54 protein-coding genes (1 of these 54 only partly in view) are annotated in these 52754 nt (G+C 40.9%); 18 read left to right on the plus strand and 36 right to left on the minus strand.

Annotation, left to right across the window (positions count from 1 at the left end; genetic code table 11):
* The 20 genes from AC0IWZ_RS23250 to AC0IWZ_RS23345 form a co-directional block, all read right to left on the minus strand.
* A protein-coding gene (locus AC0IWZ_RS23250) for a strawberry notch C-terminal domain-containing protein (RefSeq protein ID WP_471680541.1) crosses the window boundary here: on the minus strand, nucleotides 1–1130 show its beginning. 5158 nt of this gene lie to the left of the window's left edge; the window shows 1130 of its 6288 coding nt (coding positions 1–1130); its start codon is at nucleotides 1128–1130; its stop codon lies off the left edge, out of view.
* Nucleotides 1131–1196: 66 nt separating this feature from the next.
* A complete protein-coding gene (locus tag AC0IWZ_RS23255; protein ID WP_471679232.1) occupies nucleotides 1197–2474 on the minus strand; it encodes a hypothetical protein in 1278 nt (425 codons plus the stop codon).
* A 227-nt stretch (nucleotides 2475–2701) separates the two neighbouring features.
* Nucleotides 2702–3790 (minus strand): replication initiation protein, encoded by a 1089-nt coding sequence (locus AC0IWZ_RS23260; RefSeq protein ID WP_471679233.1) that lies wholly within the window; start codon nucleotides 3788–3790, stop codon nucleotides 2702–2704.
* A gap of 2159 nt (nucleotides 3791–5949) precedes the next feature.
* Nucleotides 5950–6417: a single-stranded DNA-binding protein gene (locus tag AC0IWZ_RS23265; RefSeq protein ID WP_471679234.1), complete on the minus strand. Its 468-nt coding sequence runs from the start codon at nucleotides 6415–6417 to the stop codon at nucleotides 5950–5952.
* Between the two features lie 85 nt (nucleotides 6418–6502).
* On the minus strand, nucleotides 6503–7006 hold the full coding sequence (locus AC0IWZ_RS23270; RefSeq protein WP_471679235.1) for a single-stranded DNA-binding protein: 504 nt from the start codon (nucleotides 7004–7006) through the stop codon (nucleotides 6503–6505).
* Between the two features lie 13 nt (nucleotides 7007–7019).
* Nucleotides 7020–7589 (minus strand): transglycosylase SLT domain-containing protein, encoded by a 570-nt coding sequence (locus tag AC0IWZ_RS23275; protein ID WP_471680542.1) that lies wholly within the window; start codon nucleotides 7587–7589, stop codon nucleotides 7020–7022.
* A complete protein-coding gene (locus AC0IWZ_RS23280; RefSeq protein ID WP_471679237.1) occupies nucleotides 7586–8194 on the minus strand; it encodes a hypothetical protein in 609 nt (202 codons plus the stop codon). Before AC0IWZ_RS23280 ends, AC0IWZ_RS23275 begins: the two co-directional genes overlap by 4 nt.
* Before the next feature lie 95 nt (nucleotides 8195–8289).
* Entirely contained in the window at nucleotides 8290–8718 is a 429-nt protein-coding gene (locus AC0IWZ_RS23285; protein WP_471680543.1) for an H-NS family histone-like protein, read from the minus strand.
* Between the two features lie 95 nt (nucleotides 8719–8813).
* Entirely contained in the window at nucleotides 8814–11525 is a 2712-nt protein-coding gene (locus AC0IWZ_RS23290; RefSeq protein ID WP_471679239.1) for a TraM recognition domain-containing protein, read from the minus strand.
* A 17-nt stretch (nucleotides 11526–11542) separates the two neighbouring features.
* On the minus strand, nucleotides 11543–14626 hold the full coding sequence (locus tag AC0IWZ_RS23295) for a type IV secretion protein DotO (protein WP_471679240.1): 3084 nt from the start codon (nucleotides 14624–14626) through the stop codon (nucleotides 11543–11545).
* Nucleotide 14627: 1 nt separating this feature from the next.
* Nucleotides 14628–14810, minus strand: a complete 183-nt coding sequence (locus AC0IWZ_RS23300; RefSeq protein ID WP_471679241.1) for a hypothetical protein — start codon at nucleotides 14808–14810, stop codon at nucleotides 14628–14630.
* Nucleotides 14810–15997 (minus strand): hypothetical protein, encoded by a 1188-nt coding sequence (locus tag AC0IWZ_RS23305; protein ID WP_471679242.1) that lies wholly within the window; start codon nucleotides 15995–15997, stop codon nucleotides 14810–14812. The genes AC0IWZ_RS23300 and AC0IWZ_RS23305 overlap by 1 nt, the downstream gene beginning before the upstream one ends.
* Nucleotides 15994–16719, minus strand: coding sequence for an HNH endonuclease (locus tag AC0IWZ_RS23310; RefSeq protein ID WP_471679243.1), 726 nt, complete (start codon nucleotides 16717–16719; stop codon nucleotides 15994–15996). The genes AC0IWZ_RS23305 and AC0IWZ_RS23310 overlap by 4 nt, the downstream gene beginning before the upstream one ends.
* A gap of 45 nt (nucleotides 16720–16764) precedes the next feature.
* Nucleotides 16765–17139, minus strand: coding sequence for a hypothetical protein (locus AC0IWZ_RS23315; protein ID WP_471679244.1), 375 nt, complete (start codon nucleotides 17137–17139; stop codon nucleotides 16765–16767).
* Nucleotides 17140–17152: 13 nt separating this feature from the next.
* Nucleotides 17153–17728, minus strand: coding sequence for a type IV secretion protein DotIE (locus tag AC0IWZ_RS23320; protein ID WP_471679245.1), 576 nt, complete (start codon nucleotides 17726–17728; stop codon nucleotides 17153–17155).
* Nucleotides 17729–17787: 59 nt separating this feature from the next.
* Nucleotides 17788–18348 (minus strand): hypothetical protein, encoded by a 561-nt coding sequence (locus AC0IWZ_RS23325; protein ID WP_471679246.1) that lies wholly within the window; start codon nucleotides 18346–18348, stop codon nucleotides 17788–17790.
* A 14-nt stretch (nucleotides 18349–18362) separates the two neighbouring features.
* Nucleotides 18363–19766, minus strand: coding sequence for a DotG/IcmE/VirB10 family type IV secretion system protein (locus tag AC0IWZ_RS23330; RefSeq protein ID WP_471679247.1), 1404 nt, complete (start codon nucleotides 19764–19766; stop codon nucleotides 18363–18365).
* Between the two features lie 10 nt (nucleotides 19767–19776).
* The gene (locus AC0IWZ_RS23335) at nucleotides 19777–20805 is read right to left on the minus strand and encodes a DotH/IcmK family type IV secretion protein (protein ID WP_471679248.1); all 1029 of its coding nucleotides are present in this window, start codon (nucleotides 20803–20805) and stop codon (nucleotides 19777–19779) included.
* Between the two features lies 1 nt (nucleotide 20806).
* Nucleotides 20807–21556, minus strand: a complete 750-nt coding sequence (locus tag AC0IWZ_RS23340) for a DotI/IcmL family type IV secretion protein (protein WP_471679249.1) — start codon at nucleotides 21554–21556, stop codon at nucleotides 20807–20809.
* Nucleotides 21557–21857: 301 nt separating this feature from the next.
* Nucleotides 21858–22967 carry a site-specific integrase gene (locus AC0IWZ_RS23345; RefSeq protein ID WP_471679251.1) on the minus strand — a complete coding sequence of 370 codons (1110 nt, stop codon included), beginning with the start codon at nucleotides 22965–22967 and terminating at the stop codon, nucleotides 21858–21860.
* Between the two features lie 644 nt (nucleotides 22968–23611).
* Here AC0IWZ_RS23345 and AC0IWZ_RS23350 point away from each other — a divergent pair.
* Genes AC0IWZ_RS23350 through AC0IWZ_RS23360 form a run of 3 tightly spaced genes read left to right on the plus strand, consistent with a single transcriptional unit; the run spans nucleotide 23612 to nucleotide 26081 of the window.
* Nucleotides 23612–24067 carry a DotD/TraH family lipoprotein gene (locus tag AC0IWZ_RS23350; protein WP_471679252.1) on the plus strand — a complete coding sequence of 152 codons (456 nt, stop codon included), beginning with the start codon at nucleotides 23612–23614 and terminating at the stop codon, nucleotides 24065–24067.
* Nucleotides 24068–24079: 12 nt separating this feature from the next.
* A complete protein-coding gene (locus AC0IWZ_RS23355) occupies nucleotides 24080–24922 on the plus strand; it encodes a type IV secretory system conjugative DNA transfer family protein (protein WP_471679254.1) in 843 nt (280 codons plus the stop codon).
* A 1-nt stretch (nucleotide 24923) separates the two neighbouring features.
* Nucleotides 24924–26081, plus strand: a complete 1158-nt coding sequence (locus tag AC0IWZ_RS23360) for an ATPase, T2SS/T4P/T4SS family (RefSeq protein WP_471679255.1) — start codon at nucleotides 24924–24926, stop codon at nucleotides 26079–26081.
* A gap of 498 nt (nucleotides 26082–26579) precedes the next feature.
* Here AC0IWZ_RS23360 and AC0IWZ_RS23365 read toward each other — a convergent pair whose 3' ends face one another.
* On the minus strand, nucleotides 26580–26813 hold the full coding sequence (locus AC0IWZ_RS23365; RefSeq protein ID WP_471680544.1) for a hypothetical protein: 234 nt from the start codon (nucleotides 26811–26813) through the stop codon (nucleotides 26580–26582).
* A gap of 450 nt (nucleotides 26814–27263) precedes the next feature.
* On the opposite strand from AC0IWZ_RS23365, the gene parM reads away from it, so the two are divergent.
* The 7 genes from parM to AC0IWZ_RS23400 all read left to right on the plus strand — a co-directional run bounded on the left by parM (nucleotide 27264) and on the right by AC0IWZ_RS23400 (nucleotide 33988).
* Complete coding sequence (parM, locus tag AC0IWZ_RS23370) at nucleotides 27264–28283, plus strand: plasmid segregation protein ParM domain-containing protein (protein WP_471679257.1); 1020 nt, start codon at nucleotides 27264–27266, stop codon at nucleotides 28281–28283.
* A 174-nt stretch (nucleotides 28284–28457) separates the two neighbouring features.
* The gene (locus AC0IWZ_RS23375) at nucleotides 28458–29009 is read left to right on the plus strand and encodes a MarR family transcriptional regulator (RefSeq protein ID WP_471679258.1); all 552 of its coding nucleotides are present in this window, start codon (nucleotides 28458–28460) and stop codon (nucleotides 29007–29009) included.
* A gap of 89 nt (nucleotides 29010–29098) precedes the next feature.
* Nucleotides 29099–30355, plus strand: coding sequence for a secretion/conjugation apparatus DotM-related subunit (locus AC0IWZ_RS23380; RefSeq protein ID WP_471679259.1), 1257 nt, complete (start codon nucleotides 29099–29101; stop codon nucleotides 30353–30355).
* Between the two features lie 12 nt (nucleotides 30356–30367).
* On the plus strand, nucleotides 30368–31495 hold the full coding sequence (locus tag AC0IWZ_RS23385) for a DsbA family protein (RefSeq protein ID WP_471679260.1): 1128 nt from the start codon (nucleotides 30368–30370) through the stop codon (nucleotides 31493–31495).
* A gap of 3 nt (nucleotides 31496–31498) precedes the next feature.
* Complete coding sequence (locus tag AC0IWZ_RS23390) at nucleotides 31499–32578, plus strand: hypothetical protein (RefSeq protein WP_471679261.1); 1080 nt, start codon at nucleotides 31499–31501, stop codon at nucleotides 32576–32578.
* 24 nt (nucleotides 32579–32602) lie between these two features.
* Complete coding sequence (locus AC0IWZ_RS23395) at nucleotides 32603–33418, plus strand: hypothetical protein (protein WP_471679262.1); 816 nt, start codon at nucleotides 32603–32605, stop codon at nucleotides 33416–33418.
* A 3-nt stretch (nucleotides 33419–33421) separates the two neighbouring features.
* Nucleotides 33422–33988 carry a hypothetical protein gene (locus AC0IWZ_RS23400; RefSeq protein ID WP_471679263.1) on the plus strand — a complete coding sequence of 189 codons (567 nt, stop codon included), beginning with the start codon at nucleotides 33422–33424 and terminating at the stop codon, nucleotides 33986–33988.
* Between the two features lie 29 nt (nucleotides 33989–34017).
* Here the strand turns inward: AC0IWZ_RS23400 and AC0IWZ_RS23405 are convergent, their stop codons facing one another.
* Complete coding sequence (locus AC0IWZ_RS23405) at nucleotides 34018–34395, minus strand: hypothetical protein (protein ID WP_471679264.1); 378 nt, start codon at nucleotides 34393–34395, stop codon at nucleotides 34018–34020.
* A gap of 21 nt (nucleotides 34396–34416) precedes the next feature.
* Nucleotides 34417–34971, minus strand: coding sequence for a hypothetical protein (locus AC0IWZ_RS23410; protein ID WP_471679265.1), 555 nt, complete (start codon nucleotides 34969–34971; stop codon nucleotides 34417–34419).
* A 129-nt stretch (nucleotides 34972–35100) separates the two neighbouring features.
* Between AC0IWZ_RS23410 and AC0IWZ_RS23415 the strand changes: the two genes are divergently transcribed.
* Complete coding sequence (locus AC0IWZ_RS23415) at nucleotides 35101–37434, plus strand: DotA/TraY family protein (protein ID WP_471679266.1); 2334 nt, start codon at nucleotides 35101–35103, stop codon at nucleotides 37432–37434.
* Nucleotides 37435–37455: 21 nt separating this feature from the next.
* Here AC0IWZ_RS23415 and AC0IWZ_RS23420 read toward each other — a convergent pair whose 3' ends face one another.
* Nucleotides 37456–37881, minus strand: a complete 426-nt coding sequence (locus tag AC0IWZ_RS23420) for a hypothetical protein (protein WP_471679267.1) — start codon at nucleotides 37879–37881, stop codon at nucleotides 37456–37458.
* Between the two features lie 101 nt (nucleotides 37882–37982).
* Nucleotides 37983–38615, minus strand: coding sequence for a hypothetical protein (locus AC0IWZ_RS23425; protein WP_471679268.1), 633 nt, complete (start codon nucleotides 38613–38615; stop codon nucleotides 37983–37985).
* 668 nt (nucleotides 38616–39283) lie between these two features.
* On the opposite strand from AC0IWZ_RS23425, the gene AC0IWZ_RS23430 reads away from it, so the two are divergent.
* On the plus strand, nucleotides 39284–40468 hold the full coding sequence (locus tag AC0IWZ_RS23430) for a hypothetical protein (RefSeq protein WP_471679269.1): 1185 nt from the start codon (nucleotides 39284–39286) through the stop codon (nucleotides 40466–40468).
* Nucleotides 40469–40555: 87 nt separating this feature from the next.
* Here AC0IWZ_RS23430 and AC0IWZ_RS23435 read toward each other — a convergent pair whose 3' ends face one another.
* From AC0IWZ_RS23435 to AC0IWZ_RS23445, 3 genes are all read right to left on the minus strand, one after another.
* Complete coding sequence (locus AC0IWZ_RS23435; protein ID WP_471679270.1) at nucleotides 40556–41680, minus strand: tyrosine-type recombinase/integrase; 1125 nt, start codon at nucleotides 41678–41680, stop codon at nucleotides 40556–40558.
* Between the two features lie 155 nt (nucleotides 41681–41835).
* Entirely contained in the window at nucleotides 41836–42423 is a 588-nt protein-coding gene (locus tag AC0IWZ_RS23440; protein ID WP_471679271.1) for a hypothetical protein, read from the minus strand.
* 151 nt (nucleotides 42424–42574) lie between these two features.
* Nucleotides 42575–42985 carry an H-NS family histone-like protein gene (locus AC0IWZ_RS23445; RefSeq protein ID WP_471679272.1) on the minus strand — a complete coding sequence of 137 codons (411 nt, stop codon included), beginning with the start codon at nucleotides 42983–42985 and terminating at the stop codon, nucleotides 42575–42577.
* Between the two features lie 217 nt (nucleotides 42986–43202).
* Here AC0IWZ_RS23445 and hha point away from each other — a divergent pair, with 217 nt between their 5' ends.
* The gene (hha, locus tag AC0IWZ_RS23450; protein WP_471679273.1) at nucleotides 43203–43406 is read left to right on the plus strand and encodes a hemolysin expression modulator Hha; all 204 of its coding nucleotides are present in this window, start codon (nucleotides 43203–43205) and stop codon (nucleotides 43404–43406) included.
* Nucleotides 43407–43598: 192 nt separating this feature from the next.
* On the opposite strand, the gene AC0IWZ_RS23455 is transcribed toward hha, so the two are convergent.
* The 8 genes from AC0IWZ_RS23455 to AC0IWZ_RS23490 form a co-directional block, all read right to left on the minus strand.
* Entirely contained in the window at nucleotides 43599–43871 is a 273-nt protein-coding gene (locus tag AC0IWZ_RS23455) for a helix-turn-helix domain-containing protein (RefSeq protein ID WP_471679274.1), read from the minus strand.
* 304 nt (nucleotides 43872–44175) lie between these two features.
* Nucleotides 44176–44418 (minus strand): hypothetical protein, encoded by a 243-nt coding sequence (locus AC0IWZ_RS23460; protein ID WP_471679275.1) that lies wholly within the window; start codon nucleotides 44416–44418, stop codon nucleotides 44176–44178.
* The gene (locus AC0IWZ_RS23465; RefSeq protein WP_471679276.1) at nucleotides 44415–45128 is read right to left on the minus strand and encodes a DUF2786 domain-containing protein; all 714 of its coding nucleotides are present in this window, start codon (nucleotides 45126–45128) and stop codon (nucleotides 44415–44417) included. Before AC0IWZ_RS23465 ends, AC0IWZ_RS23460 begins: the two co-directional genes overlap by 4 nt.
* Before the next feature lie 736 nt (nucleotides 45129–45864).
* Entirely contained in the window at nucleotides 45865–46056 is a 192-nt protein-coding gene (locus AC0IWZ_RS23470; RefSeq protein WP_471679277.1) for a hypothetical protein, read from the minus strand.
* A gap of 168 nt (nucleotides 46057–46224) precedes the next feature.
* A complete protein-coding gene (locus tag AC0IWZ_RS23475; protein WP_471679278.1) occupies nucleotides 46225–46521 on the minus strand; it encodes a hypothetical protein in 297 nt (98 codons plus the stop codon).
* Nucleotides 46522–46528: 7 nt separating this feature from the next.
* Nucleotides 46529–46804 (minus strand): hypothetical protein, encoded by a 276-nt coding sequence (locus tag AC0IWZ_RS23480; protein WP_471679279.1) that lies wholly within the window; start codon nucleotides 46802–46804, stop codon nucleotides 46529–46531.
* 875 nt (nucleotides 46805–47679) lie between these two features.
* Nucleotides 47680–47868, minus strand: a complete 189-nt coding sequence (locus AC0IWZ_RS23485) for a hypothetical protein (protein ID WP_471679280.1) — start codon at nucleotides 47866–47868, stop codon at nucleotides 47680–47682.
* Nucleotides 47869–48010: 142 nt separating this feature from the next.
* Nucleotides 48011–48259, minus strand: a complete 249-nt coding sequence (locus AC0IWZ_RS23490) for a hypothetical protein (protein ID WP_471679281.1) — start codon at nucleotides 48257–48259, stop codon at nucleotides 48011–48013.
* A 494-nt stretch (nucleotides 48260–48753) separates the two neighbouring features.
* On the opposite strand from AC0IWZ_RS23490, the gene AC0IWZ_RS23495 reads away from it, so the two are divergent.
* From AC0IWZ_RS23495 to AC0IWZ_RS23515, 5 genes are all read left to right on the plus strand, one after another.
* Nucleotides 48754–49647 (plus strand): DUF6364 family protein, encoded by an 894-nt coding sequence (locus tag AC0IWZ_RS23495; protein WP_471679282.1) that lies wholly within the window; start codon nucleotides 48754–48756, stop codon nucleotides 49645–49647.
* Between the two features lie 69 nt (nucleotides 49648–49716).
* Complete coding sequence (locus AC0IWZ_RS23500; RefSeq protein ID WP_471679283.1) at nucleotides 49717–50289, plus strand: hypothetical protein; 573 nt, start codon at nucleotides 49717–49719, stop codon at nucleotides 50287–50289.
* Between the two features lie 62 nt (nucleotides 50290–50351).
* Nucleotides 50352–50789: a hypothetical protein gene (locus tag AC0IWZ_RS23505; protein ID WP_471679284.1), complete on the plus strand. Its 438-nt coding sequence runs from the start codon at nucleotides 50352–50354 to the stop codon at nucleotides 50787–50789.
* 301 nt (nucleotides 50790–51090) lie between these two features.
* Nucleotides 51091–51909 carry a hypothetical protein gene (locus AC0IWZ_RS23510; protein WP_471679285.1) on the plus strand — a complete coding sequence of 273 codons (819 nt, stop codon included), beginning with the start codon at nucleotides 51091–51093 and terminating at the stop codon, nucleotides 51907–51909.
* Between the two features lie 20 nt (nucleotides 51910–51929).
* Nucleotides 51930–52715: a hypothetical protein gene (locus tag AC0IWZ_RS23515; RefSeq protein WP_471679286.1), complete on the plus strand. Its 786-nt coding sequence runs from the start codon at nucleotides 51930–51932 to the stop codon at nucleotides 52713–52715.
* Nucleotides 52716–52754: the final 39 nt, after the last annotated feature.

The following is a 52754-nucleotide window of genomic DNA, read 5'->3' on the forward strand; positions in this document are numbered from 1 at the left end:
AGAACGGGTATGCGGTCAATTTCTATATCTTTTAAAGGACAACGCTCAAGTTTTAACGCCGAAGCGATTTCAGAAGGTTTTAACTGCTGGCTCTCAGTATTTAAAACAAATATGCCCGATTCAAATCGCGGCTGGTTTTTTAATTGCCTAAAACCGATTTCTTTAATACCGGAAAGACAATCATTTTTTTGGATGTAATCGTCATTATCGATGAGCATCAGACGATCCTTTCCATCTGAAAACTTTTGTTCACCCAAATAAATGCCAAGTGAATCCAGATTAACCCATTTAACAACTTTCACCGGTTCAACCGGTTTCTGTTCGATAACAACATTCTGGATACAAGCCTGGGCAATGATTGCGGCGTGTTCTGACATAGCCGATGTATGGCCAAACTCATCCGCAACATCGTTAAAAAGCTCATGCAATCGGTTAAGTTTTTTTTCATTCTCAAGCTTGAATAAATTAACAGCAGTTGAGAAATCATGACCTTCAACTTCAACTAATTGATTTATCTGAGCATAGACGACCTTAGCTTCAACTACTGGACTCATACGGGAATATAAGGTTGTGTAGTTTGCAAAGTTACGACGCCAGCCTTCATGAATTGCCTTATCAACTACCAACATGGCCGTATGAAAAGCATTATCCGTATAATCCCGAAAGTAGTGTGCGGTTGCAGCTTCTTGCAATATCAGGTCATCACTCTCTGCGTCCTTAGAATACTTTTCAATGTAAACAATGTTATCTACATTGAGTACAACGTAACGCATATCACTTTTGGGATTCACTAAAACAAGTGCGCCCTGGTCCTGTAAAAATTGGCCGGTTAAATTGGCACGAGAATTTTCATTCCCAGCAAGTAATTCCATGTCCCGGACAAGTGACATAGGTAATGGTTTATTACAACGCAAAAATGTCCCGCCGAGCACACCATCTACCGGCGTGAATTCAGGATCAATAGCACTGACAGCATGAATGAGCTGTATCCAAACTGGCCTGAATGAGTAGTAGTAGTAGTAGTAATCGCTTGCCAGAACAATAGGTTGGCTTATTAAACCTTCAAAATCCACCGCATGTGAACGGTCAATAACCTTCATAACTTCTTTGCTGATGGTTTCATCTTTCATATGGTAATTACCTAAAAAAAGAGAGGGATTCCCCTCTCTTAATAATCATCGAGTGTTGTAAGTTGTTTAGATGGCCATCGGCGCTGGAGAGGAAAGTTCATCTGAATGGTTATTTTTAGACTCAGGATCTGTCGGTAACACAAGTTCTACAGGTTCAGGTTTAGCCAGAACTGCAACACTCAAATCATTAAGTGGAACCTGGACAGGATATGTTTCTTTTGGTGATGCATAAACCGCATACGGTGTCCCGTCTGGGTGACGCTGGATACCCACGACAGTCGGCGTATAACCATTTTTAACGGAAACATGCTTACCATCCTGCTCGCCACCACCAGGTAGGTCATAGCCCTGCAACTGGTAGCGACGTTTAACAAATTTATCATTCAGATAGGTTTTACGGCTGTCTGATCCGAACTCAATTTTTTGAGCTGGTAGCACCTGGATAACCAACTGCCCCGCTTTCGCTCCATAAAAAATGTTGGCATTACGCGCTTGAGAGCTGGCATCATTGAACACAGGAGGGTTTTCATCCCCCTCCAGCCCCGCGACAAGCGCACGGATCACATCAGCCTGCTGATCAACATAGCCACCGGCTGCCCCAACGACATTACCCGACATAATGGCCGTCATCGTGCTTTTACCATCCAGCTTTACGGCCACATCTTTATTACTGCCCAAGTTTTGATCGTAAACACTTTTGGTGCCAGTAGCCGGGTACAGACGAGCAGTGCCATAAATCTGGCCATTGTATTCAATACGCACAATGGCGAATGGATCACGACCGCGATTTTTATCATCAGTAATTTCAACGGCTTCGGTAAGAAAATTACGAATATTTGAGCCATCTACAACTTTCGCATCATCGATGAGTTCAACAAATGCCTGAGCGCTTTTCTGATTTTCACCCGCTTCACGTAAACGGATGTGACCCATACCAGAAATGATTTCTGCGTCAGATGAAGTTGAGATAGTCTGCGGCCAGTGCGCTCTGTACTCAGAGATGCCCCCTGCGTCACTGATGAGCATGGCATCATCTAAAGCAAGTAGAGTGATACCTGCTTTGCTTTTAGCTGCCAGGGTATCACGGGTATTTTCACCAGAAACATACATAGAACGAATTCTGTCAGGATCTTGTTTCGGACGCTCTTTGATACGTTCATCAATAGTGGTGAGACGAACACGAATCTGCTGTTCTGGATTATCAAAGTTATGGCCAACTGCGTAATGAGCACCATTATCAGGCAAATCATAATGCGTGACATTCAAAAACAGACGTACTGGTTTTACTGATTTTGGCCTTTCGTAATTAGATTTTTGTTTTAGCGCATCAGGATCGAATGACATATTTAAACCCTCAAGATTAATTAACTATTTGACTATATCAAGAGGTGAACAATCATCAAGATTGAATAAATAACCGCTAAAAAACCGTTAAATACAATGTCATTCTTTATCGAATTAAATTAATAACTTAGCGACATACAGACATGTCAAAAATGTATATCTCAGCTACATTTTTGACATGCAAAAAAGCGGCTAAAAAGCCGCTAAATTGATTTATTTGATTTGTTTTATGCGTCTGGTTTTTGTTTTTTAGATTTTTTACCAGATTTAAGACTATCAATGATTTGTTGTATTTCATTTGCTTTTGAGGAGGAACCTGAATTTACATAATACCCCTTCAATCGTACAAGGTCTGTTTTAGTCAGTTCTAAAGCAGGATCGTAAGCTTTTAACTCCTCTCTGAAATCAATCAGGATTTTAATGCAACGTTGCCACCATTCAAATTCAAGATTAGAGCCAGCTTTGGCATTTGGGCGTGAGGGTAATCGCTTTCTTACTGGTGCGAACGTAATAGAAGTATTCTGTTCAAGTATCGTAAAAATAAATCCAGTGACTTTTTTCCCCTGTTTAACCGTATCGTATGTCACTGTTAAATCAGTAAAATGAGTAATTTTCTTTATAGCAGGTTCAATAACATCTCTTTTGAGGGTTGAAATCAATTCGTACTTTCCTGTTACCCCAAAACTTTCTTTAAGCTCATCAACACCAATAACAGGAGTTACTATCACGCCAGTTTCTTTACGATATTTTTTTAAATTTCTGAATTGAGATAGATATTGGTACAAACGCATAGAGAATGGAGTATCAAGCTTTGCTAATTCAGCGAAATTGTATTTGGTGAACTTATCAGAAAAGTCATACAGATAAGGAATAAGTTCTGGAGCAAAACGAAGGCTAATGTGTGAAGAATCCTGATCGTCTACAAACTCCGCGTAGGTAAACCAACGTTGTTTAGCCAGTATGCTTCTATTATTTTCATCCACAGTGTAAGTAATGATTGTTCTATCGAACAACCCTTCGGTTATAGAACGAAGTCTTTCCCAGACTGAGTTTGACTTAATACCCCATGCTTCAATGAATTCCAGTGGGGTAATTTTAATCTTTGGAACCATGCCTTTGACAAATTTTACCGGCGTTTCAATCTTGTTCATCGCGAGAAATACGACACGCATTTCATCAACAGACATGCTGTAAGTAGCATTAATAAGTGAATTCGTCTGAACAATGTTCTGAGGCGTCTTGTGCGGTATATCCAGCACAGTATCATCTGGGTAGAGTGTTGTTAATACGGTCAGTGCAGATTCATTATTGTCCATAAAAGCCACCATAGAATTATTATGAAGTGACTATAGCAAGATGCATGAAATTTTCAATTGGATTTATCATGTATTGAGTGAAAAGTGTCACACTGACCGAACCTAAGTGATTTAAATGATTTCAGTGACAACCCTAACTCCCAGATTACGCATAGTTGCTGAGGTATTGTCCATTCGCACTCCCAAAATACGCATAGTTGGAGGAAGCAACGACCACCTTCACTCCCAAAATACGCATAGTTGGAGGATGCAACGGCCACCTTCACTCCCAAAATACGCATAGTTGGAGGAAACAGCGGCCACCTTCACTCCCAAAACACGCATAGTTGGAGGAAACAACGGCCACCTTCACTCCCAAAACACGCATAGTTGGAGGAAACAACGGCCACCTTCACTCCCAAAATACGCATAGTTGGGGTTTTCATTGTTCTTTAAGCCCCTCAATTCACAAATAATTGAATTTTTGCAACGCCCTTCACGGTTCCTTCCCCAACTCCCAAATTACGCATAGTTGTTGAGGCGTCAGCTTAAACGACTCCCAAATTACGCATAATTAGGGCAGCACCGCCCATTCGACTCCCAAAATACGCATAGTTAGTGCGGCACCGCCCATTCGACTCCCAAAATACGCATAGTTAGAGGAGAACTAGAATGTATGGATTCGAAAAAATGATTAGTTAGAGGACTCAGCGCCGTTTCTGACTCCCAAATTACGCATAGTTATTAGGTTAAGCGGCCTTTCTGACTCCCAGATTACGCATAGTTGAGGAATAACCGTTGATGAATGCCCTATCAGGGTGAATTGGGGGCTAGGCCACATATCCACTCCCAAAATACGCATAGTTGAGGAGGATAAACCCATTGCCTACTTCCGAACGGGACAGTTCTAGAAATGATTTATTGAGGTTTTTAAATGTTAAACTAGACGAAAATTAATTTCGTTTTGAATACTTACATTCCGATTTTATCTCAATGCGATCAGGGTTTTGACTCCCAGATTACGCATAGTTGCACTCCCGGATTACGCATAGTTTGGACTCCCAGATTACGCATAGTTGGACTCCCAGAATACGCATAGTTGGACTCCCAGATTTCGCATAGTTGGACTCCCAGATTACGCATAGTTGGACTCCCAGATTACGCATAGTTGGACTCCCAGATTACGCATAGTTGGACTCCCAAATTACGCATAGTTGTTTCGTCCAGGAAAGCTCACCGCTTTGCTTTATTAACAAGTTATCCACAGAACAGTCGTTTCAAAAGTTATCCACTCCCAAATTACGCATAGTTCACTCCCAGAATACGCATAGTTGGACTCCCAAATTACGCATAGTTCACTCCCAGAATACGCATAATTGACTCCCAGAATACGCATAATACAGTTTTTATTGTATTGTTTTAACAGGATAAAATCGCACTGAATATACTTCAGTATTGTTTTTAAGACCTTGAATTTAAAAACCAAGATCTTGAAAAAAAAAGAAAATAAATGCGCTGCCGCACTGCTCCGCAGCTTGTCATTTTTTTTTGTATTTTTTTGATTCTTTCAGATGGATCTGCAAGTGAACAGCCATTTAAACCACCTGAGAGCGATTGTGAGGGTTTTTTCTGGCAAGAATGAGCGAAGGTACTACTTACGATAGCCAAGCGCTTAAAATGCTTCTGAGCGCGTTTTAGGTAATGCATAGATTAAAGGTTATGAGGACAGGATCTAGATTTGGATCGTCTCTGGATCATCTTCTGATCCAGTTAAGATCATGTAGCGAAATGCACATAATTTGTGACACCAAAGTATACCAGGATTTTGTTGATTTATCCAGGCCATGCAGTGACAAAAGAAGGTATCCAGTTCTACGAATTTCTTAGACTGTTCTCATACAAAAAAACAGACACTGCTGATCCAGATCAGACCCTTCATGTAGTGATGCATTCAAAGCAATACCAAAAGTTAAGCACTGATAGAACGCCCCCTACTTTGCAGCACTATAACGACCTCGCTTACGCGGAGTCGCTATAGTGCCACTTTGCATCGGCCTGCGGAGTTGGGATGACAACAGAACGTCATTTCTGATGAACAGAGGTTCTGTTTTATTGGATGATTAGGTGATACTTTTGCTAAAGAAAAATTACGTATGATGCTGATTTATAATATAAGAACTCTAGAATGGCTGGTCATCGTCAAAGTCCATTGGTGGCTCATTATTAGACGGTGCCGGTGAACTCTGCTGTGGTGTAGATGGTGAATTGCCGCCAGCCGGTGCGCCTGCACTTCCTCCCGCTCTTGCGCCTAGCATCTGCATAGTGCCGCCTACATTGACAATAATCTCAGTGGTGTATTTTTCTACGCCAGCCTGGTCAGTCCATTTGCGAGTTTGTAATGCGCCTTCAATATAAACCTGTGAACCTTTACGAAGATATTCACCGGCCACTTCTGCGAGCTTGCCGAACAGCACAACACGGTGCCATTCAGTTTTCTCTTTGGCTTCGCCAGTCTGCTTATCACGCCAGGTATCGGATGTGGCGAGCGTTATATTGGCAACTGCGCCGCCATTTGGCATGTACCGTACTTCTGGATCTTGCCCTAAATTACCAACGAGAATGACTTTGTTTACACCGCGAGAAGACATTGTTATTTCCTTTTGTTAATAAACTGCATAGCACCCAGGAGAGTTGAAATCTTAGGATTAAGTAATAAATGATTTAAAACGACGGTCAGACTGTTTCTGCTACATGTTCCTGACTATAAGGAGGCTCTTGTTGCCCTTCCCTGTTGTTTCCTTCATCGACAGTTTGATTGGCAGCGCTTTGCTGGCCATGCTCGGGCGTGTTTTCTTTAGGTTTCGCAAAACGCAGGATTTGAATGTCAGTGGCATTAATGTCAATGATGGTTTCTCTGACGACATCAACATTTTCATTTCCGTCCTGGCGAACTTCTGTCTTGCGGGTATGTTGGCCAAGAACACCTGACATGGCGATTTGTGCGCCCTTGAGCAAGTGTTTGCAATAGAATTCAAATGAATGATTTCTAGCACTGACATTTACCCAGAACCAGTGTGTATCATCTTTCCACTCACCTGGTTTATCAGGATCAGGAATGCGAGCGTCTACCGCAATGCTGAACGCCAGACCGGTTACATCTCCGGTATCACGATTTTTATTAAGGCGACGATCCTGACCGATAAAACCAATGAGCTGGACATTATTATGTGCAGACATTTATAAATCCTCTTTACTTGTAGGCTATAGAGTAATCACCATTTCTTTCTAGCCATTTCCCCCAGGCGATAGCTAAAGGGATAAGTTTACGTTTATAGATAGTGTTGAACTTCTCTGTTTTACTGTGATAATTAGCGACTCGTGTCCAGTAATCAAAATCGCTATTTTCATTGATTCTTTTTTTAAGCAACCATGCTGCAAGTTCTGCGTTATAACAACCGCGTAATGCTACGTCCCGATAATCTAAATCTAGAACACCATCAAATTTTTTCCCAACCCAGTGAATGGTATTAATTTGAAAGTGTCCCATGTCATAAGAACCATTTGAATTTCTGACCCATTGCCCATTTCTGCCATTTTCCATGCTAGATAATGCAAGTAATATATTGGCAGGAACATTTTGTTTTTTAGCAGCACTGATGACACAGTTTATCGTTGCCGGTCTTTCTGAATACAACTCAGGATTATCAGTTGGTCGTGGTGGCAAAGAAATATTTTGATTTGTACCCACACTGGCTAATGCCACTGATTCATTAATTAAGAAAAGGGATGCAGCAAAACTAAAACAAATTATTGATTTCATATAATCCATTTCCCCTCTAGTAACCATTTCCGAAAAGACCCAGGTACAAAGATATGACCTGTTGCTACCTGCCATGCCCGGTAACTTCGCTTCATTGCATATAAGAAGGCTAAAAGGGATACAGCCAGATTATTGGCAGACAGAAGCAGCGCCCCTCCGGTCGCGAAGATATAACCTGTGTAAATGAACATCGATAATGCCAGAATGAAAAAAAAGCGAGAAACATACACATGCTGTTTTTCACTTTTCGCAATTTGTTCCTGATTACCACTCTCTGCAAGAAAACGTTGAACCTCATTTTTTCTAATATCAATAATTTTCGACTGAATTAGGTCTGGAGGACTGACAATAGAAAACTCGCAGTTATTACAGGAATAAGATGAAACGCTGATTTTTTCGTTTGGGGCGTTATCGAAGTTCATCTCATTTTTGATTTTATTTAACGTGCCTTTATTACATTCAGGACAAATTGGGTTTCGCAAATTAGCCCATAACGACTTAATGATGACATGACCATCTTTAAGTTGATTAAATCCAATTATCCTTGCAGGCATAGATAAAAATAGAAATCGGGATGCTGATTTTAATTTACTTTTCTTATTCATAAAATAACCCTTGCGAATTAATTTATGAAATATAAATCGCAAGGGTTATTTAATCAAGTGTAATTACAGAAGAGTTGAAATAAAAGTAATATTGTTTATTTCTTAATTAAAAAATCCTGCAATGTCTTTCCATTGTGGGATATTTCATTATTAATTCGTCTAGGGGTTCTTCCCTGACCTGTCCAGGTTCGATATTGACCTAATTCATCAATGTACTCGTATTTCGGCTCATTAGTACGAGTCTTAATTTTCTTTGGCTTAGTCTCAATAAATGATTTTTGTTCCTCATCAGAGAGTAACTCCTGGGGATTAATCCCAAGATGCTCCATTTGCTGTCTGATGAGATCCACTTTTTTCAGGCGTTCTTGGTGCGCAAGACGCATAGCCTCTTCGTCCCGGTCACGTTCGTCAATGATAACGGTTAATTTATGAACAAACTCCCTGATCTGTTCCGTGGAAACAGGTTTTAGAGTCGCCCGTAATGTTTTTAAGTTACCTACTACACGGAAAAAATTGTCGCTCATCATCTACTCTTATAAGTACCTGCTCTTATAAATAAAACTTCCATCGTAATTGTAGGGCAATTACAAGCTGCTAAGCACAGAAACTCTACCACAAATCAAACGATGTAATGTTTTTTTAGGTAATCCCCACACACGCTTGAAAGGTCGAGAATCGACTGTCGCATTTTATTCACATCAACTTTTTCTGGCGTCTGGCCATCGAGGTACGAGGTACTTTCGAGAAGTCGCTGATACTCATTATCAATATCATCTTTGATATCCCGGATGATTTTGGCCGTAACTTTGCGACCACGGCTGAAAAGAGACATAAGCTGAGCATGATACATTGCAGACACCACATTACGTGAACCTGAGTGTGTGCGCTGACTCTCAACTTCATCATTTTCGGAAAAGTTGAAGTAGACCTTCATTTTATTAGTAAAATTCTCGCTATCCTGGCGTGTTACCGGCTCCTGAGTTGTGTAGAAACTGACTTGCTGAGTATCCAGATTAATGTGTTCATAATCATCTTCAAAATCAGATTGATCGACGGTAAGAGCAATTGCTGCAGACACGTAATCATCCAGAGATGATAATACGTCAAATAATTCGAGAGCTTCCTTTTTGTCTGATGGTTCCACCAAATCAGGTAGGTAATCATGTTCTTCCATAAGGCTGATGGGTTTGATTGTTATCTCATCAGCAGCGTCATTGGCCTGGATAGCAGGTTGAGCCTGAGCTTCTTGAGCTTCTTTCTTGTCCTCAACAGGTAAAGTAAAAGTAAACTCACTATTACCCAATACCAGAGACATGGCCACTTGCGCACAAGCAAGATCACGACTCACTAATCCCTGGTTATTCTTTGTTTTTCCCAAATATTCATTCAGGGATGAAAGCGCTGTGAAACTTTTAAGCAAAGGTAATTCGTCAATTTTTGTACGCATTGCTAGTTGCAATTTGTTATTGCCGATCAAGCTAGTTATGGTGTTTAAATCAATCAACACCTGCGGTAAGTCGCTTGGTTCTGGCGGCACTATTGGAACAAAATCATTGAGTCGCATTTCTTTAGGGGATTTACTGGCCGTGTAAAAACCGCGACCCCGAATGACGCGTACACCACCTTCCTTGCCTTTATTTTCCTTTTTACCTATCACAAACGTGAAATCACCATTTTCCTGCAGTGCAAAATCATCATAATGAACACGCTGCTTTTGTGTTAGTTGGACGTTATCACCAAGTCTATGATTGTCATTAAGCATACCAACACTGCGTTCATAACTAGAAATTTCGGCCTCAGTTGCGGTACTTGTTGCCCCAACAATGCGCTTCCATGTTTCTGATTCCTCACCGGAGGTTAAACGCCCAAATACGCGAATATTGGTGTTTTCCCAGGTTGCATCGGCCTCTTCAACGGAGGATTTTTTAAGGCTGGAAAAGTCCTGCGCGGCGAACGTCATAGAGAAGCCGAGAGAACGGGCTTGCGCCGGGGCAACGGCAAAGCCAACTACAGCGTAATAACCATATTCATCGAAAATTGTATAGAACGGGAATTCGGAGTTGGTTGGACGGCTGTCGATGATTTCTCGCACCACACCTTCCACTCTGTTACCCAGACACCCGGCCATCATTTGTTTGACGGAGCCAACTATAAGTTTTCCGAGCATTTGCAGGCTATCAGGTGAGTTTTCCAGAGCTGGCAGCAGTACAATCAGTAAACGACGGTTTATCACTACATCGTAAAAATCTACATCACCACGCTTTACTTTAAAAATGTGACCGTAGTTATAAGTCAAATCGTTAAAAATACGCGTAAGCTGCATCACGATAAAACCGTGTTGCTCCAGTGTTTTAGTTTCCTGTTTTTTACGCTTGGCATCTGTGTTTTGATAGCCAGGTAAGGTGACAAGATAGTTTTTAAGAGGGGCAGCAATGACATCAAACTTTTCCCCGTATTTACCTCCGTGACAGAAGACCAAATCTTCTAGAACATGAAGTTCAAAGTAACTTAAATAGGTTTCAGGGGATAAATTGATGAATCCCTTATCACGAAGATAAACGAGTGGTCGTGTAATGGCTGCAACAAAGCTGATAGCGCGACCCTTCCACATGTCACCGCCACCACCCGAAGAATCCATTAAGCCAATGATTAATTCAATTAACATGCCTGATGACGTATTTGCCATCATATTCATGTTGTTTGTCACTTTATCCCGCTGTTTATCAACAAAGTCACGCCCGGAAGTAATAAAGTTGATAATCAGTAAATCCGGGACTCTCCCCATGATTCGACTGAGACGGAAGACTTCTTTTTGAAGTTTCGGATCGCCTTTACCATCAACATAAATACATCCGGTATTTTGAACCAGGGCATTGAAAAAAATACCCAGTAGATATTCTGTTTTACCTGAACCCGTGGTTCCCAGAACAAGGGAGTGAGTACGAAGATCTGAGTCACCGGCATAAATCTGTTCCTTGTGTTCAAGGTCAGTCCCGAGGTATGTAACCCCCTTCCCTTTTGACGCCCCATTTGGTGTAGAACCATCATAAACATCAGCATGAGAAGGGACACGATAAGGAAATTCAAAAACCAATTTGTCGAAGTTAACGTATTTACTTCTAAATGCCATGAAAAATAGCAGTAAAAACTCAGCCCAAAAAGGGATAAAAAAGAAGACGAATGAACATACACCCATGCTTAGTAATAAAATAATGACCAAATCAGGATCACGCATCGCATCATTAATACGCTGACTCAGTTTCCTGACATCCCGTTTTTTTTGCGATGCTTTTATTTCCCTTGAGTGGGCAATACCTTTAACCTTGCTCATTATTTTTATCCACTAAGTTAATATGCTGCTAAATATTTATCGGTTAACTCTTCCGCGATTTTTTCAATGATTTCCATTTCAAGTTTTTCATCATCAAAGTCGGCTTTCACACCTCTGGCCTGCTTCATTTTGATGACATAACTTTTGCACCCACCACCAGGGAATCGCGTAGCGAGCATTTCAATTGCCGCAATTTGATCCGGTATCCGTTCGTACATAAGTTTTCGAAGTTTTCGGTCTTCGGCTGTCGTAGATAAGCGCCATAATCTTTTTGCGCCAAGAGTTAATGTGTATAACTGATAAACCCAAGTTGAATTACTGTTTATGATTGCCATAAACGTAGTCCCGTCTCTACCTGGCCCATTGCAGTGCTTTTTCATCGCGCTTTCTGCAACATCAGTTAAAGGCGTATTATCTCGAAGATACTGTCGTGTCGCTGGCGTTCCAGACTCAAGTAAAATAATTGAGGAAGCCATTTTCATCAGATTACGGAAGTCCTCTGGTAACTGAGATAAAATATTTATCTCAAGAAGCCATTTACGTGATTCACGGGCATACGCCTCAATTGTATTTTCTAGCTGCGCATTGCCACCCGTATTATGGTATTCATCCATAGTAAATGATTTCAATTCGTCGATAAGGTCGTTAACGAGTTTTTTATAATACTTTAAATAAAGTGGCCGAATTGATTTAAGAGTTTCTTCTGAGTATGCGATTTTCTTAAAGAAACATTGAGTCGATATCATATACATAATGGATGTTTTATGCATTTGAACCGGATCTTTTCCTTTTGACACAACATCCTGTAAATCCAAAGCGATAACTCTTGCACTACCAATGTCAAAACTAGTAGCAGAACTAAATAATGGATATTGTTCTGTTGCAGAAGAAAGCCCCCAATTAAATAAGCTTAAAAGTTTATTCCCTTCAGATTGGATTTCACCAAAGCGTTGCTGAAATTCAGAAGAGCCGGTAACGCTTGCAAAGTCTGAAAGAATAGGCACGGCTGCTCGTTGTGCTACTTCTGCTTCATAATGGAAACCCAGCTCAAAAAGGCGATCAACAATGGTATACCAGGGTGTTGAATTCTCGATAACATGGATAGCGGAATCTTTTATGACTTTATCCACGTTAGGATAGCGACCAGATGTATAGGTGTTAGGTTGCCCCTTATCACCTGTATCTTTCAGTTTATAAACTTCTTCTACAACCGCTGAAACGATAGAGTTCATCCCCGAAAAAGGTAAACCGCTACGTTCTGGCGGTGTAATCAATAACGTAATGAAGTTTACGATAAAGCTTTTAATTTCGGGTAATGGATAACGCCCCCCCAGGTGTATATCGCAGGGATTTATACAATCATCACTGGTATTCTGCAGGCGTTTATACAATGCCAGGTGTTTCAGATCATCCGGCAGAGCATCCTGAACGGCTTCAATGAAACCTTTAGAGCTGATACCAATATCAATATACCCAAGGTACGGAATACGGTTGTTCCCGCCCATCAAAAGAACATCCAGATTCATTGAGTTAACGGTCACAGATTTACCACTGCCAGGCCGACCGGCAAACAGATTGAGCCAAAGTGTTTGTTTGTCAGAAAAGCGTTCCCATGGAAGAAGTTTCCCGCATTTGCTGCGCATCAAAGTTGTAGAATTTGAGTAGAGGCTTGATGGTCGTGTTAGTGGTGCCAGACTCAGCGCCTCGCTTAATGGTGCAGGAGCAGCATTGCCGATATGTTTATGGGAAAGACAAAGAGCACTGGACTGAAAAGCCAACATTGGATCTCCCGTTTTCTCAACTATTGTTGAACCACCCCATGATTCCAGTGCTTTCCACAGCTTTCGCTTACGCAAAAGCAGCTCTTTATAATTTTCACTGTCTGCCCAGGTCATAGCTGACATTTTCAATTTAACGATGTTTTCGCCGTCGCGCTGCAGGTCATTAAGAGCATGTCTGGAGGCATTAATGTTTTTGTTAACCGTGCTGGCAACGGCAAGAATACTGGAAAATATAGATTTGAACCTATAAACACTCATACCATCAGATTCAATCATCATAGAGAAAGAAAATGGCATTGCTTTGCTTTTGCCATCCTGACGTGTATCAGTTGCATTCAAGTCATTAAATAATTTATTAAAAGTTAAGTCCTGAGTCTCTGACGGAGGAAGTTTAAACATAAGAGGGGCAAACAAACGGCTACCCACTTTAATGAGCGTTGGATCATTTGAGGGATCACTTGAGTCGCTGCTGTTCTCACCTCGTTTGGTCGATGACATAGAACCAACCATGATTTGCTCGGCAATATCAGGAAACATAAATTCTGATTTATCTGTTTCGTCGCTATTATTTTTCCAACGTGGAGGAACGGAACGAGGAGCGCTGGACAGCGGATCTACATATGGTATAGCCGGATTCCATACATTTGTAGACACATCAGGAATTACATTTTCTCGGATACTACGTAATGCATCACGAACATCCAGTATTTCGAGTGAAAAGTTTTTTTTGAAAACATTGTTCACGTTGTTTACATAAGCCAAGTGGCGGTCTTTTAAATATGAAATTGGACGTAGTAAATTTTGCGCGGTTTTGAATGATGGCCATTCATGAGCTTTACGGAACTGGTCTTTTTCGTTATTGGATAATTTAAGTTCAATATTATCAAGCAATGCTGGTTTAGACCAAAGAACGATAAAACATTTTTCGGAGTAAACATAGCGCGAATAGACATCAGCAACTTCATCAATAATGTCTTCAATATTAAGAGACAACTTTGATGCTGTTACTTTTTGTGATGCAATAATATTATGTAGCTCTGAAAGTTGCATGAAATCGCGAACAAAAAGGAACTGTAGCGCATGGCCTCTCTGATTAAAAAATGGTTTGATTGCATTAGTAAACGATTTAATGAAATCATTAAAATCATCTTGACCAAGAATGCTATTTTTACCTTTGAAATCAATTATCGTGCCTAGAGAACCATCAAGCATAACAAGACTGTTCAGACCATCTACTGTCTCTATTTCGCAATAATCAGTAACGTCTGTTTTCAGTGTTCTGAAAATATGAAGCAATGCAGCTTCCAGTTTACTCGCCATATCATTCACCCTTCTTTCTTGAATTAATACTATCTACAAGGAGCTTAATGTTTGCAGCCAGTAGTTCTACATTGTTTTCATTACTTATGATTAATGAGTCCAGATAAATCACATCAGCAGTAATTCCTTCGCTACGGATAAATGCCTCAATATTGAATAAACCAAGCCTGGTCGGGTTTTCCATCAACCTCCTCCTGATTTTAATAACTGTAAATGAGAGGATGGCGGTAACAGGCCGCTCTCCAGGCTGGATTTAATGTAGTGACCAAGCATACCTTCGGGGTAATCAAGGCAGACCATACCTGTTCCATATAAGCCGACGCGACAATTTAAATTTAATAAGTTCTGCGCGTGATTAAACATAATCATGCGGTCAGCAGCACGAAACCAGGCGGCAGCAGCAGTATAATTATTTGAATTGTCTTTTTTATGATTAACTTTAGTTGTCAGTGCAGTCCATAGTAACTCAGCCGTAATTCCCGCGCTGTAACATAATGAATCAAACTGCCCATTAGGTAGACATTCAAGAACTGGTGTCACTTTTCCAGCATTTTCATTTATAAGAATTTCTTTAACATCAATATTAGCAAACTTCCTTATAATATCCCATTCAATATTAGTCATCCATTCTCGCGTTAATCCAGAACCACTTCCCCAGGATAAAAGCGTTGCCATTTCAGGATCAATATTACGCAACCCCATTTTCACCAAAAAAGGTGTTTTAATGCTTTCTAACCAAGGCTCAGATTTAGATGGGATATCAATAAAACGTTTCCATCCTCTATCGGATGGAACTGGCGTGGACAGTACAGCTCTTGCATGTTCAAGCCGATTTGGTTTAACGGTCAGATTTGAGGAAGATTTACTGCGACCAGAACCAGAAACTACTATGACGATTGAATGCTGTACCACCGGTAAAAAATAGTCACAAATTTCAGCTGGCAAACCTGATTCCGGTGCATTTAATAAACGAGAGAAATCTGCATTCAGATGCTGTGAACGCGAAGTAACACCAAAGCGGGAGTGTGAATAGGTGATAATATTCTGGGCTATCATCGCTAACGACTCGGCCAGCACATCAGGGGTAATGAAACGTTCATCAAGACCAAGTTCCTGAGTGATCTGCTTAAACCGGGTACGAAGCCACATGTCATGGCGTAAATTTGGAAGGTTATACAAACGCAAAAACTGAAATAAATCAGGGCTAATATTTGTATACCAGATTACGTCAGAAGCCAGGTCATGTAATGATTTTAGGCGTTTAGCTTTTTCACCTGATACCGCTGCCCAACACATATCCAGGCTGTTGATGTTTCGACGGGAATATTGCTGCTCTGGAATATCAAAAACGGCCACACCACATTTCATCATGTTATTTCACCTGCCGCATTTTGAAGTTGTTCAAACAGTACCTTATAGGCATCCAGATTATGGGTTTTCCAGCCGCTAGAGCTGAAATATTTTTCCAGTTGATTATCTGTAAATGCATTATGTGTAGGGACTAAGACAAGACCACTCAGCATTGTCTCTCGTTGTGAATAAAGTTCTTCATCACAGGTCGAGAGATATTGAGCAAGAATAATCGGTTTAGTTAAATTGATTTTATCTGATTGCGTTAACTGACTTAATTTAGCACCTCTACTTTGAAACACAGAATAAAGAGCTTCCAGGCTATCTTTTTTTTGCTTTGCGCCCTCCTCTTCGGATTTTGATAAAATATATCGTTGCATGAAAATAATACGACAAATGCCATTGACATCTGTTTGCTTCATTTCAGGTATGTATGCGAGGAATCCCGCGTTTCGAATGGCTGTCATGCCCAAGTGATGAACGGCATGGCATAAATTGCAGATTGTAACTAAATTGCTTTTATCATTGTGGCCGTGGTCATCATCTAAATGATGCACTTCCTGAAACGAATCAAATTTAAAACCACAAAACTGGCATTTATGATCATCGCGTTGAAAGATACTTTCACGAATATCTTTATATTTCTCATCTTTTAAAATGGCGTGTTCATCATCCTGTCGCCAGAGTTTTCTTTTAACACCAAGAATGGGCTGTCTGGTTTGACCATCAGAAAGCTTTATCATTTTTTTTCCTATAAAAAAGAGGGGGGAATCCCCCTCTTTTTTAGACTAGTTAAAAAACGTACCTTTAACAGCAAAGGTAAGTACACCCACTGCCGTCATAAAGCCACCGATTACCAGTCCAAAAATTGGGCCGCCATATCCTTCACGACTACCCTCCTCACCGGCTTTTTTCAATTTATAGAGACTGGCACCACAGATAATGATGCCCGTTGCAGTACAGCCAGCCAAAAACAGTGTCATGCCCCAACCAAATGAGTCATTCGCATTTTCAGCTATATCTTCCAGTGTTTTCCCACCGGACAAGTCGTCGGTTAAATCGAGTTTATCCAGAGCAAAAGTGGATGTAGAAATAAGGCTTACCGCCACGGCGTAAATTTTATACTGAACTGCTAAAATAACATTCTTGAATCGTGTAAACATAACTTCTCCATTTTTATCCAAAGGGGGTTAACTTAGTAATGATGTCAAAACCCAGGGTGTTGTTAATGATGTCTGCTGTCCATTTAAAGTTCCATGCAAGAATGCCACCTATGAACCAAGTAGCAATAATTCCAAAACCATTTCCATTAGTATCTCCATTTGCCCTTGCTATTAATGCCATGAAGCCACGATATATTGCTGTGAAGCCTATCGCCTGCATTATGGACAGAAGCCCCATTGTTGCTATCATTGCATTGTCTGACATACTGGTGCCAGAGGATGAATATGACAACATCCTTGAATTAACATAGTCTCCTGTTAAAGTTCGACTGATAATGCCAACAAGTTGTAAAGTACCTAATGCAACTAAAAAAGCACCGATGACAAGCTTTGCCATTCCTCCAACAATAGAAGGACGAGTGTTTTGTGTAAACATCTTACCGGTGTTTTCGTTGCTGCATAAATAAAAATCAATGAGAGCACTTGCAACAGTAATAAATCCGATACAAGTTACAACGCCCTGCATTATCATAATAAACAACGGCGCTACTTTTGAAGCACTAATTAAGACTTGCATTAAATCAGGCATGATAATGGCTCATAAGTATTTTAATACAAAGTGTAAAACATTAAAAATATTTAAATGCTTTATTTGCTTGGGGATTCAATCCAGACAACATTTCCAACTTCTGCGAGAACTTTACCTTTTTTCGGTTTGGGATTCTGTTTTTGTGCCGGTTCCTGATAAGGCATTTTATCCAAACGAACAATACTAATCTGTTGTTTATCAATAATGGTTTTACTTATAATTTTTTCTGATGCCGTTAAACGGCTATCCATTTCTTTGATTTTTTGCTGCAAAACATTAAAGTTGGCATCAACTTTTTTACTAAAATCCGCCATGTTTTTCTTCAATAAATCATTTTCAGAATTACTCTTTACTAATTCATTCTCACGGTTACGTAATTGAACTTGTAAAACATCATTGATGGCGTTGGCTTTATTGTAGCTATCCTTATTTGCTTCTGCGGATTTTGCAGCACTAACAGCAGGCTTCGATGCTACAGTTTGATGTTTAGATTTAGCCATAAAAATTGCAACTAACAATATGACTATTAACAATACGAATATGACCATCCCGAAAATGGTGATGTTGAATACTTTGTTTTTTGTCGGAAAAGTTTTAAAAAAACCTTTAAATGATTTCATATACAAAACCCCGGTTAATTTGTCGTTGCATCATCTTTAAAGTAAAGAGCAAATCCTTTTTGTGGTTCTGTCCCATAGGTTGGAGGACGATTAAACCCTTTCATGATTTCACTAGAGGCATTTGAACCAAGCGTACCGACCATGTTTGCAACAATTTCTTTATTTGAAGGTTCAGATTTTGTCTGAACTGTACTGTCGCCGTTGTTTGAAGTGGTGCCAATGTTTTGATAAGCCTGACCGTACCCTGTCAAAAGTGATGAAACCGCGAGTGAACCCCAACGCTCAACAATGTGGTTATCCTTTGTATCTGCGATTCCCTGCCCCAAATCCTCTAAACGCAGTGCCACAGCATTGATCTGCATTTTAGGACGAGCATCTCTCGGAGAAAGCACATTGAAAATTAAATTTACGTTGTCCTGCATTTTCTGAACTTTACCTATCAGGGCAGAACCGTCCCATTCTCCCCCCATAACGGTGGCAAACACATCGTCACCCTCATCTGTGTTCACTGCGCCGTCAGTCTGTGCATATATAATTGCACCGGCTTTTATTAGCACCATTGATTTTTTCGATGTTACAGAGGTTTGTTGAGTTGTCCCATTAATCGTCACCGGCAATCCAGTATTTGCATTCTGACCCAATGAAACCTGTGATACCGGAGCGGTATTACTAAACGATATTTGGCTGTAACCGCCTGTAGTAGATTTGTTGTCTCCATCCCCTAAGAAATTTTTTATTTGATTCACACTATTTTCCCGAAGTTTCGCTACATACGCGTCTCGTTTCTTTATCTCGTCAGCATAGTTTTTACGCAGTTCTTTCAATTGTTCGTCTGTTAATTGATTTCGGCTTCCGTTTGTTACCGGTTTATCATCTGCAGGCGCTTTGCCATAAGTTTCCTTACCCGTAGATTTATTTTCTTGCGTATTCTGCTCATCGCTGTTTTCAGTTTTGCCTGAATTAATAGCTTGTTTATTGTCATCAGTAACATTTGTATCAAGAGGAGGCATATACGAACCACCCTGGTTTCGTGCCTTATTTGCATCAACAGAGTTTGCATCGTTACGTCGCTGATGTTCGTCGGAACTGACCTTACCGTTGAGAGGTATTTGTTTTGGCGCGTTTGCTGCATCAACTTTTGAATCGATATCGCTCTTTTTTTCAGAAAAGTGGACACTTCGAATAACAAAAACCACGACTAAAAAAAACAAAGCAATAAACAACACCAAAACGACTCTACCAGGACCCGAACCCAGGTGTCGTTTTACATTCTCAATAGCCTTACCAGATACAGTTTGCTTCCGTTGCGTGCTGTCTGAATCAACTCGTTGCGTAGATGCCTGATTCTCTGAAATATCAACCGGTGCATTTGGATCATCAGTTTCTAAGTTAGATGGCAGATTTTTATCGTCAATCATTGGTTCTCACCTATTGTTCAATATATGCCGTAACAGCCTGACCGCCTGACGTAAACGTCACGCTATTGAATACTTCATCGAAGCGATAAATCGACATACCGGTCGTACTTCGTGCTGAATTCGTGTACGCCGGATACAGTGCTTCTGCATTAGCGCGTACATATAGTCGATCCTGATACAACCAGGCTTCTATCTGCTCTGCGCCGGTTACATGGAGTTTTTTGGCCGAACCCGGAGGAACCCCATCGAGAAACTGTGCCAATGCATTATCCAGTGTGGGCATACCTGATACTGAAACCTGAGCTGATGAATCCGGGTTATCGCCACCAATTTTTGCATCGAGTCGCATATCGACTTCTTTTTGACCACTGGTGAGAATGAAAATAACAGGAGTAGACAATCCTTTGAGAACAACTGAAATATTTCCATAAGCCACTGCAGTAACCGGCTCAATGGTCAGAACGTTCTGCTTAGAATCAGTACCACTACTTTCTTTCTTACTTTCACACTGTGAAATGGTAAACATGGAACAGTTGATTGAAACTTTGTCGATGTACCAGGGCTGGCCATTCATATCTGAAAAAACTAAAGAAGTAATCTGACCACGCGCAAGGCGAACGACCGGCGGTGAAACGCCAGCGTTAAGATTAACAATTAGAGAACGAGTAACAGGTACAGGAGGATCAACATAGGGTGTGGCTTTGTCCCGTTCAGCATCCAGTGAAAGCTGTTTTAACGTTTTACGCTGTTCTGTCGTCAGTTGGCTCCGTTTCGCATCCGACATAACTTCTGCATTCACATCTTCTGGAGATGGGTAAACAACCTGGGGTTGTTCATCCTGTATACCCAGATTGTTAGAAGGAGGACGATCAACAGGAGCATACTTCACATCCTTCTCTTCCTCTTTACTGGAAGCACCTGATGCATGTGATCCATCCACTACCTTTCCGCTTTCTGGAACTTCGGTTGTAGGTTTTTGGTTATCAGCGTGAACAGCCAGGCTAACTAAAAGAGATACGGCCAGAATAAATGCTTTCATCTTAGATCCTTGTGCTATCCAAAATGACGCTTTCAATACCGATAGGCAATTTCTTACCTTTAGATGGCGGTATTCTGACAACTCGTATTGACGCAATATAAGTTAACGTTGTGCGAGGCTTAGGCTCACCACCGGAGAAAAATTCAATACTGATTGGAACCTGAACAATCCACCAATCAAGGTTCTCAGAACGTTCCTCAACTTGCGGTGATTGAATGGTATTCACTCGCTGAATAAGTTTCCCTTTAATAACTCGTTCGAGGTTATTTGAAGCATCGAGTTGGTTAAAATAGGCTTTACGACCATCAGTAGTAAAATAATGGTTTGCGGCTGAGTTAATCTTTGAACGGTAGTTCACATAATCATAAGAATAAGAGCTGAGAACCCCCTCTTTTGCAAAGTCCATTACATCTTCATCAGAAATTGACAACTCATCTTTCGGATTAATTGTACATATTGCTGCATTATCACTGGTATTGACATATCGGTTTTTTGGAAAGAATAAAAAAGATATACAAAATACGGCAATGAATGAAATCGACAGAATAATGACAACAGACCAAACCTTGAGGTTCTTTCTTATCAGGTTAGCATTGTCAATTTGTAGCCGAGCGACTTCACGCAAAACAGAAGCGGAGGGATTATCACTACTGATATCATGCGCTAACTCTTCTAACTTTTGATTTTCTTGTTGATTCGTATTAGTTGTCTCCGAATCTTCGTTGAATTCATTTTCATTTTGAATTGACATGGATTACTTCTCCTGTCTTGCTGGAAAAAATACATAAATCAGTTGTGCCATCAAAAAAAATGACATTTTCAAAATTAGTAGTCAGTAATAAAACGGTGATTGTAATCATCAAAATGAATGTAAAAAGAATACAAATATTTTCACCCGTGTTACTCAATGATTTCAAAAAACGATTTAAACGTTTAATTGCCAGTGGATCAATCTCATCGACCCGATGACCCCATGAGCTTTTGCCATTTAAGAAATGGTTCATAAACCACCTATATTAAATATATGTATTATCTTGCAACTCTACATTAGATTAGGATTTATTCAATAATATTTCGGCAGTTCTAATAGCATAATTATCCGGTGTTGCCGAGGTGACTTTGTTAAGTTTATTTTGATAAATTAACTCAACTTTTTCAACCGAATCTTTCGAGGGAATTATTGAAAAAGAAGTTCTCCCGTCCCTTTTCTTACCGTAATGCTTTTTAGCAGTTTGAATACTTCCATGTCCGAATAATGCAGCTATTTGAATTGGCGTTAATCCATTTTTCTTCGCGTTACTAATACATTGATGTCGAGTGCTATAAATTGTTGGCCGTTGGTTCTTTGGTACATCCAGAGTCTCCATTGCCGCGTGAAGAGATTTCTGTAAAAGCTTAAAGTAATTATTAGCGGCTTTGATTCGGTCACGACCTGTTTTCCCTACAGTTGCTTTTGCCAGTAATGTTTGAAATCCAGTTATCCATGATAATTTTTCGTGACCGACATTGTACATGATGATTTGTCTATATTCACCAAAACTACGCCCATAGCTGTGCTTAGCATTTTTTACGCTCACAGAAAGTGTTGAGCTATCTGATTTACCGTTTGTATGCTCGTTAATATATCCTTGATCGAGGTAATTAAAGAAATTCATTTCCAACCATTCGATTGGTCTTAAACCTAGCTCATTATTTGCTTTTATAAATGTAAATGCTTCTCTTAATTTCCTAAAACGATTGTTTTCTGATGCCAGTCTTTCTATGGATGAAATTAGTTCCTCTGGAAAATGCTTGTATCGAAGACTTGATGTATTGACCGATCGTTTAGGTAGATTTGAAAATTTTAAGTTGGAAACACGTTCATAAAAATCAACATTGTTATCAATAGACTCATTGGAATCAATTAACCGACTCGACGCATCAGCAATAGCGTAAAGCAAAGCAGATTTATACGTTCTCGCCGTGGCCTGAACAATGCTCTTTTCAATGATTCGTTTTTCTAAGTCTTTAATTATTTCGGGGAGGGAAGTCCCAAAGTTGATACCACCTACGCGATTTAACAAGGTGCCAATCACTCGGAAATATTGTTGACGAGTAGATTGATTCAGATTTTCAATTTTTGAAATTGCTAACAACAGCGAACTTCTTTTAAATGAATCCATATTATTAACGCTCATATCTGGTTTGGTTACGGTTAATAAAAAAAACGGGGCGAACACGTCGCCAGATCGCGAACAGGTCGCCAGTGTGCAGCTCATGCTGCCATAACGCGTAAATGACGCCATTAAATGATTTATTTCTTGCGCACATTGCCCTTTGCTTTGATGCCAGTCCGACAACAAGTGTCCAAAAAGGGCTTAAATCTGGTTTCATGTGACGTTACTACCGCTCATGAAGTGTGTTTACAGTTTTTCTTCTGTTTGATAGCACGTTTAAAAACGATTTATGCACTGTAACCAGTTTTGTTTAACTCCGCTTACCGTGTGTTTAAACGACGTTTACTACGCTTTGAGGTTCGTTAATACCCGTTTACTATAGTGTTTACTGGATTTAAGCAGGTTACGTTAGATGATATATCTATATATAAAGTACGCAATCATTTTTTGAATTCAGCTATTTAAATCATTTTCTTTGGCTATCATTACGCGGTAGTAACTGTCACATGAATCGAAATTCTGGCATCACTAGTTTTTTTAAATTGTGCGCATTTTTTAAGTCAGAAAGAATAAAACATGTCTAGTATTTATTGTTATATTTCCCTGCTTGATTTATTATTTGTCATTATAAATAACCGTAAGAGGTTTCTATGAATTGTAAGGGCTTGAGTACCTCACTTGTAACCATACTTTTTTTGTCGGGTTGTGCGGATTCATATACAAAAAATAAATCTGATGGAAGTGGTTTTGCAGACCAGATAATTGCTCAGAGAGCAACTGAGGCCGCAAAGGTACAGGCTGAGTACGTTAGTTTAGTTAATAACGATAAAGCTGTACTAGGTAGAAGACAATCATCACTGAATTCAGACCTAGTTGATATTGATTACATTGGTACACCACAGGAACTGTTACAAACCTTCTCATACCGTTATGGCTACAGATATGTTGAAATTGGGAAGTATCGAAAGTTGAAAGTGGTTAATGTCAGGGTAAATAAAACAAGCCCAGAAAACATTCTACGTAATATCGGGTATCAAATCGATAATGCCGCAGATGTCACATTAGATCAGAAATCAAAAACAATTCGTCTCACCTACAAATCTTAAAGGGGTGTGATTATGTCCGATTTGCCACCGATGAATCTGGAACAAATACAGTCTGTGTACAGTTCTAGTGATGCTAAAAATGTAATCACAACACATTCTGAATCAGTTCAGAGTGCCGAGATAGGTGACGCTGTTGAGATAAATAAGCCAACCGGTTTAAAAAATAAAGCATTGTATGACAGCGCTTTCACCATTGGTGTAAAAGCCGGTATGGCAAATCAATTATGGAATATTGAAAAATCAATTAAAAAGCATGAGCGTGACTTAGATACTATCTATGATTTTAGTCACCTACTGATTCAGGACAGAGTAATTCCACCTGTTCTGTCCGAAGCCAAGGACATCTATACACAAAGCGATAACCTAACCCTCCGTTTATCTGGCTCAGAATATAAAATTGTGTCCCAGGCTAAATTCTCATCCGTACCTCCAAACTGGAGAGGTTATCTCACGTTTCCCAAAATTGATGTTAATGGCCAGCTTCTTAACACGATGCTTTATCCTAAAAGCTCCTCAGAAAAGGAAATATGGAAGATTGCAATCCAAAGTGGTTGGGAACAGGGAATAGAGCAAGCAAATGATATGTTGAAAAAAGGAATGGATAGACTCAATCGTGATTTTAAAGGAATGATCCTTTTTCATACTTTTGTCATCGAAAGGAAAATATCTATGCCGATAATTGCGCAGTCTAATATTGCTGTTACCAATAATGACGATACGATGGCTGTTGATGAGTCTCTACTCAGAATTACTCAACTCCCCTCTTTCAATGGAAAGATCTCAACCTGGCGAAGTGGATTTTCATCTACCCCTCGCCCCGTTATTACTCCGCAAAAACTCAAATTACAGGACTGACATGGAAAACGGACTCCCCAAAGCTGAAGTCATAGATACTTATCGCTACCCTTCTCGATTTGATAACTCCAGTCATCTTAAAGAACTCACACTGGAGTGTGTGCGACTTGGTGCCAGTGATATTTATCTACAACCAGGGGTTCCTGCTTGCGCTCGTATTAGCGGAAAATTACAGGCTTTAGGAAACAGAATATTATCTGCGTCAGAAATCGAGTTGCTCGCAAAATGGGCAACAGATAGGCAGAGTGCAGATACTGCTTATAAAGGCGGCACAGCTCTTAATGCTCGTTATCTGATAACTGACCCAACATTAACTACCGAGTTCGAAACAGTTCGTCGCTCATTCAGGGTGAACGTATCCCCTATCACCTACGATGGAAATATAACTGCTCAGATTGTTATGCGTTCAATACCACTTGAACCCTTTACGCTAAAACAAGCTGGATTAGATGAAGATATTGCACGGAAGATGTGTCCTCGGAATGGACTCGTTTTAATAGCAGGAGAAACCGGTTCGGGCAAAAGTACAACTTTCGGTTCAGTTGTCCGTTTTATTTGTGAAAATGATACCCCGATTAAGGGAAATATTATCACCGTCGAAGAACCGATAGAATTCACGTATGAAAGGATTAAAAGCATTCATTCAATAGTTGCACAAAGCCAGATACCTGAAAATTTCAAGGACTTTGCTGCCGCTAACGCAGAAGCTATGCGTCGCAAACCCAACTTGCTCGTCTATGGTGAAATGCGGGACAAAGAATCTATTACTGCAGGTATTGAGGCCAGCATGACGGGACATCCAGTTTTCGCTACCGTTCATGCGTCAGATGTTGCTGCTGTCATCAAGCGACTCATATCCAGGTATCCTGAAGAACAACGCGCAACAGCCATTTACGACATCATTGATAACCTGCGCTTTATCATGGCACAAACTTTAGTACCGTCAGTTACCGGTGGTTTGATACCGGCGCGTTCCTGGCTCGAATTTACACTAGACATTCGCGAATCACTGTCTTCCATGACTAACATGGCTGCTGTGACATCTAAAGTGCGTACTATCGTCAATACGGATGGTCACTCCTATAGTGCAGAAGCACAGCGATTGTTGGAAGCTGGCTTGATTGATAAATCTGGCTTCAATCATCTATCCCACCTGTAGCCCCTACCCTTTCCCAGAAATGGACGGCAATGTTCATTTCTGAACCTCACGTTCACGTTCACGTTCATGTTGGTGTAGTGCGGTGTAGTCTGGTGTAGCTTGGTGTATGGTGGTGTGGTTGAAGTAAAACACCTGAATACCATGATGTAATGGTGTTCAGGTGTTTTGTTTTACTTTTATCTGAGTTCTGATCCTATCATCCGCAATATAGATGTGTATCTACACTGAGGTGTATTGGTGTTGCTACATTCTAATGATGAGATATTGCCATTTATAACCCTCTCTTAGTTACAACGTACATGTTTTCTTTATTTTCGCCCTCTCCAACAACTGTGGCAAAACTGGCCTGGCATGTAGGTGCGGCCAAAGGTAGAAAATCACAAAGCCGTTATGTACTTTTACACCTTGGTGTAAAGGTGTTGTGATGCTCATGTGTGAATGCTCGTTAGGGTAAGTGTGTTTATGTGTTTATGTGTCCTAGCGCATTAGTGTGTTGATTTAAATGTGTTGATGTGTGCTTGCCTTTATACACTGCTGTGCTGCTGTGCTGCTGTGCTGCTGTGCTGCTGTGCTGCTGTGCTGCTGTGCTGCTGTGCTGCTGTGCTGCTGTGCTGCTGTGCTGCTGTGCTGCTGTGCTGCTGTGCTGCTGTGCTGCTGTGCTGCTGTGCTGCTGTGCTGCTGTGCTGCTGTGCTGCTGTGCTGCTGTGCTGTTATGTGAGAAATGCGGAACACAAAACCACCAATACACCTATACACCAATACACTATTACATCGAAATATACAGGTGTAATGGTGTGGACATGCTAAAGCACCTTTGCTATATTTCATTTGCGGTGTAGCTCGGTGTAGCTCGGTGTAGTTTGGTGTGGCTCGGTGTAGCAAATCGCGTTTGTCATCCACAATGAGGAAATTGAGATGTCATCAAGCAAGGATCACTGGAGTCATGGGGCGAGGGGAGCTGAGTTTGTTTTAAAATTACCCGGCTTCTGTTTGCTGATTCCAATCGTCTTCTTTTTAAATCCAGGCTGGTACAACTTCATGTTTTGCCTGATATTTCTAATAGTGACGGCATACATTTATGTAATACGTAAAAGCACATATACAAATGCTTTCAGAGCAACAAAGGTATTTATTACCGGGCGTAGAAAAACAACTAACGGCAAAATGGAATAGGTAGAGAAAATGAAAAAAGAAATTAATTATGCTGGCGTCGATGATGGCTATTTCTCCGTTAAGGTTTATAACGGTTCTGAGTCGATAACTCTGCCGTCTCGGGCTGCGCGTGGGATCACGTTGGTAACTTTCGGTGATGAGACAGAAAGCGGTTTCGTTTTCACAACTGATACTGACAATCAGTTTACTGTAGATCCAAATGTCCCTGGGGCATTAGATACCCGGACATTGACAACTGAATACGCACTTTCGGAAGTCAATCAGGTTCTGGTTCACGCCGCTTTGCTTAAAGCTGGTATGGGTGGTAAGGAATGCCAGATCGTAACCGGCTTGCCTGTCAGTAATTACTATTTACCTACTACTGAAAAAAATGCTGCGTTGGTCGAAGCTAAAAAAATTAACATCGCAAAAGCTGTTCGTTGCGGCCTTGAGGGGAATGTTGCGGTTGCAAAAATCTCCAGAAATGAAGTGTGCTCAGAAGCGATAGCCGCATTTGTTGACCAGATCATGGATGATGAGGGAAATCCAACACCTCACGCAGACCAGTTAAAACAAGGGGTGACATGTGTCGTCGATATTGGTGGAAAAACAACAGACTGTGCAGTAATCATGCCTGGTATGCGTATTAATATGCAACGTTCTGGCTCGTCAGAAGTGGGGGTGCTTGACCTATATGATGATTTGAAGATGTCCCTATGCAATCGTTTTAATCTCGCATCTGGAAGTATTGCTAAGCGTCATATAGACAGCGCGATGGACACCGGCAAAATCAACATCTATCGAGAATCCCACGATGTTAGTGATTTGGTGGAAACCCACATCAAGGCATTGTTTGAGCGGATTCGTACAGTTATAAATGAACATGTGGGCGATGATGCTGATATCGATTCGCTTATCTTTGTAGGGGGGGGCGCTATCGTATTTAAAGTACAGATTCTGAACTCCTACAAGGGAGTGATCATTCCTGCTAACCCAGAATTCTCAAATGCTCGCGGAATGTACAAACTTATTCGGCACCTGGCAGGTTAACAATGTCTACAGTTCAGCGTGTACGCACAACTTTCAGACTGAACGGGCAGGACGATGAAATGGAGTTTTTAAGCTTCATTTCATCGAACCAATCAGGTGAGGGAAGGGCGAGACTGTTAAAACTACTTGTTTGTCTTGCCCTCAAAGCTAAAGAGCAACAACAAGGTGGTACTGATGGATGATGAACGCATTCAGCTTACTTTCGTTGCCGGGAACAAAATAGAATCTTCTGTCGTTGAACATCTGGATTCTTTACCTGGCAAGTTGAAAAGTATTGAGGCCAAACATCTTGCGCTCTCAGGATACCGAATGGTTGTTGCCCAGATGAACCAGGCTGGAGAAACAGACTTTGTAAAAGTTGCTTCTCAACTCGCTCGTCATTTTGGTATATCACAGGCTGAACTGTGTGAATACATGGGCATCCCCCTCAGCAACATAAGTTATGTTGTTGAAATAAAAGACAATATTAAAACCGGCGCTCCTACGCGAATTCTGAGCAAGGAAGAGGGGATTGATACAGAAGAATCGACACAGCAACGCCAGTTTAATGCTCAAACATTGAGCGAAAAACCGATTGAACATGCAAGCCCTGTTTCTACAGCTAATCCCGAATGTGAGCATATAAATGAAAATGATTTAAATGTGCAACAGAATGACAGTAAGGTAGAGAAAAATAATAAGGAAGATACTTTACGACAGGAATTATCAAAACTAGTACAGTGGTGAAACCCACAAATAAATAGCCAGCCCTAAAGAGCTGGCTTTTTTATTTGCTATGACTTATTTTATTAATAAATAAATATGTCGGGTGATATATGGAAAATAATAGTAAACCATCAATGTTAGATCCGTTCTTAATCATTTTTTTACTTATAAGTTTGGTTGCGGCAATTTCATTATTCTGGAGTTATGCACATACCTATATAGCAATTTTTTATGTTTATATAAGATATATAGAAGTGTTCCCATTATGGGTAATTGGTAAGTACATAGATGTTCCACTGTTTAATGAATCGTACCACTATATATATAATTTATGTAAACCTTCAAATTATTCAATCATTGGCCTGTGTACCCGTGACATGAGCACTATTTCAATTAAAGAAATGTCTGGGAGTTCATATGTTATTAATAGCATTCTTTCTGTGGTCGTATTGTATAAAACCTACAAACTGACTAAGACGATAAAGAAAAGACATCCCAAGCTGAATTTCAAACGTGAGCATAATATTAAATCATTTATGAATGATCAAAAGGTTAATCACCAACACCTTGAAATGTTCACTAGGATTGATTTGCTCGATAAGGATTTAAAAGACCCTGTATATGGTATGTCATTAACGATTAGGCAATTTTGCTATAAAAATAAATTAATTAAAGGTTGGCAGGAATGCGACGATAAATCATTTATTCCAGTTTTAGATATTGCACGGCTTGAAAATGTTTTGACTGCACAATTAGGTGAATTGTGGACAGGTAAAAAATTAAACGAATTAAGTGATTCTGAACTAATTCTAATGGCTATCGCTATTCCAAGAGTGGCTGCTACCGATACGAGCTTATCAGATGATGAATATCACCATGCCATGAACGAAAGCAAAAAAATAATGAAAAAAATGTGGAGTATTTTTGGTGCAACTTCCTTTGACAAAAATGATGGATTCATTAAGTTAGATTTAGATCTTACGAATGAAAAGCAGGTAATTATTGAGTATTATAAAAAAAGTGATAAAGTAAAACAAATATTCAATAAACACGCATATGTGCGAACTATTATCTACGGGCTTATTACTGAGGCGCGAAGATTAGGGGTGTTATCTGCCGCTGATATGGGCTGGATGCAGTTCTACGACCGCGAAATGTTTTATATTCTAAGTACGATTGGAAGGCAAACAAGTTTCCCTGAGTCCTGTGCTGTGTTAAGCCATTTTCTTTATGAAGTCAGGTTAGAAGAGGGATACCCGGAACCATTAATTAATAAAGCCACTGATGGGGTAAAACATGTAATGAGTGAAGTTTATAAATTCACGAAAGAAGATGTAAAAAACTATAATCATTCAAACCCAATATAATAAGGAATAAAAATGAAAGTGTGGAGTCTATTACCTGTATTTCTATTTGCGACTGTAAGTGTAGCCACAGCAAACCCTGGAGCCGCATCACTTTTGCTAAATGGTGAACTGGATTCTAATGAAGCTGTACAAGGCCAACCGCAACAAGCGCCATTACCAGAAAATAACTCTAAAACGAATCAAGTTATGGAAGAGGCGTCTGCACTGAGTGAAACAAAAAATTCTGCTGATGAAAGCACAGCGAATACTCTTATTAGAAATAAATTAATGTCACTTGGTGAGTATGTAACTGAAAACAATACAGACATTCCTAATGTCAAATCATGGGTATTAAAAAGCGGTCAGACTCAAACAACGTTTTATAGCGTTAATGGAAGCCCTGTGCTGTTCAGTGGCAAAGCCTTTAATGCATCCAATGGTAAGCCTCTGGTTATCCAGGCGCAGGCTGCAAATAATGCCTCAGACGGTTTTAAGAAAGAGGCTGATTTGGCTACCCGTTCGAAAATTGATTCGCTAAGAAGCGTTACACCTTTCGCGTTGCAGGGAAACCCCACAGGTACTCTCCCGGAGGGATTTACTGTCCTGGACAAGCTGGCGTCGTATAGTGAAGGTAAAAATGCTGACCCTTTCAAAACGGTATATATATTCTTTGACCCAACATGCCCATGGTGCCACAAAGCTTACAAAGAAACGCGTAAATATGTAGAGAAAGGGTACAAAATCAAATGGATTCCGGTTGATTTTGTTGGCGGCAACAATAGCCGTGAATTAGCCGCCTTGTTGTTAACTTCAAGTAACCAGGCTGATGTTCAGAAAGTTAAAGAAACAACAAATATTGAGCTAAAGGCTTCTTCTGCGTTTGATAGCATCATGACGGCAGATAGTAGACAGCGAATTGAAGAGTTAGCCGGTGCTGCTATACAGGTCAATGATATTAATAAAAGTGTTGTTAAACTTGATGCCTATTATCAACAAATAAACGAGAGTAGTGAGTTTTTATTAGACCAGTTTAAAGCTCATCCTGAAATTGAAAAGAAGGGTGTTCCTGTCGCATTCGTTTATGACAACAGAATACAAAAACCAAAAATGGTGATGGGTATTTCAGAAGAAATTATTTTGAAAGACATTTACGGAGAGTAATAAATGAATTCTAAAATTATCAATCCTTTTGATATTTTTATTTCACCAATCGAAAATAAAGATACATGGTGCATTAAAATTAACCCTGGCCAATCAATGTTTAGTCAAAAACTTGATGGTAAAAATTTAGAAGTTGAACCATCTAAAATCTTTAGTGGTGACATCCGTTTTTATATAAACAAATGTCATTATGGATTAACCGCTGATTTGCCAACCTGGAGTTTTGATGTTGGCATGGCGTTCGAAAATTATGGTAAAAGGATGGTTTCAGTAAACAGTTTAGAGTTAGAGGTATATATAGGTAGCATATCCCAATTGCCTGAATCGGTTAACAGTGAAGAAGAATTAAAAATATTTTTAAATGAAATGCTTATGTTTGCATTGCATAAAGCAAAGTCGTCAGTAAAGAATGCGATTTTCCCTGATGTTGACTTTTTTGCGCCTGTGCAAATTACGAATACAGAATTACCAGCATATAAAACAGCATGTGAAGACGTTGTGCTCGAACATGCTGCTGATGATTTAAGAGATGTACAGAGCAAAGCCATTAACTCGGAATCAATAGAAATTAAAGATATTACTTCCGGGGGGGATAAATCTGAGGGAGTTAAATCGAAGAGTAAAACCCGACTATTAGCCTGGTTTGAAAAATTTCCATGGATTGATAATTGGGTAGTCGTCAGTGTTGTTGCAATTTGTATTGTCGCATCGATAACTTTCTTTGCTACACAAGCAACAAAGCACAATTACGATAATGACCGTTTAAATGAAACCGCTGTTCTGAATGACCAACAAGACTCTGGCTTGTCACAAAAAGCACTGACTCTGGGTGACAGGCTGGATATGAGTCGGATGGATTCTTTATCGCCACAGTCAGCATCGGAACAATCACTTGAAAGCTTCATTAAAGCAAGTACTCCAACAGTTGATGGCGGTTCGCTTGAGTCGCAAGTAACAAGTAGCGTTTTAAATGATAATCCTCAACCACAGTCAACAAGCCAGGTGGAACTGGTTAAAAGCACACTCAAAAGTATGGGTTATGATGTTTCGAATCAGGCCGATACAGGATGTTTTACCAATTAAAGGATATATATGAAGGAATGCGGCGTGTTGATCCAATTTAATAAATCAATTATGAGCAAGCTATTAAAATTTGCCAGCGCCGCTAATCATTTACATAAATCCAATCTGATTTATATAAATGATATTTATCCAGCTTTCACTGATTTATATTTGATACAAACGAAACCTATTTTATTGCTATCATATTTAGATTATTTCATTCAGAACCTACCTGTACCGGTAAATACATTTAATGTCATTGATAGTCTGGTTTTGTCTATTCAATACAATAACGTCCCTTGTTTCCTGAATCGTGGAAAGGTATTTGTATCGCCAGGAAATAAAGATATACCGTTGTCTGCTACCGCACTCCCTGATGACCTTAGTTATTTGTTTAAATATTTACGTGAAAGTATAGTTCGTCCTCCTGATAACTTAGCTACCGGTGAAGCTAATTTGTTAAATGCGGGATATAAAGCTGTCAAAAGCGCAAGCCAGATTCGGCTGGCTATAAATTATATTATGACCGCAGGTGGGGGAGGGTTACGCATCAGTAGAGCGGAAATCCAACAGAAATATGGGATCTCTGCAAGGGACTACACACGCCTACAAGGCATATTAAAAAATGTATTAAACAATGATTTAAGCAATGGCATCAGACAGGCAAATATCCAGTTTTCAAACACAGGATTAGCCCGAATTATTACCCCATCGTTCACGCTTTCTGAACAAAATCTGAGAAAGCTTGAGCGGTATGCAACCCGATTGAAAAAGACTCCTGATCAGACCCTAAACCGTCTGGTTCATGATTTCTTTACACTTCTCGATCAACAAAAGCGTCTCGATAACCTAAGAAGGTGAGCTATGAGCAAAGAGAAAAACCCTCTTGATAAAATCACAAAAGCGGATAAGGAAAGACTCACCAAAGCGACCTATATCCTGTCGTCTAGAGCGCGGTTCATGCAGTGGGCAACAAGTTTCCAGAAACATGAAATTGAGTCTCATCCCTGGGTTCGTGGTGTCAGACTACTATCATTCAGCCAGTCCAGTCGTTTTGCTATTGGGGTACACAATGGAGAGGCTTTCCTTGGTGTGCAAAAAACTGAAATAGCCTGGCTCCAGGATATGCCATTAGACCAGATCACAGTAGACGACATGCTGTACTTAACTGCTTCGTCTGTTGAGTGTATTGGTCAGCATATGCAGTCGTTTACAATCGGGATACGCACCACGAACCAGAGCATTATTGAGCAAATAAAGAGACTTGATTACATCCGATTTGTGGAGATAGAGATTTGCGAGGGAAGGGTGGCTAATGTGCGGGATGAATTTCGTGAACCTGTAATGCTATGTGCCTCGAGATTAAAAGATAGCCTTTCTGCGCTAATCAAAGAAACTCAGAAAAACAATAAATCAATTTCATTTCTGTAAGGCCAGCAACGCTGGCCATTCCCGTTGAATTAAAATGAAAAGTCGTTTGATACATCATCTTCTGGTGAGTCAGGACTGTTCCATTCATCATCGACAGGGTTGTAATCATTTGTAGCAGTGACGGTCTGTAGCCAGTCATTGTCCAGATTATTACCCTGAGCCGCTTCTGCCAGAACAAACTCTTTAGTAAGTAGGTTATTCATCAACATCTGATTCATTGCTGAGTCTGCGATGCGGTATTCTGAGAATAATGCCTGTCCCACTTCCGGTGGTAATAATGCATAAGCGGATTTCAGTTCGAGGCTGATATCTTCAAGGTCTAACTGTCGGCTTGTGAAGTGTGGCGTAATATTGTCACTGTTATCAATGACAGGGAGTACGCCTTGCAGGGATGAGGCTGGTATCATCGGCAGAACCTCCGTAATGGATTAAGCGTTAAAGTCGTTGGCCGCGTCAGTACTGTTACCAAGCCAGGTTTCCATGATTTCCATTTTAACCGACTGACAATAGTCCTGTTCGGCATCATCTAAGAGTTTTTTGGCCATTTCTGGCATATCTAAGAAGGCATAGTTCACCATGTCTTTCATGGTGTTCTCCATGCTATCCAGTACAGCCTTGTTACAAGTAGTCTGATTAATAGCAGTAAATCCATTTATAATTGACTGTTTTACCTCGTTTTTCGATAAATCATGATGCATTACGCCATCTTTGTTCAATATACAAACAGGTAGAATTTTATTAATGACATTAACCATTTCATTAAATGATTTATTCGTGGGTAGGTTAATCATGCCATGTTTATTTACTTCATTTTTTCCATGCTGTATCACTTTGCCCTGAATAAATTGCTTCTTTTCATCATGGCCACTGACAGCTTTTAAAAAATCCATGACAGATGGGCGTGAATTATTTTTATTCATTTGATTCAGGATACCATCAATGCCAAATACGACAATCGATAATTCTTTTGGTGTTGGCTGCATTGATAACTCCATTTTAGTTAAAATAATACGATGGTAAAAATTACACGCTAATTCTATAAATTACAAGTATACTCAAAGAGATCATTTATTCATTGAATATTATAAAATATTTTATAATGGGGTTTTCTTATGACTATGCCCTTTTCACCCTGCGACTCTGATGCTATCGGACAATGCCAGGATAAATCTGTCGATATATTAAGAACTATTTTCGGCCCGGTTATCGATAAATTAGTATCAGGCTCTGACCCTGGTACTGTTGAAGCAGCAAATAATATGCTTGCTTCGCTTTTCTCTGTATTTAACCTGGGCGTTTTTTTAGTTGTCTCCGGTATTATTGGCTACACCATTGTCATGGGGGTGGCCAACACGGCTAATGATGGCGAAGCATTAGGGAAAAACTGGTCAACAGTATGGACTCCTGTGCGCATGGTTTCATTCACGGGACTATTATTCCCAACAACAAGTGGTTACTCATCTATACAGTTTATTGTATTGATGATTACTTTATGGGGAGTTGGTTTTGCTAATTGGGCATACAGAGCGGGGGTAGAGGTCGGCGTAATTTCACCAAATGCCATTGTCAGCGGCGTATATAAAAATGGTGAATATTATGGTGTGCGAGAATTTGCTTCTAACTATCTGTCCAACTCTTATTGCAAACGTGTCGCAAATTCTGTTTATGCTACGAGTGACGGAAGCCCCGAAGTTAAGGCTGTCAAAGTCACAGAAAATACCAGCAGTGTGGAATATGAAGTTAAAGATTTGAATTCAACTACTGCGCTGGGCGGTGGTGCGCCAATTTGTGGTTCATTCAGCATTAATTTATATAAGGCTGGCACTTCAAATGACCAGGCAACCCAAATCCTGGAAAATCTTCATGCCTCGCTTCAACAGGTTAAAAGCCAAACTGCCACTCAATTAATGGATGACATAGACCAATGGGTTTCAACCTGGCCTGTTACTCTCTCGAGTAATGAATGGACATCAGTTGACTCGCAAAGATTCAATGACATTGTGGCAAAGGCAGAAAACCGAATCGTCAATGCTGCGACAAGTAATACTCAGAATCAAAATAGCAACCTCTCATCCATCATGGATAATTATGTCAAAGCCTTAACAGCAGAGGGATGGATCACTGCATCTGGGTGGTATCAGAAAACGGGTAAGGTCAGGCAATTGCTTTCAGAAGTTGTTTCTGCGCCGTTGGGTACGGTAAAACTGCCATCTTATTCAATGCTACCGGCAGATGACCGAACTACTCAACTCGTCAATGTGGTAACAACCATCACTGATAAAGTGCGGTCAGCCGCTGTTGTCAAAACAAATGGAACAAGTTCGGCTGCGGGGCTTTCTGCGCTAGGCTCATTGATACCAACCAATCCTGAGAATATTGATGTTACCGCGCTCCAGCAAAGCATTGACGATGCCACGTCTAAAACAATGGGTACGGTAATGCACACAGTCATTAATATGCTCCTTGAGACTGATGGAAACAGTCGAGACGGCACTTCACTGTGTGGGGCAGGTGGCGAAATGGGGGGATCGCTTAACCGCATGAAGTGTACCGGTGATTATCTGACTTTGGCTTATAACAGTGTCTGGGTTGCGGATAAATCATTAAAAACCAGCGTCGGTGTTCTGCGGGTAGTCGCTGGAACAGCTTCATCCGTCAAGGTTTTAGGCTCAGGGCTTGATGTAGATAAACCGGCAAATGCGATTTACGATATTGTGATTGATATCATTAGTCCGGTATTGGAAACGATCATGAGCCATATATTCCCTATTGCCATGATGTTTTCAGTCATCCTTCCTTCGGCACCTTACATGATATTTATCATCGTGGTTGTCGGCTGGTTTCTTGCTGTGCTTCAATCCGTCATCGCTGTTACGTTGTGGGCGTTAATGCACTCAACACCAGAACGTTCGTTTATAGGTGGGCAAACGCAAGGTTATCTTTTGCTACTGGCTCTGTTTGTGCGACCGGTACTGGCCATCATTGGATTGTTTGCCTCCTTCTTACTGGCAGATCCAATCATTGACTACATCACAAGCAGCTTCTTTGCTGTTTACAATACCGTTAACTCATCAACAGACAGGCTTGGCAGTGTTACCCAATTCTTCCAATTCATATGGTGGCTCTATGCCTATGCTGGCCTGTTAGTCCCCGTCATGTATATGATTTTTGGATTGCCTCAAGTGTTGCCAGACCACGTTTTGAAATGGATTAACATCGGTATCGGTGATCTGGGAGAAACGGGGGCTACAAGTAAAATTCAGCATAGCAATAACAGATTGCTACAGGAGCAGGGAGCCAGAGAAACGCAGCGCATACTTGGTAGCCATCAAGACAGGGAAGCTAAAAGGATCGATAACAGAGGAAGTAATCAAAGGAATAACAGTGGAGGTGATGCGAAGGTGATTACAGGGGATGCTCCGGTAAGACAACAAACAGAGTTATAATGAAGAATAGGGGCTTAGCCCCTATTTTTTTAGCATTTTACTCACAAATTGCAGCGTTTTACTGAAACGACTGAGAACTGTCATATCATGAAAATCAGTTTCGTATAAAGTCTTGAGCTGTAATGAACGCGCTTTGGTTTCTGCAAATTTTCTCGCAAAAACGTTTTTTACTTTGATTTCCTCAGCAACGCCAGTTGTCACGACTTCATCTAAGGTATCGCGGTTAACAGCTAACAACATCTGCGCCATATTGAGCTGGGCAGTCAAGGCACGGTTTTCCTGTTGTAGACGGTTAATCGTATCTTGTTGGTCGTCGAGTTGGGTGCTGGCATTATCAACAACGTCTTGCAGTTTACGCAGGTAGTTTTTTCCGGCGCGTTCTTCTGCCATACGTTTAGCGAAAGCATATTGGCTGGCGGCGAATTCTGGGGTGTTGAAGTCACTCATTTTTATTATCCTTATGCTTCGTTTGTCCGGTTGATGAATAGAGCTTATCCTCCCGCTGGAAAAAAAGCAAATAAAATTATTGAATATATTTTCTTTCTGTGCTAAGCGCCTGTTTGGGGCGCGTTCTTTTTCATTTCCCGCAAGGCTTCTTCAACAGGTAATGTATACATACTCAGGCGGTGTAATGCAGGTTCCGCAAAATCCCCGTTAAAGCTGGCCACACTTTCAATACTTTTTAATGCGAGCATAGGTAAGCACTGTCCCGGTACACTATCCACGTAAAACGCCTGGCACCAGTCTGGGAAGAGTAAATCCTGATCCCCGCATTCTTCTATATAGAAGGGCAGTAAATACGCCCCTGGTTTGTTACGCACTGTCTCGCTGTACAAAGAGTCGCTACACCAGTGCGCGATGTAAGGAAAGTCACCTGCATCAATATTAACCTTCAACACAACCTTATTATCACTTTGGTTGATAATAACGGATGAATACTTATTTCGGATGATCTCGTCTATAGAAATCATTTCACTGTCATGTATATCGGCACCCACTTCCAGATAGTAATTCAGTAATGAAATGGTTTCAAAAACTGCCGGTACATCACTCATGACGGCTTTTCCAGCATTACTCATAAGTCCGATCAGTCCTGCTGCTTCGCCATTTCCTTCACTGTCAAAGCGTTGAGTCAGAGAAGAATTGATAAGTTGAAGCAAACGCTCTTTGTTAATTTCCATATTTAATCCTTATAAAAGTAAGCAGTAAATGAATTTAAGAAAAATATTCAAATAGTGAGACTAAAGAAATATGTGACCTGTGTTTGATTCTAAGAAACAAACTGTAGCTGTTTTTCATCAATGCTTTGCCTCGCTATCCGGGCAAAGTTTGAAATCTCTGGCGTTTGTAAAAAACAATGATGCGTATTCTTTGCTCATTTTTTTAAATGAATTATTTTCACATTATCGTTCTTTCCCTACGTCAAGAATCCCTGTACATTTTCAATGTTAAATATAGTTCACACAGTGACTACCATTCTAACTGATTGATATATATGTATTTAATAAAATAGATACAATAAACATCTAAAGTAATTTCGGATTAGTCCGATAAACAGGTGCAACGATTTCATGCCGGACATAACCCTTGTTTTGTATGAAAAGCATACCATTTTTGCAAGGATTAAGGTATCGAATTTGAAAACGGTGTGATTTGTACATAACCAAAATTTGAAAACATTTGAAAACATGTGTTTTTATGATTTGAAAAAAACATGAAAAAACATTTTGAAAAACTAATTTATTTTGTTGACATCAATATAACGAAAATGAGTATAATGTGAACGCAATGTTGTGACGACATTCAATAAATCAATTATTACTTTGGCGAGTAAATAAGGATAGTAAGAATGAATAACGAATTGAGTACGCTTAATAAAATCTGTCAAACCCTCCCTTCCCTGGCGAAGGAAATCAAGTCAAAATTCCCTGATTTGGTTTCAAAAACTGATTTGGGAATCATGCTTTCTCCAACCCTCATTACTGTTGATCCCTCGTTCAATACCCGTCACGAGGGGTATGAAAGCCTTGATGAATACTTCTCAGTTCCTTCTCACCGTACCTATCTCGAAAAATTAAAAGCAGCATATCGTTCCGGTGAGCAACTCCCGCCACCGATTGTTGTCCAGGTTATAGATAATAAAATCATTTTACGTGATGGACATTGCCGATTCTTTGCCATTCTTGAACTGATTAAAGAAGGATTGAATCTGGCGCTCATTCGTGTTGATGAGTACAAGGGCGATGCTTCCCAATGTGACATGTTCATCCTGAAAACTCAGGCAGGAATTACATTAACCCCGTTTGCGGTAGGCGCTGTTTATAACCGTATGCTTAACCATGGCATGACACTTGATAAAATCGCTGCTGAATTTGGCTATACGAAAAACCAGGTCCAGAACATCCTGGACATGTACAACATGAACGCGCAGTTAAAAAAATATGTCCTGAGAAACATCGTCTCTGGCAGTATGATGCTGAAACTGGTTTACAACTCCGGCCTGAAAACTGATCAGGTGATTCAACTAATCGAGCAACAGTTAAAAACCAAAACGAAAAATCTGCTGGAAAAATTCGAAGCCAAAAAAGCAAAAGCGGCTAAACGTGGTGGTGAGGAATCATCGGAAAGTATTGAGGCCGATGATGAAACGCTGTTTGCACAGGTTATCGCTGAATCAGAAACAATGAACAATGGCTATAACAGTACATCCGGGCGTGGTTTCCTCAAGCCTGGTGATCTGAAAGCTAAGTCTTTGCCTAAAAAAATGGTTGAAGAACTTCATTCTCTGTTGAGTGATTTCGATGCATTGAATGATGCTTCGCGTATTATTGAAGAAGATGACAGTGAACTTGTTTTGATGAAAATCAGCAGACACGACCTCGATAAAATGCGCGAACTCCAGAAGCGAATTAATGAGCACGATGAAGCAAATTTACGTCGCATGGGTGCTCAGATTGAAGATGAAGACAGTGAATCTGCTAATGCCGATGATCTGGAGCATTCTGAAAATCAAACTGATGATCAAGCTGCCTAACACTAGGCAATAAAAAAGGGTAGCTGACTCGAACTCAGCTACCCTTTTTTATTACTACAACTATTACTTTGGCTTTCACAGCATGGCTCAAAATTCCCCGTTAAACAAGGCTGCAAGTTTTTCAGAATCTTTCTCCCGCTGGTCATCAGTCGTTCTTGCATAAATTCGGGTAGTTTTAGGATCGGCATGGCCAAGTTCATCCTGCAGGGTTAACAGACTACTGCCAGCCATAATACGGTGTGTCCCGTTCGTATGCCTCATCCAATGCACGGTCATTTTTTCAACCTGAACTTTCACCAAAGTGTCTTTACACTCCAACACTAAAGTGTCTACTGTCTCGCGCACCATACTTGATAGCTGTCGTGAAGACATCATTCCTTTACGTCCCTTCTGAATAGATCTGATCAGGGGTATCTCATCGCCAGGTGAAGGGTAGTCAGTATCAAAAAAGCAGGTATTGGCTCGGCGGTAATGCACTAACTCTTTCCTGAATGCAGAATTCAGCGTAACCCTGCGTTCTTTACGTCCCTTACCAACAACCCGTAAGCTCCAGCGACTATTCTTTATCTCAATGTCACCCATTAACGCGCTGGCCGCTTCATCGCAGCGTAGACCGGTATGGTAAAGCAGAGCGAATATCCAGCGAATGCGGCTCAACTTACGTTTGTCGTTATCCGTATCGGCACTTTGTTCCTTTTGAACTATGGTGCGCCAAAGCCAGCCCCATGCGTCCTGGTCCAGGTAGCGTTCCTGCGTGGTGAGTACAATATTTGCGGCGCGACCGGTAAGTTTAAAAACGTTTTTGAGAATATATGCATCCTCTCGAAGCCAAGAAAACAGGCGGCGTAACACGGTGGCTGAGTAGTTAATACTCTTCGGTGAAAGCCCCCCTGGCTGGAGCAGGCGAAAGTAATCGCCTGGTTCATTACCTGGTTTCACGTTTCCGATTAGCCATTCATCTGGAGGTTCTGCAAGAAACGACAAGTAGGCGGTAGCGTCTTCTTTAGTGAGTTGTTGAATGCTCAGACCGGCGTATTCCAGCCAGCGCAGAAAACGCTTAGTTTCTTTCACATAGGAACGCAGTGTTTCCGGTGATCCCATTCGATACGTATTCAGCCAGGCCGAAACGGCATCATAATCGGGAGACAAAGGGGTATCTGTAGCCGGGTGCAAATCACGGTGAGTAATAGCAGAAAGCATGTTAATCGACATGGTTTCACCTTCATTGAAACATGCCGCAATTATAACAGAAGCGTCTAAATTTCTGGTGACATCACAAAATTAAAAAGCTCAGCTTTCGCTGAGCCTGTTGATTCTGACCGGTTAAATGAACGTCCGTTTGAGATGTATCGTCTTCGAACACCTCATCACATCATAGCGGAGACACTCAACGGGGCATTAGATTGTTGCCAGATAGAATGATCAACATTGTAATCAGTATAAAAGTCCTGGGGCGGTTCATCATCCGTAATCGGTGCAAACAATAGGTGTGGGTAGGCGCTTAGCATTTCAAAATCATCACGCGAAACATTCACTGAACCTAAAAGCTGATAGCTGCGACCGTTAAATGAGAAATTGGCGATTTCAACATCGCTGGTCAAATCGAAGCATTTAATCAAAGCCTGACAAAACAGAACAGCAGTTGTTGGGGAAAACTGATTAATGCTGTTGCCGACATTATCCGCAAAAAAGGTTAGCAGCAGGCCATCACGGTTATCAGCAGAGACATACTTACCGATAAAATTAAACCGGGCAAAGAATCCCATGCCGGATGATTCGAAACCGGAAATGGTTTCCTGGAAAATAGTGCGATAGAGATGTGACTCACGGCCATTGATTTCAGACGCTAGGCCAACGTTATAAGAACAGCGCTTGATGAGGTTAAGCGCATACAGTGCAGAGCTGGCCTCAACATTTGAGCAAGGAATAAAAAACGTACTTGATGCTGTTCTCATAAAATCAACTCCGTGGGTGGGGTGTGATTTAATCATAGAGCATTGGTGTAAAGGTGTAAAGGTGTAAAGGTGTAAAGGTGTGATTGTGGGTGCGTATCAATCACACAAAAAAAGGGCAGCACAAGGCTACCCCATTTCCAGACAGGCTACATTAAGCCTTGATAGCAAAGTCTTCCAGGTTCTTACCACTTTCGAGAGCAGTTTTAATTGCAGAAGGTGTGCGCCCTTGGCCTGTCCAGGTTTTATGAGCACCATTTTCATCTGTATATTCGTACTTAGCCGGGCGAGGAGGGCGTTTAGCCGCAGATTTTGTGGCTCGTACATCGACAGAATTAAGCAGGTCGTTTGGATCGATGCCGTCTTCTTTCAACATTTCACGGTATTTTTCTAATTTTGCTTGCTTCTCAGCAACAACTGATGCCGCTTGCGCGTCTTCTTCGCGGCGTTCATTTAAAATAATACCTAACTTCTCATACATTTCTTCCAGGACTTCTAAATCAACTTCACGCGCCTGAACGCGCAAAGTACGAATGTTGTTTAACACTTTCAAGTTATCGCTCATTTGGCACCCTCTTTTATAAAAATGATATGGCTATTCTAATATAGAAAATCAGCTAATTGTGCAAGTTCTATCATTAAGAACCGGAATTAAGTTAAAAATTACTGTGGTAATTGCTTACAAAATCCACTATCAACGCAGTTGAGGCGTAATAGCCTGTGTTGATCAGCCTAAACAGTTACTGTAATCTGACAGGAAATACATATAAAGAGATTACAAAATGTCTAAATCAGAATGGCTCTTTAAATTACGGCGTTGTAGCCGCTTAGAAACACTAGAGCTTATTATTGAAAAAAACCGCAATACTCTCACAGGTAATGAACTGAGTTTCTTTCATTCGGCTGCAGACCATCGGCTGGCAGAACTAACCATGGGTAAATTGTACGATAAGATCCCAGCCTCAGTCTGGAAGCATGTTAGATAAACAAACAAATCGTGATAAAGCTCATCTATTGCACCTTTTCAAATGACCATTAAGCCTTTGGCTTCAAATTTGTTTTTTTTGAAATGGATAGAATTACTAATGGATTTATGTTTGCCGAACAAATATTTTTGAATGAAAGTAATCCCAATATAAAAACCCGCCGCAGAGGAGGGTTTTTATTAGACGTGAGAATTATGTGTTTTTGTTTCGAAAAGTTCGCTGGACAAGCTTACCTTCGCTATCAAAATAACGGCTAGGCCAGATATCTTCTGGATTAATACCTAATGCAAGTGCAATTAATTTTTCGCCTTTTGGCCAGGGCCTAATGATTGCATTAGCAAGAGTTGAACTACTTAACCCAGCGCTCCTGGATACTGCTGCCAGCGATGTGTTCCGTTTTCGTAAACCCGCGATGATATCAGCAGGATGCCAATCTGTTTTTCCCGATGAACTATTTGAAGACATAATTACTCCCTGGGTGGCGACCACGACAAGGTTTGCAATACCGGCAAACAAACAAACCGGCGAGCCTCTCGGCTCCCTTGCCGTGACCGCCGTAATTCAGGCGAGCACAGGCACACTGGCAACGAATTGTCAGCGGTTTGTTTGAGTGGGGTTGCAAATCCCCGCCACTGTTTCTCAGTGGCGGGGTAAGTTTACCATAACGGGGCAGCACACCGGAATTACAGAAAATTCCGGTGCCAAAAGTTTGAAGAACCCATGTGGGTAAGTTTTGTTTGCGTATTTAATTAAGAGTGGGGGCAGTAACTCAATCGATAACCAGTGGGGGTCTACCTGTTTTCGGGCGACGCTGACGAACTTCGATTTGTAATGCCAGCCTGTCCTGTGGTGATAAACGTTTCAAAGCTTCCAGACCAGCGCGTAAAACATCTGCGCGTGAAGATCCGCTTTCTTCCATGAATGCGGCGCACTGTGCCTGGTCTTCATCTGTCAGGGAAACATTGACCCGGCTAATGCGGTTACGGTTGGCGGGAGAACTCTGGTTTTTCATTTGTTATTTCCAATACGAACGGGTTCGTTGCCATTCACGCCATGAAGCAACTGCACTTTCTGGCCTGTACTGAATCCCTGGACTGCTGCGATATCGACGCCCCGTGCTTTACCCGGTTTACGAGTCTCGAGTGTCTTCATACCCACACTGAGATTTTTAATACGATAGGACTCTATGAGTGCTGATTCGGTATCGCTTACAACAAAGTCTGTTACAACGTAATAAGCGCCTTCAACCCACGCAGAGCAGAAGGTATCAGCTCGAGCGGTTTTGGTAGCTGTCTTTATACTTTTGCGTAAAGAAGCAATGTATTCACGACGAGCGATAGTCAATTGCCTCCCGAGAACCTCAAATGAATAGGCCGCAATTTGTGGCCGTTCGCCTGGTCCGTAATAGGTAATTGTCCTTTTCGCCGCTTTACCCGCCTGTTCTTGACCGAAACTTAAATAGTGTTTCACCCCGAAAACTCTGGCGACCATTATGGCTAGTAACGCCATATACTCCGGCATTTTCTTAGCATGAGAAGGGGATTTGTTGGTTGATGCCTCGTTGATATCCAACAACGTCGCATCAGCCTCTGTCAGTTGGTGTGTCTCCATAAGGCGTTGTGCATGACGTAGAGCCAGTGCGGCTTCCTCTGCGCTTGAATTATTCCGCGACATGGCCAGAAGCTTCTTAATTCTCTGTAAGTACTTCTCTTTATTCTGCATAACCAGATACCCCACCTTTACTAGCTTTACATGCAGGTTGAAAACCGTTTTTCATCAGTATTCCCTCTCGTTGAAAAAGTAATCTTATGTAACGATACACACTGTTAAAGTGAATATACGCCAATGGCCAGAGAGTAGCAATTAAGGGTGTGTATCATTATTCAATGATGAAAGCTCTGGGAGTTTTAAATCAATCATGCACATCATATTGAATACACGACAGTTTCAAACACCATATATTGATTATCCACAGAAATTGGGGATAAGAGATGTATAAGTATTGGGAACGTTGAACTGTCATATGGCAATCAGGGTAGGGCTTCATATGGCCAATAACAGATAAGGAGCGGGAACCGCACCAAACTCAATGATAAGCAGAAATAGAGGCACAGTGCTGCAGGTTGGCACCTGATATTTTTGGAGCAGATATGCATGTTGTAACTAGGATATGTACTAATCGCCACGGTAATGTATGACCGCCAAATATTGCTCATAAATCCTGTTGTTGCCGTTGCTGGCCAACACCATCCAGCCGCAACCGGCGCGTGTTTTTTATGTTATTTAACCGACAGTTAATCAAAGGAGAAGCATTGAATCATGACAGTGAATGGTGCGCTGTGTAAATTCTGAGGTTCCGCGTGGAGGATTATGAGGGAATATTGACATAGAAGCGCCAGAACAGCCGCATCCGCGACCGTCCGTCATGGCTCCAGGCAAACCAGGGTGTGTAGAACAGTCAGTAATTAAGCGTAATGACAGTAAGGCCAATAAAGCAAGCAATGCTTATAATGCCACCCAAGAGATACATATTGCGCCTGAATTTAATACTCCCTTTGATAACCGGATCGCGAGCACCCGCTTTTAAAGATTCATCGTTGTAGCGATGACCTGCATTTTCAGTTGTCTCTGGGTGAAGATACCAGGCCATAAAAAAGCACCTGATTCCATATGCAATAATTACAAAAAGTACCATGTAATCAAACAGTTTCATAATCGTATACAACTTATTGTTTTGATTTGTTATTGTTATCGGCAGAAACTGAAAAACCATTAAATATGTCATAATATGCCGATATCAAGTTACTAAATCATCTGATTACCGCTGAGGTTCAACAATTTTCGGTGACGCCAATACAGCCATAGCCCACTTGCCAGATTCACAAGAAAGCAGATTTCCCTGAGTGTCATGAGCAATTAGCCCATTAGGCCGACATCCTTTATCTGTTGTTTCAATATTGGCAAAGCTTGAAATAGCTCTGACCTCTTGGGACATTTCCCGGTTAGCATAGCTATGGGTTGTGGGTTCGGCGCTCTTAATGTCTTTTAAATCGACACTATATGAACAGGCGGAAACTAAACATGCAGATGCTGCGATTAATTTTAATAGGTTCATTTTTTCCTCACTTTAATTTAATAATTGATTTATTTTTCGCTATGCGCAATTTGACCTTTTTTAAGGCTGCAATTTGTCGCTTGACCACCTGGTCCCACTCATATTGAGTTAAACCACCGCGAGCAATAACCTTTTCACGCCATACTGGACTTTCTAATAGCGTCACAGACTGAAATAACGTTGAATCAAAAGACGATAGTGGGATTATACGAATGTATCGTTCCCATACACGTAATGATTCAGACCAATAGATAAACATCCAGGCAATCATTATCAACTGCATAAATAATCCTGATTGGCAGGGTATGGGGTATAAGTGCCGAGAAGACACAATAAACACAGCGTTATTAAGTTTTATATAATAAAACACACCCAAAACTAAACACATTACCAAAGATTTAATATTACACAAAATATTGACAATTAGAAGATCATTATAGAAAATCATTATGATTAATCTAATATTTGATTGAGTCACCAATTCACTGGCCATTGACCTCTTTAGAAAAGGAGTTTTTTCAGTTTGGAAGAATGAGAAATCCAAATCAAACTCGGCCAATATTCTCAACATGCTAATGCATACTGGCTTCAAATGATTAATTCACCGTAGCCATTTTTTTGTATCCATACAAGCCTCCTACACATCAGGGGGCTTTTTTATTGGCTGGACAGAAAACGCTGTATGTCTAACTGCCGGGAGAATTAATACCAGGTAGTTGTGATCTGCCCGGAGCGATGCCGCCAGTGTCCCAGATGCCGCCCGGAAACGCGTGAAATCTTGTTCAAAATATCTGGAGCGGTCGCAGCTGCGAAACGACATGGCCGCCGCGCTCGATGTGCAACCGGCGCGAGTATTAATTTTTGTTTTACAGTGAGTTAGGTGTTTTGCAATGCAAAAAATATCGGTGAGTTTTTTTGAATGTATCATGAAGCGCGTTGCGCTACGTGAAATCTGAGATTTTGCGGGGGGATTGGGCGCAAGTATTTAAAAGGCCGCTGGTGCGGCCTTTCTTTAAATATTTTTAGCAAACGATGCTGCCACTATGCACAGTAGAGCAATGCTCCACAGGAAAAGACTTAATACGTTAATCGTTTCAAATGCCCACATACCGAATTTCCCTGCTGTATTTAAATCGTTATACCAGTTTATAATCCGCTTTATCTTAACCAGTAAGCAGTCATGGCAATGGCAATACAGGCTGGGCCGAATACAATCAGAAAGCTATTCAGCCTTGTTGGGATTCGCCCCAACACTCCTGTTGATTCTAGTGGTAGCATCAGGAATAAGGACAGAGCAGAACCAACACCAAGAGCCATGAATAAAGAAAAAACCCATGTTGCAGCCATAATTATCTCCCTTCTTGTCATGCTTTTAATTGATTGTATCAGGCCAGATCTCGCGCAGCCAGAAGAACTGGACAGAAATGGCTGTATGTCTAATGGTGCGGAGAATTAAACGAGGAGCGTAAAAAAGGCCGCTGTCGCGGCCTCAGTTGGAGTTTTTAGGAGGATTGTAATGGCGATCTATAAAACTAGCCCATTCTGTGCGAGTCATTCCTCCACGTTCATTGATTTTCTGAACCCAGCCAGGGTTTTCATAATTTGCGGCAGTTTTGAAAATACCCAACTTATCTGATGTTAGAGGCACAATACGAACATATTTGTCCCAGCCCCATACGAGCACTGCAACAGCAATCAGCAATAAAAGAATCAGAACTACGTCCACCAAATATCCCATATTCTGCGCCCTTAGAAATTTCGAGATTATGACTCATTGTATCAAGCCAGATCTCGGGCTACCAGCATTGGACAGAAAACGCTGTATGTCTAACTGCCAGGGGAATTAATACCAGGTAGTTGTGATCTGCCCGGAGCGATGCCGCCAGTGTCCCGGATACCGCCCGGAAACGCGTAAAATCTTGTTCAAAATATCTGTAGCGGTCGCAGCGGCAAAACAACATGGCCAGCGCATCGAGGGCGAAGTCGGCGTTTCAATGAATTTTTGTTTTACAGTGAGTTAGGTGTTTTGCAATGCAAAAAATATCGGTGAGTTTTTTTGAATGTATCAGGCGTCGCGTTGCGCTACGTGAAATCTGAGATTTTGCGTGGGGGATTGGGCGCAAGTATTCACGCAGGAGCGCCATTATTTTAAAGATTTATGTTAATGCTAGCATAGCAATTTATATGCGATGTGATAACATGAGTTGATACCTATCTAATAAAGGCAGCACAATGAAGGTGAAACAGCTAAATCTCCGGTTCCCGGAAGCACTGATAGACCGCCTGAAATCAACGGCAAAACAGGAAAACGTTTCTGTAAATATGCTAGTTGAACGTTATCTTATTAATGGTCTGGACAATGAGAGCAGCGATCAGGCCGATTATTCCCGAATGATTGCCGAACCTTTTACACCTCTCAGTCGCATTTATCACCTGCTGTCCGATAATATTTCTGACAGCGAATATAACTACGATACAGCCCCGCTAACACCTGCTGAAATACGTTTTCTGGCAGAGGGTTCACTGGCTGAAATAACCAGGCGCAACATCCAGTTACCCTGGTATACCGAAACTAAAAAGATTGCAGAACATGCACTAAAAAGCGAGACAATCACTTTTGACGATGCTGACAGATTATTTCCGTTTACCCTGCGTCATTATCTTAAATCTCGTGCAGATCGCGTCACATTTGCCACTGACAATACACCAGATACCATCCGTTCCGTCACCAAAGAATATCAGAATGGAAACCTGAGTTTTCGTCTGAGCGTAGAAGGAACAATTCGTAATCGCATGGTTCCGAAGGAACAGCGCGTATCGCCGCTTGTTCGTCTGGATATTGACGGAAACTATTTCTCAGTCATGCTGGGCATGGAAAAATATATCGCCACAGTACGCCTGTTACGCTATATGGAAAGTGAAAGCTTTACCAAGGATACCCCTGTTATTAATGGGATAAGCTTCACCCGCGCCGATAAGCCTGAACACTGGAAAATGCGCAATGATGATATGGAAATCTTACTGACCGACGAGGAATTACAGTACCTGTGTAACGGTCTGCTGGATGCACACAGCAGCCAGCTAAAGTCAGTCATGAATATCATGATACGGCTGAACGGCGAATAGTCAGAAAAGAGATTACACGGCTCAGAAATGCAGCCAGTAAGAAAACCACCCCTAATAAAAAGGATAATCATGAACATTCTGAAAAAGATGATATGTGCAACAGTGTTGTATGTCCCATTTCTTGCCAGTGCCTCAACAACACCTTCAATGAATGAAACCCCTTTATTAATAATCCCGCAGCATGTCGCGGTTTACAGTTTTACCACCGCTAAAAGCGATGCACTCAAAAATATTATCCGTGAAATCGGGAAAAATGGTTTTGTAACGTCAACGGCTGATTTAAACAATCTCGATAACAGCGTGATTGTTTTCAGGAAACTTAAATCAGGTGACAAGCTTACTCCTGCAATCCTGAAACCTATCATCAGCAAACAAGCTGATATTAAGAGTGAATGGTACACTGATAGTTCCATGCCTGATTCGCAAACATGGGGAACGGGTAAAACAGAGGTAAGCATAAGAAATAGTGCTAGGTCAAAAACGGAAGAAGGCAATATTAGTCTTTCTCAGGAAATTTCAATTCTGGATGATGGATTTGAACGCCATAGTTTTCAAGACTTCGGCGTAACAAAGGATGGTTCCGTGATTAATATCCTCATGATTCAACCGGGGAAATATTTTGTGATCATGACAACAATCTGACCACCCTAAAAATCATTAAATCCAGAATGACACGACTAAAAACATCAAACAGGAGGAAAGGTGTGAAAATCAATAAAGAAGATAACCTGGAGAACTGCCCGGACTGCGGCGAGGATATGCCAGGCGGTAAAACACGCTGTACGCGCTGCCAGCGCCAGCACGACGCCGAAAATATGACCGAGGACGATTACCGCGCACATGAAGCGCTGTTCCCATCAGCCAGCATTGCGCCACAATTGCCCCTCATTACGTACACCGTGGGCGTGAAATCAGTATCAGATATACTGAGAAAGCAGGAACAACAGCAGTATGCAAACGCCATACGTGAGGCGATAAAGGCGGCATATCCGGCTTATGACGTTGTGGTGACACTGGATAGCACCATTGGTGGCGCAGAATGTCAGGTGAGTAATGATCCGTATGGTAAAACGGATATTGCAGAGCATACGTATTCTATCGCCCACAGCGTCTGGTTAAGGGCGGCGTGGCTGGATAAATAAGGGAAATGCTCAAACAGCCGCGAAAGCGGCTTTTTTTTGGGCGCTGGACAGAAAAACCTGAGTGTCTAGTTTCATTGTAAACCCGGCTTTGCAGTGTGGGGGAGTTTTACGGCTAAAGCCGTAGTGCTTTCTGAGTCCTCGCTGGCGCTGCGGGGCTTCCGGCGTAGAACGCCTCCTATGCGCTCTGCGCATCTAACTGATGGACAGATCACGCTGTATGTCCAATGTGGTGTGGGAGATTACTGTAACAGGCCAATGAGGTAACATAGTCGGCATTGCTGGCAGGTTTGAGAGAGACACCATGATTTACCATTATACGGATTTGAACGCTGCAAAATCGATAACTGAAAATGCCCAGGTATGGCTGACCGATTATCGTTTCCTGAACGATAAAGAAGAATTTACGAATGGGTATGAGGTTCTGTTGGATGCCCTTGATGAATATCGTAATTATGCAGAGAAATACCCGAAAGACTTTATTGATGATATAGCCAACGCAGTTGAGTTTATTCGTGGTGCGGGTTTTCAGGCATGTGAGCGTAATAATATATTTGTAGCTTCTTTTAGTCGAATTCCCGATTTACTGAGTCAGTGGCGTAGTTATGGGATGTATAGTCTTGAACTGGATGATGAGTTTTTCAGAGATGATGAAGTAGTGGTTTTAAATTGTCATTATCTTCACCACCCAAATGATGCGCTTAATTATGCCGATGATCTGATTGCTGAATTTATATTGCCTGAATTGATGAGTGTTTGGGACAGAAATAAATCGTTTGTTTCTGTTGAATTAAGCTCACTAATTGATATTTATGCTCTTTCATTCAAACATGCTGCTTTCTGTGATGAGAATGAAATCAGGTTTGTTATAAGTTGTTCTTCCGATGATGAACGTATTAACTATAGAGTTAAAGGGAACCTGTTAATACCATATATCCCTTTTAAATTTGAACCTCAGTTGCTAAAGAGTATTACGATAGGCCCCATTGATAACCAGGAACTGGCGTGTCAATCTCTGTCCATGTTCGCAGGAAAAGTTTCTGAGAAAGTCCAGCAAGAACAAAGCGATATTGAGTATTGTTTAGTTGTGGAAAATTCCAACATTCCATATAGAAATATTTAATAGGAAAGGGTGAGCTGAAAATGAGTGTTCGCAGCCAGTTAAAGAAATTTAATAACAAGAAATCCCCTGCAAAAATTAGTCTGAATTATGAAAGTGCAATCAATTATGATATGTATGCAGTTTATATAACGCACCCGGAAACAGGGGGGCAGTATATTTTTGAAAGCTATGATAATGGTAGGGTACAGGCAAAAAAGTGGGATGATGAGAAAGGGAAGTTTGACATTACAGTTGAGCTAGACCCAAGTGAATTAAATGACGAATCATTTTCGGGGACTTTTTTTTACAAAGCACATCAGGCAGAATTTTCGAGTCTGAAAGATTTAGTCTGTTGGCGGGAATGGATCTATAAAGTCGGTGCGGTATGGGAGAACGTGGTTCACAGTCGCGCAAAGTATCGCTATCGAATGAAACGACAAACAATAAAAAAAAGGATGCAGGTACTTGATGCCGTTATAGAACTGTACCTAGATAACGAAGAACTAACGCCTGTTCCAATCACGCTAATAATGAACAAAGTTTATAGTGATATGTGGATTTATCATGATAGAACGAAATACATGTGGAAGGAGTTAAGATTAAGTCTGAGTGCTTTTGAAGCAAGTGGGGATGTAATTAAACAAGATGAGAATAATTATCTTCCCCAGGGTAAAGCGCTTTTAACTCAGGAAAAACATCTCGATGAAGAAAAAAAATATAGCGAATCAAAACGCATACAGGTAGGCATGTTGTTTGCTGCGGGAGCTTCATTCCTGGCCGCACTTGGCAGCGCATATGCAGCGTTTATGGCCTTACCAAAGCCATAGAATGGACAGAACAGGCTGTATGTCCAAGTGACGGGGGAA

The sequence above is a fragment of the Buttiauxella sp. AC142 genome, assembly GCF_979253435.1.

Bases quoted from the DNA above. Each gene is read 5' to 3' on its own strand.
- AC0IWZ_RS23305 (WP_471679242.1), bottom strand. From the start codon at position 15,997: ATGATGAAATGTGGTGTGGCCGTTTTTGATATTCCAGAGCAGCAATAT.
- AC0IWZ_RS23350 (WP_471679252.1), top strand. From the start codon at position 23,612: ATGAATTGTAAGGGCTTGAGTACCTCACTTGTAACCATACTTTTTTTG.
- AC0IWZ_RS23495 (WP_471679282.1), top strand. From the start codon at position 48,754: ATGAAGGTGAAACAGCTAAATCTCCGGTTCCCGGAAGCACTGATAGAC.
- AC0IWZ_RS23405 (WP_471679264.1), bottom strand. From the start codon at position 34,395: ATGATACCAGCCTCATCCCTGCAAGGCGTACTCCCTGTCATTGATAAC.
- AC0IWZ_RS23355 (WP_471679254.1), top strand. From the start codon at position 24,080: ATGTCCGATTTGCCACCGATGAATCTGGAACAAATACAGTCTGTGTAC.
- AC0IWZ_RS23455 (WP_471679274.1), bottom strand. From the start codon at position 43,871: ATGTCTTCAAATAGTTCATCGGGAAAAACAGATTGGCATCCTGCTGAT.
- AC0IWZ_RS23490 (WP_471679281.1), bottom strand. From the start codon at position 48,259: ATGGGATATTTGGTGGACGTAGTTCTGATTCTTTTATTGCTGATTGCT.
- AC0IWZ_RS23510 (WP_471679285.1), top strand. From the start codon at position 51,091: ATGATTTACCATTATACGGATTTGAACGCTGCAAAATCGATAACTGAA.
- AC0IWZ_RS23280 (WP_471679237.1), bottom strand. From the start codon at position 8,194: ATGAATAAGAAAAGTAAATTAAAATCAGCATCCCGATTTCTATTTTTA.
- AC0IWZ_RS23260 (WP_471679233.1), bottom strand. From the start codon at position 3,790: ATGGACAATAATGAATCTGCACTGACCGTATTAACAACACTCTACCCA.
- AC0IWZ_RS23320 (WP_471679245.1), bottom strand. From the start codon at position 17,728: ATGCCTGATTTAATGCAAGTCTTAATTAGTGCTTCAAAAGTAGCGCCG.
- AC0IWZ_RS23255 (WP_471679232.1), bottom strand. From the start codon at position 2,474: ATGTCATTCGATCCTGATGCGCTAAAACAAAAATCTAATTACGAAAGG.
- AC0IWZ_RS23400 (WP_471679263.1), top strand. From the start codon at position 33,422: ATGAGCAAAGAGAAAAACCCTCTTGATAAAATCACAAAAGCGGATAAG.
- hha (WP_471679273.1), top strand. From the start codon at position 43,203: ATGTCTAAATCAGAATGGCTCTTTAAATTACGGCGTTGTAGCCGCTTA.
- AC0IWZ_RS23390 (WP_471679261.1), top strand. From the start codon at position 31,499: ATGAATTCTAAAATTATCAATCCTTTTGATATTTTTATTTCACCAATC.
- AC0IWZ_RS23275 (WP_471680542.1), bottom strand. From the start codon at position 7,589: ATGAAATCAATAATTTGTTTTAGTTTTGCTGCATCCCTTTTCTTAATT.
- AC0IWZ_RS23515 (WP_471679286.1), top strand. From the start codon at position 51,930: ATGAGTGTTCGCAGCCAGTTAAAGAAATTTAATAACAAGAAATCCCCT.
- AC0IWZ_RS23500 (WP_471679283.1), top strand. From the start codon at position 49,717: ATGAACATTCTGAAAAAGATGATATGTGCAACAGTGTTGTATGTCCCA.
- AC0IWZ_RS23435 (WP_471679270.1), bottom strand. From the start codon at position 41,680: ATGTCGATTAACATGCTTTCTGCTATTACTCACCGTGATTTGCACCCG.
- AC0IWZ_RS23265 (WP_471679234.1), bottom strand. From the start codon at position 6,417: ATGTCTTCTCGCGGTGTAAACAAAGTCATTCTCGTTGGTAATTTAGGG.
- AC0IWZ_RS23375 (WP_471679258.1), top strand. From the start codon at position 28,458: ATGGATGATGAACGCATTCAGCTTACTTTCGTTGCCGGGAACAAAATA.
- AC0IWZ_RS23310 (WP_471679243.1), bottom strand. From the start codon at position 16,719: ATGATAAAGCTTTCTGATGGTCAAACCAGACAGCCCATTCTTGGTGTT.
- AC0IWZ_RS23330 (WP_471679247.1), bottom strand. From the start codon at position 19,766: ATGATTGACGATAAAAATCTGCCATCTAACTTAGAAACTGATGATCCA.
- AC0IWZ_RS23315 (WP_471679244.1), bottom strand. From the start codon at position 17,139: ATGTTTACACGATTCAAGAATGTTATTTTAGCAGTTCAGTATAAAATT.
- AC0IWZ_RS23415 (WP_471679266.1), top strand. From the start codon at position 35,101: ATGACTATGCCCTTTTCACCCTGCGACTCTGATGCTATCGGACAATGC.
- AC0IWZ_RS23445 (WP_471679272.1), bottom strand. From the start codon at position 42,985: ATGAGCGATAACTTGAAAGTGTTAAACAACATTCGTACTTTGCGCGTT.
- AC0IWZ_RS23480 (WP_471679279.1), bottom strand. From the start codon at position 46,804: ATGCAGTTGATAATGATTGCCTGGATGTTTATCTATTGGTCTGAATCA.
- AC0IWZ_RS23470 (WP_471679277.1), bottom strand. From the start codon at position 46,056: ATGGCCTGGTATCTTCACCCAGAGACAACTGAAAATGCAGGTCATCGC.
- AC0IWZ_RS23295 (WP_471679240.1), bottom strand. From the start codon at position 14,626: ATGGCGAGTAAACTGGAAGCTGCATTGCTTCATATTTTCAGAACACTG.
- AC0IWZ_RS23270 (WP_471679235.1), bottom strand. From the start codon at position 7,006: ATGTCTGCACATAATAATGTCCAGCTCATTGGTTTTATCGGTCAGGAT.
- AC0IWZ_RS23460 (WP_471679275.1), bottom strand. From the start codon at position 44,418: ATGAAAAACCAGAGTTCTCCCGCCAACCGTAACCGCATTAGCCGGGTC.
- AC0IWZ_RS23430 (WP_471679269.1), top strand. From the start codon at position 39,284: ATGAATAACGAATTGAGTACGCTTAATAAAATCTGTCAAACCCTCCCT.
- parM (WP_471679257.1), top strand. From the start codon at position 27,264: ATGAAAAAAGAAATTAATTATGCTGGCGTCGATGATGGCTATTTCTCC.
- AC0IWZ_RS23345 (WP_471679251.1), bottom strand. From the start codon at position 22,967: ATGGATTCATTTAAAAGAAGTTCGCTGTTGTTAGCAATTTCAAAAATT.
- AC0IWZ_RS23335 (WP_471679248.1), bottom strand. From the start codon at position 20,805: ATGAAAGCATTTATTCTGGCCGTATCTCTTTTAGTTAGCCTGGCTGTT.
- AC0IWZ_RS23440 (WP_471679271.1), bottom strand. From the start codon at position 42,423: ATGAGAACAGCATCAAGTACGTTTTTTATTCCTTGCTCAAATGTTGAG.
- AC0IWZ_RS23340 (WP_471679249.1), bottom strand. From the start codon at position 21,556: ATGTCAATTCAAAATGAAAATGAATTCAACGAAGATTCGGAGACAACT.
- AC0IWZ_RS23380 (WP_471679259.1), top strand. From the start codon at position 29,099: ATGGAAAATAATAGTAAACCATCAATGTTAGATCCGTTCTTAATCATT.
- AC0IWZ_RS23360 (WP_471679255.1), top strand. From the start codon at position 24,924: ATGGAAAACGGACTCCCCAAAGCTGAAGTCATAGATACTTATCGCTAC.
- AC0IWZ_RS23285 (WP_471680543.1), bottom strand. From the start codon at position 8,718: ATGAGCGACAATTTTTTCCGTGTAGTAGGTAACTTAAAAACATTACGG.
- AC0IWZ_RS23290 (WP_471679239.1), bottom strand. From the start codon at position 11,525: ATGAGCAAGGTTAAAGGTATTGCCCACTCAAGGGAAATAAAAGCATCG.
- AC0IWZ_RS23385 (WP_471679260.1), top strand. From the start codon at position 30,368: ATGAAAGTGTGGAGTCTATTACCTGTATTTCTATTTGCGACTGTAAGT.
- AC0IWZ_RS23425 (WP_471679268.1), bottom strand. From the start codon at position 38,615: ATGGAAATTAACAAAGAGCGTTTGCTTCAACTTATCAATTCTTCTCTG.
- AC0IWZ_RS23410 (WP_471679265.1), bottom strand. From the start codon at position 34,971: ATGCAGCCAACACCAAAAGAATTATCGATTGTCGTATTTGGCATTGAT.
- AC0IWZ_RS23475 (WP_471679278.1), bottom strand. From the start codon at position 46,521: ATGAACCTATTAAAATTAATCGCAGCATCTGCATGTTTAGTTTCCGCC.
- AC0IWZ_RS23420 (WP_471679267.1), bottom strand. From the start codon at position 37,881: ATGAGTGACTTCAACACCCCAGAATTCGCCGCCAGCCAATATGCTTTC.
- AC0IWZ_RS23300 (WP_471679241.1), bottom strand. From the start codon at position 14,810: ATGGAAAACCCGACCAGGCTTGGTTTATTCAATATTGAGGCATTTATC.
- AC0IWZ_RS23325 (WP_471679246.1), bottom strand. From the start codon at position 18,348: ATGAAATCATTTAAAGGTTTTTTTAAAACTTTTCCGACAAAAAACAAA.
- AC0IWZ_RS23465 (WP_471679276.1), bottom strand. From the start codon at position 45,128: ATGCAGAATAAAGAGAAGTACTTACAGAGAATTAAGAAGCTTCTGGCC.
- AC0IWZ_RS23485 (WP_471679280.1), bottom strand. From the start codon at position 47,868: ATGGCTGCAACATGGGTTTTTTCTTTATTCATGGCTCTTGGTGTTGGT.